This is a genomic window from uncultured Ruminococcus sp., from assembly GCF_946415235.1.
Classification (GTDB): domain Bacteria; phylum Bacillota; class Clostridia; order Oscillospirales; family Ruminococcaceae; genus Ruminococcus.
The window spans coordinates 1-57671 of the sequence record NZ_CAMKRR010000008.1 but is presented as its reverse complement, the minus strand read 5'-3'; the positions used below and the strand labels follow the sequence as shown (position 1 = coordinate 57671).

At 49.7% G+C, this 57671-nt stretch carries 55 protein-coding genes (1 of these 55 running past the window's edge); 16 read left to right on the top strand and 39 right to left on the bottom strand.

Annotated elements, in window-relative coordinates:
• From truA to ruvC, 12 genes are all read right to left on the bottom strand, one after another.
• Positions 1–518, bottom strand: the 5' portion of a protein-coding gene (gene truA, locus Q0R37_RS03780; protein ID WP_294751427.1) for a tRNA pseudouridine(38-40) synthase TruA. The gene continues 244 nt to the left of window position 1, outside the view; 518 of the gene's 762 nt are visible here — the first part of the coding sequence; its start codon is at positions 516–518; its stop codon lies off the left edge, out of view.
• Positions 505–3381, bottom strand: a complete 2877-nt coding sequence (locus Q0R37_RS03775) for a YfhO family protein (RefSeq protein ID WP_294751424.1) — start codon at positions 3379–3381, stop codon at positions 505–507. Before Q0R37_RS03775 ends, truA begins: the two co-directional genes overlap by 14 nt.
• 22 nt (positions 3382–3403) lie before the next feature.
• Positions 3404–4207, bottom strand: a complete 804-nt coding sequence (locus tag Q0R37_RS03770) for an energy-coupling factor transporter transmembrane component T (RefSeq protein ID WP_294751422.1) — start codon at positions 4205–4207, stop codon at positions 3404–3406.
• Positions 4208–5071, bottom strand: coding sequence for an energy-coupling factor transporter ATPase (locus Q0R37_RS03765; protein ID WP_294751419.1), 864 nt, complete (start codon positions 5069–5071; stop codon positions 4208–4210).
• Positions 5072–5099: 28 nt separating this feature from the next.
• The gene (locus Q0R37_RS03760; protein WP_294751416.1) at positions 5100–5960 is read right to left on the bottom strand and encodes an energy-coupling factor transporter ATPase; all 861 of its coding nucleotides are present in this window, start codon (positions 5958–5960) and stop codon (positions 5100–5102) included.
• Positions 5961–6187: 227 nt separating this feature from the next.
• Positions 6188–7051: a class I SAM-dependent methyltransferase gene (locus tag Q0R37_RS03755; protein WP_294751413.1), complete on the bottom strand. Its 864-nt coding sequence runs from the start codon at positions 7049–7051 to the stop codon at positions 6188–6190.
• A 29-nt stretch (positions 7052–7080) separates the two neighbouring features.
• Positions 7081–8439, bottom strand: a complete 1359-nt coding sequence (gene glmM, locus Q0R37_RS03750; protein ID WP_294751411.1) for a phosphoglucosamine mutase — start codon at positions 8437–8439, stop codon at positions 7081–7083.
• A gap of 453 nt (positions 8440–8892) precedes the next feature.
• On the bottom strand, positions 8893–9420 hold the full coding sequence (locus Q0R37_RS03745; protein WP_294751408.1) for a hypothetical protein: 528 nt from the start codon (positions 9418–9420) through the stop codon (positions 8893–8895).
• A 31-nt stretch (positions 9421–9451) separates the two neighbouring features.
• A complete protein-coding gene (gene ruvB, locus Q0R37_RS03740) occupies positions 9452–10510 on the bottom strand; it encodes a Holliday junction branch migration DNA helicase RuvB (protein ID WP_294751403.1) in 1059 nt (352 codons plus the stop codon).
• A gap of 15 nt (positions 10511–10525) precedes the next feature.
• Positions 10526–11260 (bottom strand): enhanced serine sensitivity protein SseB C-terminal domain-containing protein, encoded by a 735-nt coding sequence (locus Q0R37_RS03735; protein ID WP_294751400.1) that lies wholly within the window; start codon positions 11258–11260, stop codon positions 10526–10528.
• A gap of 28 nt (positions 11261–11288) precedes the next feature.
• A complete protein-coding gene (ruvA, locus tag Q0R37_RS03730) occupies positions 11289–11912 on the bottom strand; it encodes a Holliday junction branch migration protein RuvA (RefSeq protein WP_294751398.1) in 624 nt (207 codons plus the stop codon).
• Between the two features lie 13 nt (positions 11913–11925).
• Complete coding sequence (gene ruvC, locus Q0R37_RS03725; protein WP_294751395.1) at positions 11926–12417, bottom strand: crossover junction endodeoxyribonuclease RuvC; 492 nt, start codon at positions 12415–12417, stop codon at positions 11926–11928.
• 255 nt (positions 12418–12672) lie between these two features.
• On the opposite strand from ruvC, the gene Q0R37_RS03720 reads away from it, so the two are divergent.
• A complete protein-coding gene (locus tag Q0R37_RS03720) occupies positions 12673–13788 on the top strand; it encodes a chorismate mutase (protein WP_294751393.1) in 1116 nt (371 codons plus the stop codon).
• Between the two features lie 18 nt (positions 13789–13806).
• Positions 13807–16182, top strand: coding sequence for a homocysteine S-methyltransferase family protein (locus Q0R37_RS03715; protein ID WP_294751390.1), 2376 nt, complete (start codon positions 13807–13809; stop codon positions 16180–16182).
• Positions 16183–16388: 206 nt separating this feature from the next.
• Here the strand turns inward: Q0R37_RS03715 and Q0R37_RS03710 are convergent, their stop codons facing one another.
• The 15 genes from Q0R37_RS03710 to Q0R37_RS03640 all read right to left on the bottom strand — a co-directional run bounded on the left by Q0R37_RS03710 (position 16389) and on the right by Q0R37_RS03640 (position 33119).
• Entirely contained in the window at positions 16389–17327 is a 939-nt protein-coding gene (locus tag Q0R37_RS03710) for a lysylphosphatidylglycerol synthase domain-containing protein (RefSeq protein WP_294751387.1), read from the bottom strand.
• Positions 17324–18412, bottom strand: coding sequence for a glycosyltransferase family 4 protein (locus tag Q0R37_RS03705; protein ID WP_294751383.1), 1089 nt, complete (start codon positions 18410–18412; stop codon positions 17324–17326). The genes Q0R37_RS03710 and Q0R37_RS03705 overlap by 4 nt, the downstream gene beginning before the upstream one ends.
• Positions 18399–19370: a glycosyltransferase family 2 protein gene (locus Q0R37_RS03700; RefSeq protein ID WP_294751379.1), complete on the bottom strand. Its 972-nt coding sequence runs from the start codon at positions 19368–19370 to the stop codon at positions 18399–18401. The genes Q0R37_RS03705 and Q0R37_RS03700 overlap by 14 nt, the downstream gene beginning before the upstream one ends.
• 13 nt (positions 19371–19383) lie before the next feature.
• Complete coding sequence (locus tag Q0R37_RS03695; protein WP_294751376.1) at positions 19384–21909, bottom strand: hypothetical protein; 2526 nt, start codon at positions 21907–21909, stop codon at positions 19384–19386.
• Between the two features lie 40 nt (positions 21910–21949).
• Positions 21950–23695, bottom strand: coding sequence for a hypothetical protein (locus tag Q0R37_RS03690; RefSeq protein ID WP_294751373.1), 1746 nt, complete (start codon positions 23693–23695; stop codon positions 21950–21952).
• The gene (locus Q0R37_RS03685; protein WP_294751371.1) at positions 23692–24861 is read right to left on the bottom strand and encodes a glycosyltransferase; all 1170 of its coding nucleotides are present in this window, start codon (positions 24859–24861) and stop codon (positions 23692–23694) included. The genes Q0R37_RS03690 and Q0R37_RS03685 overlap by 4 nt, the downstream gene beginning before the upstream one ends.
• Positions 24861–26060, bottom strand: coding sequence for a glycosyltransferase family 4 protein (locus Q0R37_RS03680; RefSeq protein WP_294751367.1), 1200 nt, complete (start codon positions 26058–26060; stop codon positions 24861–24863). The genes Q0R37_RS03685 and Q0R37_RS03680 overlap by 1 nt, the downstream gene beginning before the upstream one ends.
• A gap of 11 nt (positions 26061–26071) precedes the next feature.
• Positions 26072–27157 (bottom strand): glycosyltransferase, encoded by a 1086-nt coding sequence (locus tag Q0R37_RS03675; RefSeq protein ID WP_294751364.1) that lies wholly within the window; start codon positions 27155–27157, stop codon positions 26072–26074.
• Positions 27157–27609 (bottom strand): hypothetical protein, encoded by a 453-nt coding sequence (locus Q0R37_RS03670; RefSeq protein WP_294751362.1) that lies wholly within the window; start codon positions 27607–27609, stop codon positions 27157–27159. The genes Q0R37_RS03675 and Q0R37_RS03670 overlap by 1 nt, the downstream gene beginning before the upstream one ends.
• On the bottom strand, positions 27610–28863 hold the full coding sequence (locus tag Q0R37_RS03665; RefSeq protein ID WP_294751357.1) for an ABC transporter ATP-binding protein: 1254 nt from the start codon (positions 28861–28863) through the stop codon (positions 27610–27612).
• A complete protein-coding gene (locus tag Q0R37_RS03660) occupies positions 28863–29630 on the bottom strand; it encodes an ABC transporter permease (RefSeq protein WP_294751354.1) in 768 nt (255 codons plus the stop codon). Before Q0R37_RS03660 ends, Q0R37_RS03665 begins: the two co-directional genes overlap by 1 nt.
• 186 nt (positions 29631–29816) lie before the next feature.
• The gene (gene rlmH, locus Q0R37_RS03655) at positions 29817–30293 is read right to left on the bottom strand and encodes a 23S rRNA (pseudouridine(1915)-N(3))-methyltransferase RlmH (RefSeq protein ID WP_294751463.1); all 477 of its coding nucleotides are present in this window, start codon (positions 30291–30293) and stop codon (positions 29817–29819) included.
• Positions 30290–31075 (bottom strand): MBL fold metallo-hydrolase, encoded by a 786-nt coding sequence (locus tag Q0R37_RS03650; RefSeq protein WP_294751352.1) that lies wholly within the window; start codon positions 31073–31075, stop codon positions 30290–30292. Before Q0R37_RS03650 ends, rlmH begins: the two co-directional genes overlap by 4 nt.
• 158 nt (positions 31076–31233) lie before the next feature.
• On the bottom strand, positions 31234–32655 hold the full coding sequence (cysS, locus tag Q0R37_RS03645) for a cysteine--tRNA ligase (RefSeq protein WP_294751349.1): 1422 nt from the start codon (positions 32653–32655) through the stop codon (positions 31234–31236).
• An 86-nt stretch (positions 32656–32741) separates the two neighbouring features.
• Complete coding sequence (locus Q0R37_RS03640) at positions 32742–33119, bottom strand: hypothetical protein (protein ID WP_294751346.1); 378 nt, start codon at positions 33117–33119, stop codon at positions 32742–32744.
• A 477-nt stretch (positions 33120–33596) separates the two neighbouring features.
• Between Q0R37_RS03640 and htpG the strand changes: the two genes are divergently transcribed.
• A complete protein-coding gene (gene htpG, locus Q0R37_RS03635) occupies positions 33597–35498 on the top strand; it encodes a molecular chaperone HtpG (RefSeq protein WP_294751343.1) in 1902 nt (633 codons plus the stop codon).
• A gap of 86 nt (positions 35499–35584) precedes the next feature.
• Here the strand turns inward: htpG and Q0R37_RS03630 are convergent, their stop codons facing one another.
• From Q0R37_RS03630 to Q0R37_RS03575, 12 genes are all read right to left on the bottom strand, one after another.
• A complete protein-coding gene (locus tag Q0R37_RS03630; RefSeq protein WP_294751340.1) occupies positions 35585–35971 on the bottom strand; it encodes a metal-dependent transcriptional regulator in 387 nt (128 codons plus the stop codon).
• Between the two features lie 28 nt (positions 35972–35999).
• The gene (gene pgsA / locus Q0R37_RS03625; protein ID WP_294751334.1) at positions 36000–36584 is read right to left on the bottom strand and encodes a CDP-diacylglycerol--glycerol-3-phosphate 3-phosphatidyltransferase; all 585 of its coding nucleotides are present in this window, start codon (positions 36582–36584) and stop codon (positions 36000–36002) included.
• A complete protein-coding gene (gene rimO, locus Q0R37_RS03620) occupies positions 36581–37912 on the bottom strand; it encodes a 30S ribosomal protein S12 methylthiotransferase RimO (RefSeq protein ID WP_294751331.1) in 1332 nt (443 codons plus the stop codon). The genes pgsA and rimO overlap by 4 nt, the downstream gene beginning before the upstream one ends.
• Before the next feature lies 1 nt (position 37913).
• Positions 37914–38555, bottom strand: a complete 642-nt coding sequence (locus tag Q0R37_RS03615; RefSeq protein WP_294751328.1) for a RecX family transcriptional regulator — start codon at positions 38553–38555, stop codon at positions 37914–37916.
• Complete coding sequence (recA, locus tag Q0R37_RS03610) at positions 38555–39739, bottom strand: recombinase RecA (RefSeq protein WP_294751325.1); 1185 nt, start codon at positions 39737–39739, stop codon at positions 38555–38557. The genes Q0R37_RS03615 and recA overlap by 1 nt, the downstream gene beginning before the upstream one ends.
• A gap of 75 nt (positions 39740–39814) precedes the next feature.
• Positions 39815–40423, bottom strand: coding sequence for a metallophosphoesterase (locus Q0R37_RS03605; protein ID WP_294751322.1), 609 nt, complete (start codon positions 40421–40423; stop codon positions 39815–39817).
• A gap of 151 nt (positions 40424–40574) precedes the next feature.
• Entirely contained in the window at positions 40575–41426 is an 852-nt protein-coding gene (gene prmC / locus Q0R37_RS03600; RefSeq protein ID WP_294751320.1) for a peptide chain release factor N(5)-glutamine methyltransferase, read from the bottom strand.
• A complete protein-coding gene (locus Q0R37_RS03595; RefSeq protein ID WP_294751317.1) occupies positions 41420–42412 on the bottom strand; it encodes a DUF1385 domain-containing protein in 993 nt (330 codons plus the stop codon). The genes prmC and Q0R37_RS03595 overlap by 7 nt, the downstream gene beginning before the upstream one ends.
• 35 nt (positions 42413–42447) lie before the next feature.
• Positions 42448–43851, bottom strand: coding sequence for a HAMP domain-containing sensor histidine kinase (locus tag Q0R37_RS03590; RefSeq protein WP_294751313.1), 1404 nt, complete (start codon positions 43849–43851; stop codon positions 42448–42450).
• Complete coding sequence (locus tag Q0R37_RS03585; RefSeq protein WP_294751310.1) at positions 43851–44552, bottom strand: response regulator transcription factor; 702 nt, start codon at positions 44550–44552, stop codon at positions 43851–43853. The genes Q0R37_RS03590 and Q0R37_RS03585 overlap by 1 nt, the downstream gene beginning before the upstream one ends.
• Positions 44553–44603: 51 nt before the next feature.
• Positions 44604–45923, bottom strand: a complete 1320-nt coding sequence (locus Q0R37_RS03580; RefSeq protein WP_294751307.1) for a hypothetical protein — start codon at positions 45921–45923, stop codon at positions 44604–44606.
• A gap of 13 nt (positions 45924–45936) precedes the next feature.
• Positions 45937–47295, bottom strand: a complete 1359-nt coding sequence (locus Q0R37_RS03575) for a citrate synthase (RefSeq protein ID WP_294751460.1) — start codon at positions 47293–47295, stop codon at positions 45937–45939.
• 123 nt (positions 47296–47418) lie between these two features.
• On the opposite strand from Q0R37_RS03575, the gene spoIID reads away from it, so the two are divergent.
• The 13 genes from spoIID to Q0R37_RS03510 form a co-directional block, all read left to right on the top strand.
• Complete coding sequence (gene spoIID, locus Q0R37_RS03570) at positions 47419–48438, top strand: stage II sporulation protein D (RefSeq protein ID WP_294751305.1); 1020 nt, start codon at positions 47419–47421, stop codon at positions 48436–48438.
• Positions 48439–48615: 177 nt separating this feature from the next.
• Complete coding sequence (locus Q0R37_RS03565; protein WP_294751302.1) at positions 48616–50001, top strand: exopolysaccharide biosynthesis polyprenyl glycosylphosphotransferase; 1386 nt, start codon at positions 48616–48618, stop codon at positions 49999–50001.
• Positions 49998–51062 carry a mannose-1-phosphate guanylyltransferase gene (locus Q0R37_RS03560; protein ID WP_294751299.1) on the top strand — a complete coding sequence of 355 codons (1065 nt, stop codon included), beginning with the start codon at positions 49998–50000 and terminating at the stop codon, positions 51060–51062. Before Q0R37_RS03565 ends, Q0R37_RS03560 begins: the two co-directional genes overlap by 4 nt.
• A gap of 37 nt (positions 51063–51099) precedes the next feature.
• A complete protein-coding gene (gmd, locus tag Q0R37_RS03555) occupies positions 51100–52137 on the top strand; it encodes a GDP-mannose 4,6-dehydratase (RefSeq protein WP_294751296.1) in 1038 nt (345 codons plus the stop codon).
• 2 nt (positions 52138–52139) lie between these two features.
• A complete protein-coding gene (locus Q0R37_RS03550; protein WP_294751293.1) occupies positions 52140–52439 on the top strand; it encodes a hypothetical protein in 300 nt (99 codons plus the stop codon).
• A gap of 9 nt (positions 52440–52448) precedes the next feature.
• Complete coding sequence (locus Q0R37_RS03545; protein ID WP_294751290.1) at positions 52449–53597, top strand: glycosyltransferase family 1 protein; 1149 nt, start codon at positions 52449–52451, stop codon at positions 53595–53597.
• Complete coding sequence (locus Q0R37_RS03540; protein ID WP_294751287.1) at positions 53594–54715, top strand: glycosyltransferase; 1122 nt, start codon at positions 53594–53596, stop codon at positions 54713–54715. The genes Q0R37_RS03545 and Q0R37_RS03540 overlap by 4 nt, the downstream gene beginning before the upstream one ends.
• Before the next feature lie 22 nt (positions 54716–54737).
• A complete protein-coding gene (locus Q0R37_RS03535; protein ID WP_294751284.1) occupies positions 54738–55706 on the top strand; it encodes a GDP-mannose 4,6-dehydratase in 969 nt (322 codons plus the stop codon).
• A gap of 25 nt (positions 55707–55731) precedes the next feature.
• Entirely contained in the window at positions 55732–56067 is a 336-nt protein-coding gene (locus tag Q0R37_RS03530) for a hypothetical protein (RefSeq protein WP_294751280.1), read from the top strand.
• A 210-nt stretch (positions 56068–56277) separates the two neighbouring features.
• Positions 56278–56940 carry a F0F1 ATP synthase subunit A gene (locus Q0R37_RS03525; protein WP_294751277.1) on the top strand — a complete coding sequence of 221 codons (663 nt, stop codon included), beginning with the start codon at positions 56278–56280 and terminating at the stop codon, positions 56938–56940.
• Between the two features lie 22 nt (positions 56941–56962).
• On the top strand, positions 56963–57184 hold the full coding sequence (atpE, locus tag Q0R37_RS03520; RefSeq protein WP_294751457.1) for an ATP synthase F0 subunit C: 222 nt from the start codon (positions 56963–56965) through the stop codon (positions 57182–57184).
• Between the two features lie 19 nt (positions 57185–57203).
• Positions 57204–57425 (top strand): ATP synthase F0 subunit C, encoded by a 222-nt coding sequence (atpE, locus tag Q0R37_RS03515; protein ID WP_294751457.1) that lies wholly within the window; start codon positions 57204–57206, stop codon positions 57423–57425.
• A gap of 29 nt (positions 57426–57454) precedes the next feature.
• On the top strand, positions 57455–57671 hold a 217-nt coding region (locus tag Q0R37_RS03510; RefSeq protein ID WP_294751274.1), incomplete at its 3' end, for an ATP synthase F0 subunit B.

Below are 57671 nucleotides of genomic sequence, written 5' to 3'. Positions count from 1 at the left end.
AAAGAATAAATAGTCCTTACTGTGGTTGAAACATTTGTACAGTCAGCACAAAACGACGAAAAATCGTGAGTTCCCACCAGATAACCTGCTGCTTTCCGCGCAGCCTCAATGTCGAATTTTCTCCTGTAATGCAGCATAAGATCTGCCGCAAAGGGGTTTTTCGACTCGCTGCAGTGCATTTTATAGATATACTCCTTTCCCTTGCAGTCATATCTTGCATGAAAATCAAGGGGAGCATCCTCGCAGCTGAGAATGGATATATCATCGGGGAGCTCCCCATTCACGCCCCTGCAAAAGCCGAGACAGTTTATTTTGCTCTCGGTCTTAACATTGAAACAGAACATATTCGCGTGTACTCCCGTGTCTGTCCTTGAACAGCCGATCACCGTCACAGGCTCGTTGAGCACCTTCGAGAGCTTGCTCTCAAGCACCTCCTGCACCGTCAGGGCATTGCTCTGACGCTGAAAGCCGTGATACCTTGTGCCTCTGTAGGCTGCTGTTACTTTAAGGTTCCGCATCTCCCGCCCCCTTTTCAGCCGTATCCCTGCCGTCGTAAAGAACTATCTCAGAGTCCTCGACTCTGCCGATATGGTCCTCGGGTCTCGGGATACCGAACTGGTCGTATATGGCAGCTCCCTGCCTGTAGGTCGAAGCCGCGTCATCATCCGCAGCTTCACGCTGCAATGCTGCCGCCTGCTCTCTTCTCAGCAGTCTGCGCTTTCTTTCGGCAAGTACGAAAAATATCACAAGCGCCGCGCTGAGAAATGTTATTGTAACCCCAAGAGCAAAGCCCTCGGGAGTATACTCTATCCTGATATTATGCTCACCGCTGTCCACCTTTACGCCGAGCATTGCCTGCAATACCTTGAAGGTCTCGGCTCTTTCGCCGTCGATATACACTTTCCAGCCCTTTTCGTAGGGTATCGACAGATAGAGCACTCCGTCCTTCTTTGCATTGACCCTGCCTTTTATCTTTCGGTCGCTGAATTCGGTTATATCAAGCTGCTCGTCGGCAAGCTCGCTGTAGAACTCCTCAAAGCGTTCCTTTTTAACAGAATATACCATGAGCTTGAAGTTTCCCGACTTGTGCTTCTCACTGGAGGTTATTTTTACAGTGGATTCGTCTCCTGCCTGTCCGTTGCCCATGGGGAATACAATAGGGTAGCTTTCGATGAGCTTTCCCGAGTCGATGGTATCCTCGCCGCACTTTATCTCAAGGTGGTCGCAGGTACCGCCCGAACCGTTGGCGTAGCCGTAGATATAGCTGCCGTCGATGCAATCGTAGGTATATGTGACGCTTCCCGTTGCCTCCTCCGTATTGTTCTGGAAGGTATAGTTGCCGTAGCCGTTCTTGGATACGTCAAGGCCGTCGTACTCTGCAAGAGCCACGGGCTGCGGCACGAAGAACTCACCGTCCATGCCTGTAAGGCAGCGGACAAGGCTGTTCTGATACTCAAAGGGATTTGCCGAATTGCTGTCCTCCATATTGAGCACTTCATCGCTAACCATAAAGCCGAGAGACAGCGGATAGCGGTTTTTGTAAAGCGTTGAGCTTCCCGAGGTGTGAATGTCCTCGAACACCCAGTCCTCGGAATTGAGCACTCCGCCCTTTTTGACAAGGTATTTTATGCCGAAAATGGAATTCACAACAGGCGTTGATGTTCTGTAGTAGTAACGGTTTCCCGCCTCTGAGGCGTAAAGCCCCAGTCTCTTGCACAATGTGGTCACAGATACGTTTGCCGCCGATGAGAACTGTGAAAGTCCGTAGTAGCCGTACAGCGCACTGTCATTGAGAGTATATGTCTGTGTCATTTCCGTCCTGTAGAACGGCGACTTGTCATTTTTCCTCTCGTAGCCGAGAAGAGCCTCGACCTCGTCATAGGTGGCAGGATAATCGCTGTAGCTTGTGGTATCCACTGTCTGGACGCCTATCTGTGCATTGCTTATGAACTCGCTGAACATTGCCGCCGCAAGCACAAAGGTCATCATGATGTTCCTTATCCTCTGGCTTTTGAACGGGAACATCTTCGCCGCCACGAATATCAGCCAGAACGCTCCCGCAATGATAGCCGAGCTCTTTATGGCGCCCTCGAATTTATAGTCAACGCCCTGAGATATTTTATACAGCACAAAGACAGCCGAAGGCGCAATGAGCATGAGTACAAGATGATATATCTTTACGCCCCGTTTCAGTATGACGTCATAGGCTCTGAACGCTGCCGCAGCAAGCACAAAGCTGAATATGAACGCGAAACGGTAGGGTATCTGATTGGTGAAATGGAAGCCGTGCCATATGTAATTGAGGATGTTCATATTACAGCTCACGGCTATGACGCCAAGCATTATCACAGCGGCTATCTTTTCCCTTATCTTTATGCCGAATGCGAAGATGAACACTCCGAAGAGCATCACCGCCAGCATTCCGCAGGCAAAGTTGGGAAGTCCGTCCACCTTCGTGGGCTCGTTATACGAGAGCAGATTTCCGAATATCTTCTTCCAGTCCTCATAGAAGGATATTTCCTTCGGCATGGTGTTGTTTACGCTGTAGGTCAGTTTCAGACCGAAATATGCAGGAAGCAGCATGAAAGCTCCCAGACCTATTCCGAGCGCCGATGAACGTATCATCAGCAGAAGCTTTCTGAACCAGTCCTTTATGCCCCTGCATTCGATTATGCCTGCCGCCGCAAACATAAGTATGGAGAATAAGCAGGTGAAATAGCCGATATAATAATTGGCGATCAGCGAAAGCGCCAGTGAAAAGGTGAATACCTTCCACCTGCCCTCGCGGCACAGCATCACTATGCCGAGCATTGCCAGCGGGAACAGCGCCACTGTATCGAACCACATTACGTTCCAGTAATACCCAAGAGTATAGCTGCAAAGGGCATATGCCACGGAGAACATACATAAGGAGAAATCCCTGCGCCTGTAGGTATATCTCAGGAAGGTGCTGAAAAACGCTCCCGCAAAGCCTATCTTTGCCGCAAGTATGAATGTGAGCGCGTCCCTTTCTCCGCCGTTTCCGAAGAATACCGACAGCCAGTTCAGCGGACTTGCCGCATAGTAGGATATCAGCGACAGGAAGTTGGTGCCCAGTCCGTTTTCCCATGAATACAGGAACGAGCCGCCGCTTACCAGCTTCTCGTGGACTACCCTGAAAAAGGGGTAGTACTGATGCCACAGATCGACTACGAGTATCTGTCTGTTTCCAAAGGGGTGTACCCCGAACATACCGAATGCGTAAAGCATTACGGAAAACGGGATAAGAAACGAAAGTATAAAGTACAGCACACCCTTTTCGTACATTATACGGTAAAATTTGCCTTTTCTGAACCGCTCCAGCTTAAGTCGCGCAGCGGCCCGTCTTTCTTCTTTGTTCATTGTTTTCCTCTCTGTGATCCGCTCAGATGATCCTGCCAAGTACGATAACTCCCACAAGGAAAAGTACCGTCACGGCAAGAGCTATATAGTCTCTCGGAGCGGACTTGAGCTGTCTCAGTCTTGTTCTTCCCTCTCCGCCGTGATAGCAGCGGCACTCCATAGCTGTTGCCAGCTCGTCCGCACGTCTGAATGCGGATATGAACAGCGGGACAAGTATGGATATGAGGTTCTTTGCTCTCACTGCGAAGCTTCCTGTATCTATTTCAGCTCCGCGGGCTTTCTGTGCGGACATTATCTTGTCGGTCTCCTCAATGAGCGTAGGTATGAATCTGAGTGCTATGGACATCATCATCGCAAGCTCATGCACGGGAAACTTTATTTTCTTCAGCGGCGAGAGCAGCCGCTCTATAGCGTCCGTAAGGGTTATAGGTGAAGTTGTGTATGTCAGGAGAGATGTTCCCATAATGAGGAGTACTATCCTTATGACCATGAATACGCTGGTGTTAAGTCCGTCCTCGGTTATCCTGAGGAATTTCCACTTCCACAGCACCTCTCCGCTGCTCATGAGCAGAAGATTGAGGACCGCCGTGATCACAAGGAACGGGAGAAGCGGCTTTACGCTCTTCCAGAACATCTTAACGGGTATGCGGGAAAGCAGTATAGCGCCGAAGGTGTATACGGCTCCCACAATAAGGCACACGTAATTGCCGCCCGAAAACAGCATAACTATGTAAATAAGCGTGATAACTATCTTGAATCTCGGGTCGAGCCTGTGTATGATACTGTTCCCGGGGAAGAACTGTCCGATGGTGATATCTCTCAGCATTCAGAGCACCTTCCTTTCGTTCAGGTGTTTCAGCAGAAGATCGCGCGCGTATCCCACCGTGAATACTTCCTTGCCGAAATCGAGGCCTCTGCGCCTGAGCTCTCCGAAGACCTTTGTGATCTGCGGTACGTCAAGACCTATCTCCGATATCTCATCGGCTCTTGCGAAAACATTTACCGTTTCGTCGCAGCAGAAGAGCTTCGCCCTGCTCATTACAAGTATCTTGTCCGCAAATGATGCTATATCCTCCATACTGTGCGAAACGATGAGTATGGTATTCTTTGTGCGCTCATGATAGCGCCTGATGTGTTCGAGTATCTTGTCTCTGCCCGCAGGATCAAGACCTGCGGTGGGCTCGTCGAGTATGAGCACTCTCGGCTCCATAGCCATAACGCCCGCAATGGCAACGCGGCGCTTCTGACCGCCCGAGAGCTCAAAGGGGGAGCGTTCGAGCAGCTCCTCGGAAAGTCCGATATCATGGGCTGTTTCAAGGACGCGGCGCTTTATCTCGGCTTCATCGAGGCCCATATTCTTCGGGCCGAAGGCGATGTCCTTGAAAACCGTCTCCTCGAATATCTGGTATTCGGGATACTGGAAAACAAGTCCCACCTTGAAGCGGACGTCACGTATTTTGTCCTTATCCTCCCATATATCCTTTCCGTCAAGGAGCACCTTTCCCGACGTAGGCTTCAGAAGTCCGTTGAAGTGCTGTATGAGCGTGGACTTTCCAGAGCCTGTATGTCCCATAACGCCTATCATTTCGCCCTCATCTATCTTAAGGCTCACATGGTCTACAGCAGTTTTTTCAAAAGGCGTTCCTATGCTGTATGTGTATGTAAGTTCCTGTGTTTCAAGGATAGCCAATTCTATTCTCCTTTACTTATCTGCATCGTCAGACCTGTCGGTCTGCGAACAGCTTTTCTATTGCCGCAGCACATTCCTCCTCAGAGATTATCTCGGGAGATATGTCGCAGCCTGCCTTTCTCAGCTCCCATGCCAGCTCTGTCACCTGCGGGACGTCAAGCCCTATGGCTTTCAGCTTTTCCACCTGTGAGAATACCTTCTCGGGAGCATCGTCGAGGACTACCATTCCCTTGTCCATGACCACAACGCGGTCACAGTCCGCAGCCTCGTCCATATAGTGTGTGATAAGCACTATGGTTATGCCCTGCTCGCGGTTCATGCGGTGTATGGTGGCAAGAACTTCCTTTCGTCCCTGCGGGTCGAGCATCGCAGTAGGCTCGTCGAGTATGATACACTTGGGCTGCATGGCGATTATGCCTGCAATAGCCACACGCTGCTTCTGTCCGCCCGAGAGCTGACTTGGCGAGTGCAGCCTGTACTCGTACATTCCCACGGCTTTGAGGCTCTCGTCAACACGCCTGCGCATCTCCTCATAGGGCACACCGAGGTTTTCGAGGGCAAATGCCACGTCCTCCTCGACTATAGACGAAACTATCTGATTATCGGGGTTCTGGAATACCATTCCCGCTCTCTGACGGAGCTCGAAGAGCTTTCCATCGTCCTTTGTGTCTATGCCGTCCACCGTTACCGTTCCCTCTGTCGGGAGCAGTATAGCGTTCAGGTGCTTTGCAAGGGTGGATTTTCCGCAGCCGTTGTGCCCCAGCACCGCTACGAACTCACCCTGCTTTATGTCAAGGTCTATGCCTTTGAGTACCTCGACGGGCTTCTTTTCCTCGTCGTCGGACTCATAAGAAAAGTGCAGACCTTTTATTTCGATTATATTTTCCATATTTATCCCTGTTCTTCAGCAAAAGTCACTGTTGAGCATATCTTCAGCGCTTCCTCCTGTGATCTTGCACTGACCATGAGCGTATACTCAGTATTGCTGTCAGTGTTTTTTTCATATTCTATCCTTATTTATTGTTATTTACGGACGACCAATGGTCGTCCCTACAAGTTTTCATTTCACGGGCGGAGGAACGCCGCCCCTACAAGCTAAAGGCTAACGGCTAAGGGCTATTTCTGCCAGATGGCGGTAGAACCGCATGGAAGCGTCATTCCCGTTGACTTTACGGGGAGCCCTATCTCGTCAAAGCTCACATTGCCGCCGAATTTATCCGTGAGGACAGTCCCCAGTATATATCCCATTACCGAGGGAGAAAGTCCCGTGGTATAGCTGTTTATCAGGAAGAACAGCGGATCGTCGGAGAGAACTCCCGAGCAGAGCTTCACAAGGTCGTAAACGCAGTTCTCAAGCTTCCATACCTCGCCCCCCGGACCTCTGCCGTAGCTTGGAGGATCCATTATCACGGCGTCGTACTTTCGTCCGCGGCGTATCTCACGGGCGATGAATTTCTCGCAGTCGTCCACTATCCAGCGTATGGGCTTATCGGAAAGTCCCGAAGCCGCCGCGTTGTCTCTCGCCCACTGCACCATGCCCTTTGAGGCGTCAACATGACACACAGAAGCACCTGCCGCCGCACAGGCAAGAGTTGCTCCGCCCGTGTAGGCAAACAGGTTCAGTACATTTATTTCCCTGCCTGCACTGCGTATCTTATCCGCCATGAAGTCCCAGTTGACAGCCTGCTCTGGGAAAAGCCCCGTATGCTTGAAACCTGTGGGACGGATATTGAAGGTAAGATCGCCGTAGCTGATATTCCATGACTCGGGGAGCCTTTTGCGGAACTCCCATTTGCCGCCGCCCTGATTTGAACGGTGATAGTGACCGTCCGCATTCTTCCACAGAGGGTCTGTGCGCTCGGTCTTCCATATTATCTGCGGATCGGGGCGCACAAGACTGATATTGCCCCATGTTTCCAGTTTTTCTCCGTCAGACGTATCTATTATCCTGTAATCCTTCCAGTTGTTTGCTGTTCTCAAAATAAATGCTCCTTATATTTTATCGGCACTCATTCGTCTGCCGCACATTTTTCCTTTATATGCTGCGCTATATCAACAGCCATATCGTTTATCCTGCCGAAGTCATTGCCCTCGGCCATTATGCGTATTATTGGTTCTTTTCCGCTTTCGCGCACCATTATCCTGCCGTCCTCACCGAGCTCCTTTTCAAAGCTCTCGATAAGCTCCGTTATGCTCTTCTCGTTTTTCCAGAGCTCCTTGAACTTCGGCGAAATCTTGACATTGAGCTTGACCTGCGGATAAGCGGGGATATCCTCCGTGAGCTCGCTGAGTTTAAGTCCGCTGCGCTTCATGATACCCATGAGCCTTGCGCCTGCAAGCTGTCCGTCACCCGTTCCGCTGTCGCCCAGGAAAATGATATGTCCGTTGGGCTCACCGCCCAGCTTATAGCCGCCCTCCAGCATACGCTCAAGCACATACCGTGCTCCCGCGCCCGAGCTGACGAGCCTGATATCATTTTCAGCCGCATATTTCCGCAGTCCGAGACTGCTCATTGCGGTTATTACGGCAGTATCCTTGTCAAGGATACCCTGCTCCTTCATGCTGCGGGCAAATATGGCGAGCTGCCTGTCTCCGTCTATCATATTGCCCTTCTCGTCAACTGCTATGCAGCGGTCCGCGTCGCCGTCAAAGGCAAGTCCGCAGTCACATCTGTTTTTCAGCACACGTTCTATAAGACGGTTGATATGTGTACTTCCGCAGTCCTTGTTTATGTTGTTGCCGTCGGGCTTGTCAAACAATACCACAGTCTGAGCTCCGAGGGCGGTAAACAGCTTTTTCGCCGTATATGCCGCGCAGCCGTTGGCGCAGTCCACGGCGACCCTGAATCCGCTGAGGCTTATGCCGACAGCTTCCTTTACGTGCTCTATGTACTCATGCACAGCCGTTTTCTCGGAGTGTATGATGCGTCCCATATTCTCGTTGGAACAGGGCTTCATCTCCCCGGGAGCATAAAGCACGAGCCTTTCTATCTCGTCCTCGGCTTCCTCCATGACCTTGTGGCCTCTGCCGCAGAATATTTTAAGTCCGCTGAATTCGGCACTGTTATGGCTTCCCGATATCATAATGCCGCCGTCGGCTTCATGAGTGCTTATCAGATGCGTCACCGCAGGAGTGGGAACTATCCCTAAAAGCTCTGCGTCCGCACCGACTGAGCATATACCTGCACACACCGCAGCTTCAAGGGCGTCCGAGGAGCGCCTTGTATCCTTGCCGATGAGTATTTTCGTTTTTCCGCCCTTTTTCGCAAGCACTGTGGCAGCAGCTCTTCCCGTCTGCATTGCCAGCTCGCAGGTAAGGTCGGTCACCGCAATACCTCTCGGACCGTCAGTACCGAACAATTTTGCCATTGAAAATCTCCTTAGTTTCAGTTGAGAGTTGAGAATTGAGAGTTATGAGCTGCTCACATAAATCAAAATTTTGCTTTGCAAATTTTTGATTTGAGCTGTTAGCCATTAGCCGATAGCCCATTGTAGGGGCGGCGTTCCGCCGCCCGTGTCATAATTGATATTTGTTTTTTGCGGGCGGATGATATCCGCCCCTACAGCGAACAGGATCATAATAATTCTATAATCCGTCAGCGTAAGCCGACACAATTAATTACGCATTACAATTATGAATTACGAATTGAATTTATCCGAGCAGCACACTTCATAAAAGGGAATTTGATTTGACGCATAAAACTCTCTTCCTTCCTTCCTTCGTTCATTTTTAACAAAAGCATTCATTGCAATTTGTGCATAACAACGAAGGAAGGAAGGAAGGGAGGGGAATAATGTTCATCCACTTTCAACTCTCCGCTCTCAACTTATCCTGTATATCGCTATTATGCAGCGTTTACCCGCTATCTCGTCAGCGCTGCGGCATATCTCCGCAGTACACACGTTGTTGTAGCGGTTGTAGACCTTTATAACGCCTGCCTCCCTCACGCAGAATACAGTGTGAATCATGGAAAGGAAAGGGCGTCTCGTCCAGAAAGTTATGATAAATGCCTTTGCGTCATCGACGCTTCTTATGCGGGTATATCCTGCCCCGAAGTGTTCAAGGGCTTTTCCGAGCCTGAAGGCGTTGCAGCCGAAAAATCCCAAAAGCACGCGGAAGCGCTCCATATAGAAGGCGATATCCTTAAGCGGCTGAGGCTTCCCGAGATACACAAGGGCATTGTGTACCGCTATGACCTCGCAGCCGTTGAAGCTCATGGGGCATATACCGTATCTAAGCGCAGATACGCGGCCTTTTGCCTGTCCGTTTATCATCTTGCCGAATTCGGGCTGCTCGGCTCTCTCGCTGTTATGTCTGAGATTATATCTCCTTGAACCTTTTATCAGCATTTTCTACCTCTCTCCCTTTCGGGGAGCATCGTCAGAAGCTCATCTGTCCTTCATCGGCGGCCGCAGTCTGCTCGGGCGGCGCTATGCCGAGATGCTCGTAGGCAAGGCGCGTCGCGACTCTTCCGCGGGGAGTCCTTCCGAGAAATCCAAGCTGCATAAGGAAGGGCTCGCATATATCCTCAAGGGTAACGCTCTCCTCATTTATGGCGGAAGCAAGAGTTTCCAGTCCCACAGGTCCGCCGCCGTAGCCCTTTATTATCATTTCGAGCATACGTCTGTCAAGTCCGTCAAGTCCGAGTGCGTCGATATCAAGACGGCTGAGGGCTATGGAAGCTATCTCCTGCGTTATCTGACCGTTGCCCATAACATCGGCAAAGTCGCGGACTCTTTTCAGCAGGCGGTTGGCTATACGCGGCGTACCGCGGGCTCTGCCCGCTATCTCCGCAGCTCCGTCGGAGGTGCAGGGGATACCGAGTATCATTGAGCTTCTTCTCACGATGTCCGTGAGCTGTTCTTTTGTATATAGCTCAAGGCGCTGTATAACGCCGAAGCGGTCACGGAGCGGAGCGGAAAGCTGTCCTGCTCTCGTGGTAGCGCCTATGAGCGTGAACGGCTTCAGGTCCATGCGTATAGAACGTGCAGAAGGACCTTTGCCTATGATGATATCTATTACTCTGTCCTCAAGTGCGGGGTAGAGTATCTCCTCAACCGCACGGGAAAGCCTGTGAATCTCGTCAATGAAAAGCACATCATTGTCGGAAAGACTGGTCAGCAGCGATACGAGGTCGCCGGGCTTTTCAATGGCAGGACCTGTGGTAACGCGGAGATTAACTCCCAGCTCATGAGCTATTATCGACGAAAGGGTAGTCTTTCCGAGACCCGGAGGGCCGTACAGCAGCACATGGTCGAGAGGCTCGCTTCTGCGCTTTGCCGCCTCAATGTATATGGCGAGGTTTTCCTTCACCTTTTCCTGTCCGATATACTCATGGAGGGTCTGCGGCCGGAGACTGAGCTCCCCGTCGCTGTCCTCGGTGGTATTCTCGGGAGAGATTATCCTCGGAGCGAACTCCATATCCTCTGTCTGTATCAAATAAACACCTCTGAATTATTTCTCGAAAAATCTCTTTTTGCGGACATAGAAGGGCTCTACGGTCGCCGCAGCCTTCTTGCCCATATCCTGTTCATAGCTTATAAAGCACAGATGCTCGTTTGCCTTGACTATCTTTGACAGATACTTTGAGAGCGGCACGAAGAGCTTTCTCGTACTTCCCATCATATCCAGCACAAGGAGTATCTGCGGCTTTTCACAGCCCTTTATCATCTCCATGATGAAGGCTCTGTCAACATTGGGCTGCTTTGAAAGGAACTTGCTCGCAGCTCTCGTGATATGGCTGACTGAGTGCTCTACCGCGCGGTAGCTTATGATATCCGCTTCGTTGTATGAGATAGCCTTGATCTTGAGATTGCGGGCTATCATGAGTATGCTCTTTATCTCCTGCGACGAGAACTCCTTGCCGTAGGAATTGGGATTGAGTACTGCCGATACCGACTGTATAAGGTCGAAAAGTCTCAGGCAGTTTATCTTATAGCAGTCAACATATCTCTTTGCAAACTGCTGGAGCGCACGGTAGCTTGTGAAAAACGGTATGAATACCTCACCGTCGGGGTTCTGGGTGGTTATCAGTTCGAGCTGTACGCCGCCTTCGGCGCGGTCGCGCTCCTGCTTGACAGGGTTCTTGCATATAACGTAAACGTCGCTCTTTATCAGCGTCTGTAAGAACAGTGAACGCTGTGAGGGGTCTTTTATTGCCGCTTTCAGCAATTCGTCAAGATTCATCATAACAGTAACCTTCCTTGATAGTATATTTTCAGCGCATATTTTTTGCCGCCATTAGTCTGAGTGTTTCTTTTATAAGCTCCTGAGTGCTGAGTGAGGGATCGAGCTTCCCGAGTATGGGAGCTGTTTCTCCCTGTGTATATCCGAGGACCATAAGGGCTTCGAGAGCCTCCGATACCGCGGAGGAAGTCTCGCCCGAAGCAATACTCGCAAAGGCTGCGGCATCGCTGCTTATGCTTCCGCTTATGGACTCCGACGATATCTTGTCCTTCAGCTCAAGGACGAGCCTCTGAGCCGTCTTTGCACCTATTCCCTTTGTCTTTGTGAACGCCTTGCTGTCTCCCGAAGCCACGAGGAGAGCGAACTTCTCGGGTGTGACGTCGGAAAGTATAGCCGTAGCCGCCTTCGGTCCTACGCCCGATACGGATATGAGCAGCTTGAAGCAGCTCAGCTCCTGCAATGTGGCAAAGCCGAACAGCTCCACCACATCCTCCCTGACATAGAGGTATGTGTACAGCTTCGCCTCGCTGCCGATATCCCCCAGCTGAGAGACCGTATTGTATGAGGTACGGCAGCCGTAGCCCACTCCGCCGCATTCAATGACCGCGAAGCCAAGCTCCTTGACCGTAAGTGTTCCTTTTACACTGTATATCATTTTTCCTTGTCCTTTATCTGAAATCAAATCTTGTGCTGTGCCCGTGACATATGGCTATGGCAAGCGCATCGGCGGCATCGTCGGGCTTCGGTATCTGTGCAAGGCCGAGAAGCTGTCTCGTCATTTCCATTACCTGCTTCTTTTCAGCCTTTCCGTAGCCGACCACAGACTGTTTTACCTGCAAGGGAGTATACTCCGAAACGGGGATATCCCTTTTTGCGGCAGAAAGCACGGTTATTCCCCTTGCCTGCGCCACATCTATGGCAGTTTTCTGGTTTGTGGTGAAGTAAAGCCTCTCTATTGCCATACATTCGGGTGAGAATTTGTCGAATATGTACTCTATATCCTCATGTATAGCCCTTAAACGCTCGGGGAAGGGCGTTCCCGCGTCTGTCAGCACAGCTCCGTACTCTATGGGCGTGAACCTTATGCCATCGTAATCGAGGACTCCGAATCCGACTATGGCATAGCCCGGGTCAATGCCCAGTATTCTGACTTTTTTCAATGTTTTTTACCTGTTTTTTGATTTTATCTTCATGTGAATATAGTTACTCACTATATACTGTATTATTATAACATAAAACAAGTACCCTTTGCAATATATTTATCCCTTTTTTATTGATTTCTACAAAAAAAAATGCTATAATATGTGATGTATATCAATGAGCCTTTGGCATCATCCTTTATCTGTCAGCTTTCAGCCTTTGAGAGCTGACGGCTAAGGTCTGAAAGCCAACGGCTAATATCGGAGGTATTTTTTATGGATCTTAAACAGCTTCGCGACGGTATAGATGAGATCGACAGCGAGATCCTCTCCCTTTTTATGAAGCGTATGGAGCTTTGCGGAGAGGTAGCAGACTACAAAAAGGAGCATAAAATGCCCGTCTTTCAGGGCGGACGTGAACAGGAGATCATCGACCGTATCAAAAAGCTGACGGCAAACGAAAAGCTTGAAAACGGCACTACCGCCCTTTTCACCAACATAATGGACATAAGCAAGATATTACAGAACCGCACCATACTTACCGATTCTCACGATTACAGCTATACCGCTCCCGATTTTGAGGGCGCGAAGAAGATAGGCTGTCAGGGCACATCGGGCGCAAATTCCGAAGCTGCCGCCATAAAGGTGTTCGGCAAGAGGGATTTCACATTTTATCCCTCGTTTGAGGACGTTTTCAAGGCTGTACAGGCAGGGGAAGTGGACTACGGCGTTCTTCCCGTTCAGAATTCCACCGCAGGCTCTGTGGACAGCACCTACGACCTCATGGCAAAATACCCTTTCTATATCGTGAAAATGGTAACTCTTGAGATAGATCACTGCCTCGCAGCAAAAAAAGGCACTAAAATAGAGGACATCACCTGCGTTTACTCTCACAGGCAGGCGCTCTCACAGTGCGAGGTGTTCCTCAGCAGAACAAGGCTGAAAAAGCACGAGTACAGCAACACCGCCACAGCTGCGGAAAAGGTGCTCGGCAGCAGCGAGCCCATTGCAGCTATATGCTCCACATCATGCGCCGAAAAGCTTGGACTTGAAATTCTTGCAAGAGATATCGCGGACTGCACCATAAACCGCACTCAGTTCATAATAATTTCCAAAGACTTACAGGTAGCGGAGGAGTCTGACGCAGTCTCCGTAATGCTCACTATCCCCCATAAGGAAGGTAGTCTTTACCGTCTGCTGACAAAATTCTTTGTAAACGGCATGAACCTTCTCAGGATCGAGAACCGTCCCATACGCGACGGAAGCTTCGACGTAATGTTCTTCCTCGATTTCAGCGGAAAGCTCTCAGACCCAAGCGTTAAAGCCGTTCTCCGCGATCTTGAGGAAAACCTCAGCAATTTCAGATGTATCGGCACATTCAGATCACAATAAGGAACAAAGGAGATAAATATGTCCCAAAACTTCTATTCCCTGCTTGAAAACAACAGCTTCGTGTTCCTCGACGGCGGCATGGGCACCATGCTTCAGGCTCACGGCATAAAGACGGAGCACGTTCCCGAGCTGCTGAACATAACCGATCCCGAGGCTATAATGAAGATACACCGCCTTTACGTTGAAAGCGGTGCGGATATAATCTATGCCAATACCTTCGGCGCTAACCGCTTCAAGCTGGCGAAAAGCGGCCATACAGTGGAGGAAGTGGTCTCAGCAGGCGTTGCCAACGCCCGAAAAGCTGCGGCAGGAAAGGCTCTTGTGGCTCTCGATCTCGGCCCTATAGGACAGCTCCTCGAACCTGCGGGAACTCTTAAATTCGAGGACGCTTATGACGTTTATCGGGAGCTCGTTCTGGCAGGAAAGGACGCGGACCTTATAGTTATCGAGACAATGACCGATCTTTACGAGGTAAAAGCCGCTGTTCTCGCCGCAAAGGAGAACTCCGACAAGCCTGTTCTCGTGACTATGACCTTTGAGGAGAATATGCGTACCTTCACGGGCGTATCTCCCGAATGTATGGTAGCTGTGCTGGAAGGTCTCGGCGCTGACGCCATAGGAGTCAACTGCTCCCTCGGTCCCGAGGAGCTCTTCCCCGTTCTCGACAGGATATGCGCTCTTACGACGCTTCCCGTCATTGCAAAGCCCAATGCAGGACTTCCCGACCCTGTTACCAACGAGTACAACGTAGACCCTCAGGACTTCGCAGAAAGCGCGGTAAAGCTTGCAAACGCAGGCGTTACCGTATTCGGCGGCTGCTGCGGAACTACTCCCGAGCATATTTCCGCTATGATAGAAGCTCTTTCGGGCACGGAAAGGCAGACGAGAAAGATAGTCCGCGCAAGCATCGCCTGTTCAGCCGTGAACTGCGTGACCATAAATCAGCCCCGTGTTATCGGTGAACGTATCAATCCTACGGGCAAAAAGCGCTTCAAGGAAGCTCTCCTTGCTCATGATGTGGACTATATCCTCGGTCAGGCAGTTGAGCAGATTTACGCAGGTGCGGAGATACTGGACGTAAACGTAGGTCTCCCGGGTATCGACGAAAAGGAAATGATGGTGACGGCGGTAAAGGCAATACAGAGCGTCTGTGATACGCCCTTGCAGCTTGATTCCACTATTCCCGAGGTTTTGGAGGCAGGTCTCCGCGTATACAACGGCAAGCCCATAGTAAACTCCGTAAACGGCGAGGACGACTCCCTCGAAGCCATACTCCCCCTTGTTAAAAAGTACGGAGCTTCCGTGGTGGGACTTGCTCTCGACAAGGGCGGCATACCCAAAACTGCCGACGGACGCTTTGCCATCGCGGAAAAGATACTCCGCCGCGCTATGGAGTACGGCATACCCAAAGAGGACGTATTCATAGACTGCCTTACCCTTACGGCTTCAGCAGAACAGGACGGAGTTATGGAAACTCTCAACGCTCTCCACAGGGTAAAGACCGAGCTGGGACTCAACACCGTTCTCGGTGTATCGAATATCTCCTTCGGACTGCCCAACCGCGAGCTCATAACACGTACATTCCTTACAATGGCGCTCCACAGCGGTCTTACTCTCCCTATCATCAATCCCAATATCGAGGGCATAATCGGAGCTGTAAGAGCTTACCGCCTGCTTGCGGGAATAGACCGCAATTCCGCGGATTTCATTAGTATATACGCACAGGACGACAATGCGCCTAAGGCTCCTGCCCCCGCACAGGACAAGGGAGCTCCCGATATAATGTACTCGGTGGAGAACGGCCTGAAAAACCAAGCCGTGAAAGCTGCCGAGGAGCTCATGAACACTGTGGATCCCATGGAGATAATCAACAGCTACCTTATCCCCGCACTTGACAACGCAGGAGCTAAATTTGAAAAGGGAAAGATATTCCTGCCGCAGCTCATACTCACCGCAGAAGCCGCTCAGGCTTGCTTTGAGGTCATAAAGACCAAGCTCTCCGCAGCAAACAGCGAGAGCGTATCCAAGGGCAAGGTAGTGCTTGCCACGGTACACGGAGATATACACGATATCGGCAAGAATATCGTAAAGGTGCTCCTTGACAGCTACGGCTTCACGGTCATAGACCTCGGCAAGGACGTACCGCCCGAAACTATCGTAAATGCGGCTATAGAGAACAAGGTCAGCCTTGTGGGACTTTCCGCCCTCATGACCACTACTCTCGGCGCTATGGCAGAGACTATAAAGCAGCTCAACGAGAAGTACCCCGAGTGCAGGACCGTGGTGGGCGGAGCTGTTCTTACTGCTTCCTATGCGGAGCAGATACACGCTGATTTCTACGCCAAGGACGCAAAGCAGACCGTGGATATAGCCTCAAAAGTTTATAATGCTTAATTCGGAATTAGGAATTAGGAATTATTTTGTAAGGGACGGCGTCTTCGACGTCCCGCAAATTGTTAAAAATATCCGCTCGAAGAGAAAAGCAGCCCACTGGGCTGCTTTTTTGCTTTCGGGTATATTTCACGGGCGGCTGAACGCCGCCCCTACTACTATCTACTCACTGCTTACTACTCACTGTGGAGCGCCGAGGACGGCGTTCCCTACAGGCTAACGGCTGTCGGCTTAGCTTTGGCGTATATCCTGCCAATGATAAATGCCGCAATATCCGCAAATACCGAAGCTAACCGCATCACCAGCACAAACAGTACTATCCTGTCGGAACAGCTCCCGCCGCATACGAATATCATTACGCCCTCGCGTATACCGATACCCCCCGGAGCTCCCGGAGTAACAAAGCCGATTATCCACGCAAACATGAAAGCTCCCGTGAGCACGACAGGTTCCTTTGCCCCTGCCTGCGGTATTATAAGCGTAAGGCAGACGAAGTACATCGCCGCCGATACTGCGTTCTGCAAGAAATAATAGAAAGCTCCCCTGAGAAGCATGGGACGCTTCTCCTTTTCAAAGGCTTTTGAATAGCGGGAGATGCAGCTTATGAACCTCTCGCGGAACTTCAGTCTGCACAGGACTGCCGCCGCAGCGATAACAGCCGCGCCGACTATTGCCGCTATGATAAGTCCCCTGCCGTACCTGTGAAAAAGCTCAGCTATCCTTCCACCGAGAAGCAAAGCTGATATAACGGCAGTCCACAGCACACAGAAGAATATATCCATGACCGTGGCGCAGGCAACATCCACATGGCTTATGTCCATATCAGCCGCAAGCTTGTTCCGTCCCACGTACTGGAATACATTTCCGGGGAGGTACTTATACAGATTGGACCGCGTATATACGGGCATTGCCGCCGAAAAGGGTATGCTCCTGCCCGAAAGTACTCTCGTGAATACGAGCCACGGGTAACATGAAAATATTATTATTACCGTCTGGATCACAAAGCATATCCCCATTGACAGCATAACTCTGCCGTCCCTCAGGTCGGAAAGCTTTATATCCATGTCCAGAAGCTTCTTTATCACAAAGGCAAGGGCGGCTGCCATTATGATATTGCCGATGATCTTTATTACTTTTTTAGGCTTCATTTTTTATCTTTCCCAAGCATTTTCTCAAAAAGGCACACGTATTTTTCGCATACCGAGCTCCAAGAGTAGTTTTCCCGTGTGTATATGCTGTACTCAGCCGCCTTTCTGCGGTAGTCCTCACGGTTCGCGCAGAGATCCTTTATGCGCTCTGCGTACTGCGCCGCATTTCCGCTTTCCATTGCCCAGCCGTTTTTTCCGTCAATGACTGCGTCACGTATACCCTCAATGCCCGAGGCAAACACTGCAAGTCCCGCAAGTCCCGCCTCGACCGCAACCAGCCCGAAGCCCTCCATATCGCCGTCTACATGGATATTCGGCATTATGAATGCATCTGCGTGGGTATATACCGCATTAAGCTCGGCATTGTCAACTCTTCCAAGCATTTTCACTTTATCGCCGAGACCGTGTTCCTTTATGCTCTCCGCAATATTCCCGCGTTCCTCGCCGTCTCCGATGATGAGATATTTCACCTTTTCGTCCCTGAGCAGCGGCATTACATTGCTGACGAACCATTCAGCGCCCTTGCGCTTTACAAGTCTGCCCACCGTCACAAGAACGATATCGTCCTTGCCTATGCCGTTTCTGCGGCATATTTCCTCATAGTCCGCACATTCACCGCTGAACTGTTCGGTATCGACTCCGCAGCTTATAACGCAGGAACGCTTGCCGCCCCTTTTTTTGAAAGCCTTTTCGGTCTCGCTGCTGATAGCGATATACTTGTCGAACCTGTTGTAAAAGAGCTTCAGATACAGCTGATAGAGCCTGTTCCTGAATGTTATATCGAGTCCGAATACGTTAACGACTGTCTTTTTCTTCGGGTAAAGGAGCTTTGTGAAAAAGCCGATACTGCTGAGGAGTGCGTCCCCGATAAAAACGATATCGTATTTCCGCGCCTTTATCAGTGTTTTTATCAAGGCATACGGCAGGAACCATACAAGGTTTTTCTGCGGCTTTCCAAGGGCGATTATATCCTTTTCGACCTTTTCCGCGTCAAAGCCGCTGTAGAGGTTATAGCTGAAATTCTCCATTCCTCCCACAGCGGGAGGATACTTCCTTGTGACGTAAAGGAGCTTAATTTTCTTCATGCTTTTTTTCCTCATCGCTCTTGCCGCATTCCATTTTTCTCACTCTGTACTGCACATCCTCAAGGAGCTTTCTGTTAGCCGAGATAGTGTCGCCGAGAAGCCCTATGGTAATGGTCTGAAATCCCATCATCGCCAGTATAGCCGTAAGGATAAGGGACTGTATATGTCCGTTTCCGTCGCCCATAGCCATGAGTATAAGGAACCTTATACCGAGAACAGCTCCCAGCAGAAGAAGTACAAAGCCGATAGCCGTGAAGAATTTAAGCGGCTTGTACATCACGAAAGAGCGGGTTATCACAGCGGAGGAGCGCTTCATATAGCGCCACATACTTGAAAACAAACGCGAGGGTCTTGTTTCGGGATTAGTCCTTATGGGAACAGACATCATGGCAGTTTTATTGTTTCCTGCCTGTATTATAGTCTCAAGAGTGTATGTATACTCGTTCACCACATTCAGTCTCAGCGCCGCATCCCGCGAATAGGCTCTGAAGCCGCTGGGCGCATCGGGTATATCCGTTCCCGAAGCAACTCGTACCACCCAGCTTCCGAGGTGCTGGAACTTCTTCTTTTTCCATGAAAAATGCTCTGTTTCATCAATAGGGCGCTCGCCTATGACGATATCCGCCTTTTCTTCGAGTATAGGACGGACTATCTTCTCGATATCCGCGCCGCAGTACTGATTGTCCGCGTCGGTATTGACAATGATATCAGCTCCGAGGTGCAGACAGGCGTCTATTCCTGCCATAAAGCCCTTTGCAAGTCCCTTGTTCTGCTTGAAGGAGACGATATGATGAAATCCGAGCTCTCTTGCACGCTTGACTGTCCCGTCTTTGCTTCCGTCGTTTATTATGAGATATTCTATGGTATCGACACCGTCTATATGCCTCGGAAGGTCGTTATACGCAAGTTCGAGCGTCTCCTCCTCGTTATAGCAGGGTATCTGTATGATAAGCTTCATATTATTCTTCCTTTCATCGTGAAACAGGAGTAAAACGGACACTTCTTATAGGTATGCCGATCTTTTCGGAATATATGGGATTAAGGTAGAATCTTCCGTATCCGTCAAAATGAAGAGGCAGCTTTGATGTATCGGATATATCCATGAGCCCTGCCTGCCATAAGCTGCCGCTGATGCACAGCTCATTTTCTCCGTCATTCATGAAATGGCTGTTTACGCTGAAATGCAGTGCTTTGCCGTTGTTTTCGGGAGTTATGGTACTTTTTCCGATCTCATTACCGTTAAGCAACACCTTTATCTCGTTCTTTCCGCTTTTTATCCTGTCCAAAGGTATCTCACAGCCTAATTCAACAGTGAGCTCATAATCATCTGCCGGCAGACTGCACCTTATACCGGCAGTTTCTTCGTTTGTCCAGCAGAGATCACCGACCGTCTCTGTTACACCGTCCATTTTCCCATGATCCTTTACCGCTGTATAAAGATACCGGTTTTTATCATAGGAATAAAGTCTCACATCTTCGGTCTCTTTAAAAAAGCTCTTTGGTAACGGCAGGAGCTTCCCCATATCTGTGAATTCATCATTGCTTATATGATTTTTGTTCATATAGACAGGTGAAAATCCGTCATTCAGTTTTTCCCTTGTCAGTACGTCAACACACCCATAACGTGCCGCGAGCCTGTCAAGCTGACCGCTGTCATCATTATCCATGGGATATAATCCGGCACCTGTCATATTTCTGAGTACCAGCCACAGTCTCTTTGAATAATCATCGGATATTACCACGCAGTCCTTCTCACTTATGTTATCTGCAAGGTCCTCGATAATGCTCCATTCGACAAGGGTATCATCCTTATTCAGCATGAGGTTCTTATCAAAGCCCGCCACACACAGAAGGCTGACCGCAGCTGCCGGCACAGTAAGCCTGATGCCGTGTTTATCGAGCGCCGCCGCAGCATAGATCACTGCTACAGATACATACGGCGTGATATACCTTGCATAGTAGTAATAATACGGCATATCCCTGCGTAAAAATGCCGAGTAGATCAGCACACAGTAAAAAAACATTATGAATAACACCAGACGGGAAGTGCTTTCCGCAAAATACTTCACATTCTTTACGGAAACAAGAAAACCAAGTATAAAAAATGCAGTTCCTGCGTTTATTACAAATCCGAACAGTGATGAATAGGCTGCCTGCTTAAAATCGGTATTTATAATGAATACACCAACTATGGATATACAGGGGATCATCAGCATTATCCTGAGCAAAAGCAGGAATTTGCCCGAATCCGAGATCTTTCTCAAAAAAACTTCTTTGCTGAAATCACCTTTCGTTCGTTTGCCTATGAACACAGCAAAACCCGTCACAGCGATCAATGCCGCAGCCGAGACCGCAAGCACCAGTGTGCTGACATTATAGATACTGATACCGCCGACATATAGAGGATCATAGTTCTTCAATACATAAACGGGCTGTATATGCCTCATAATCAGGAAGCTCACAGCATAAAAAGCTGTTATAACAGGCATAAATACCGCATATCGCTTTTCCCGCGTAAATACATACATCCCTCCGTATATCAGTATGAACATCGGCAGCACAGTATAGAACGAAACATGGAAGCAGCCAAACACAAATACAGGTATAACCGATAACCCCTTGTTTGCAGGCGCATCATCATCGGTAATAAAATAAAGGAACACCGCAGGTATCATGGCAAGCATCATTTCTGTGAGCGCAGACTTTGCCGACCATATAACTATGGGCGAAAATGCCGTAACAGCACAAGCACACACCGAAGCTGACTTTTTCAGTTTAAGATGCCCGCATATGAAGTAAACAAGAAAGATAAGGCATATGAATAATACGGTCTCAAAATCCTGCATATGTGAAAGACCGAAAAGCTTTCCGCACAATGCAAGTAAAGCCGTGTATGCAGGTATACCGTGAAATATTCCCGAAACCTTCCCGACATTCTTATCATAAGACGTTTCGGGATAGTCTTCAGGCGGGATATCATAACCGATATTTACCGAACGCATAGCTTCTTCATAGAAATCACGCTCGTGATCGGTCTCCAGCTCATAATACTCCGACATATCCTTCTGTCTTTTGGTGTCTCCGTTTATAAAATAAACAGCCTGTATCTGGTAGACGCCCTGATCCTGTCCCATACCGAAGAATTCGTTTTTTTGCAGGACAAAAGGGAGTGCAAGGATGCTTATTATTATCGGGATCAGCATCTCGTTCAAGGAAAAGCTGACGCCAAAAAGCTTCTTTTCCCGTGATACTGCTCTCCTTTGTACATACAGTGCGGCAGCCATTGCTGACGCGCTGATGACCATTGCTCCGAATGCAGCACGGATAATATTATACTCGTCAACGGCAAAAAGTACCATACTCGCAAAAATATGCGTAAAAAACCAAAATACTATGCCGATAACAGCAGCTTCGATAACATTCTTTCCTCTCAGCCATATAACAGAACCAAAGAGAGCAAATAAAACTCCCGCAAAGCAAAACGCCGGCAATAACATCCCTTTTCTCACTCCCCCCTGATTGTTTTTATTACAATAACTAACGGCTATTTTTCTGTTTTATCAGATAAACATCAAGCCTGTCCGAATTATCCACTTTCTGACAGCCTTCAAATCTTTCCGCATCCTCGCTCCGTGCAAACAGATATCCCTCGCCGTCGATATCCTCAGCCGTGTCCGCAAGCTCCACACGGACGTCCTTCATTTCATACTGCAAAAATGCTATGAAATTGCCTGCGTCCGACGTAACATATATTGTTTTTTCGGGCAGCTCCCTGACTCTGTCACAGAGGGCCCTGTCCCCCTCATAATTACGCTGGAATACGTATATAGCTTCCCTTGCACTCGGAGTATTCATGCTGAAAATCACCGCACATACTGCCGAGCAGAAGTATATGCTCAGCTTTTTCCACTTGAAAAGGCATGATACGATCATAAACGCAAAGAACCATGACACCGCATAGTTGAAGTACGCATGGAAGTTTATGCCGTTGTTCTCGAAAAGCTGACAAAGCGGCGGAGCACATACCTTATTGAAGGTAGGGTCGCTGAGTATGGTCATCATGTAGTTTGCTTTGCCGACACATACCCTCATTATGAGCGGTACGAACATTGCCGCGATAATATCGCTCTTTTCCGCCTCAAAAAGGAAGCATATGCCGATCATTATGAGTATTCCCGACAGGATATCGAAATACCGCGTATAGATGATATGGTCTATGCGCTCGAAGCCGAGCATGAATATGCTGCTTATGAGGTAAGTTGAAACAAAGGCGCAGAAAATAAACAGGAACACCAGATATCTGCTGTCAGCAGCTTCCGAAAGCTTTTTTCCGCCCTTTACGGCTTTTTTTGCTTTATAAAGTCCAACAGCGCCCCTTCTTGCCATAATGACAAGGGCGAACAGAACAAGGCAGAAAGTACTTGCCGTGATTGCAAAGAGCTGTCCCGACATTACTCCTATGAGCTTTCGCAGCTCCTCACCCGAGGTAAGTGCTCCTTTGAGCTTTCCCAGCACACTGTCAGCGTCGTTGCCTTCCGCACCGTTGCTCCAGAAAACCTTTTCCAGATGCGCTTTTATGAGCCTGTCAGCAATGAAGCCGGCTGCAAGTACAGCTGCAAATAAACCGAAGTTTTTTAGCGTGAGCTTTTTGCAGACAACAGCAATCAGTATAACAAATACCACGGAAGCGACTATGCCGACGGTCCTGTTATGGACCATGTACATATAAGCGGTGAACAGTCCGAGGCAGCCCATATTAAGGCAGGTCGGCTTTTCAAGCGCCCTTGCCATGAGCAGTACGACTATGGTGACAGCCATGAGAAGAGCGGTCTCCGACCAAGCAATGCCCGAGTTGAACTGATAGGAGGTATAGAGTATACCTGCCGCCGCAGCCGCGCTTGCAGGCAGCACCTCAAGCTTCGGGAAAAGCTTCCTGATTATGTAAACGAACATGAAATAGCAGGCGACGACCATGACTACGTTGAGCACCAGCGCCGCACGGTAAAGCGTTACCGCATCCGAAAATATCCTTATAAGCGGTGCGAGCAGCAGGCTGTAGCCATAGGAATACCACCCAACGGTTTCCGACACGCCGCTCCAGTCAAGACCTGCGAACTCCGCCGCGTGCATCCAGTAGCCCATTTCGTCGTTGAAAACGAAAGGGCTGTAGCACTCCTTGATAATGCCGCAGTTGAGGAATGCAACAACTGCCGCCAGTATCAGCGTAACAATGTACTGCGGCTCAAAGGCAGGCAGTCTGCGCTTCTTCTTTTCCTGACTCATATGCTGTCGATGACCTCCTTAAAGCCGTTCATGATAACGTCCCAGCGGTAGTTCTTTTCGATGTACTCCTTTGCGTTGCTGCACATTATCCCGTACTCCCTTTCGTGGGAGAAGATATAGTCCAGTATGCCTTCAAACTCGAAATAGCGCGTGTAGTACAGTCCGCCGTTGCTCTTTATGCAGTGGCCCTTCAGCACCTCGCACACGCCGTTGACAATAACGGGTACGGAAAGTGTCATAGCTTCGAGGACGGATATGGAAAGGCTCTCGAAATTTGAGGGCAGCCACAGGCATTTCGCACCTGAAATGCCGCTGAATTTGTCCTCCTCGCTGACAAAGCCGAGGCTTATTATATCCTTGTCCTTGGGGATATCGCAGACCTGCTTTCCCATGAGGACCAGCTTAAGGCCGCTTTCGGGGCGGCGCTTCTTGTATTCAAGGAAGTATCTGAACATGGCAGGGCAGTTCTTTCCCTCGTCGATACGTCCCACATATATCACATAGTCTCCGTCAATGCCGAACTTCTTTCTGAAAGCCGCCGCATCGGGCTTGCAGGGTATCTCAACTCCCGTACCCATTACTCGGCAGGGAATGTCCTCACAGCGAAAAAGTCCCTGCACCAATGCTTTTTCCTCGTCGGTAAGAAAGATATAAGCTCTCGGGAGCGTGAAAAGCTTCTCAAAGGTCTTGAAATGGATATAGGGTTCTTCGTGAGCTGTAGGTATCAGCACCGCCTTGTCAGCCACCTCGGGAAGTCCCGTCACCGTAAGGTAATAAAGGTAGGTAACGAAGATAAATACGTCGTATCGGTCCTTGTTTTCGCGGATATAGTCTACAGCCGCGGGACAGTAGGGCCCCTGCTTCTCGAACCATACCTTTTCCGTTTCTGTATTATATTTTTTCGCGCGGAGATACTTTTTATTATACCTGCCGAAGTGCTTTGCGCGTTTCTTTGCAACAGGAAAACGGAGCACTCTTACTCCGTTTATCATTTCCTCGTCTTTTTCGTAGTAGTCTTCCCATGTTGTATATTCAAGAGCCTTTGTGGTTATCACATCGACCTCATAGCTGTCCGTGAGCCTTTCCGCGATGAGCCGCGTGTAGTACTCCGAGCCGCCGTTCACCTCAAGTCCGTACCTCTGATTGACAAGAGCTATCCTTTTCATTATTCCTTATCACCGCTTACTTCTCTGAAAAACTTCATATATTTATCGACTATAACATCCCATGCAAAATTGCTGCGGACATAGTTCCTGCCGTTATCGCCCATCTGTGCTGCTTTTTCCTTATTGTTCAGGAACCAGTCCGTACAGCCCTCAAACTCGAAATAGTCTTCAAAGTACAAGCCGCCGTTTGACTCGGAAGCGAAATTCTTCGTTACAGCGCAGCCGCTGTTTACAAGGACAGGTCTGCCGCAGAGCCAGCTTTCCATGATAACAAGGGAAAAGCTCTCGTTCCTTGAGGGCTGGCAGAGGAATTCCGCCGCCGCCTGAGCGTTGTACTTGTCCTGCAGGTCTATGAAGCCGAGGTCGATTATCCTCTTCTGCCTTACAAGGTCGGCAGGGAGTTCTATATTGCCGCCGCCGATGAGTATGAGCTTAAGATCGCTGTCACGGCGCTTTACGTATTCCGAGAAATACTTCACAAGGGTGTGGACGTTCTTTCCCTCGTCCTTTCGTCCCGCGTATATCACAAAGGGACTGTCTATGCCGAATTTGCTCCTGAAATCAGCGGCATTGCTTGTGAGCTCGGTGTATACTCCCTCCCCGAGACAGCCCTGCTTTACGCGGCTCATGTCAAAAACGCGGTTAGCGAGCTCGTACTCGGGCTGTGCATGGTAGATGATGCCGCCTATGTTCTCGAAAACGGGCTTGAATATGTCCATATACACATAGGGCTCGTCGTGAAAGCATGGTATGAGCACCGATTTTTCGGGGCATACCTGCAAGCCGTGAAAGGTAGTTCCGAACATATAGGGTATGAACACAAAAAGGCTGTACTCATCGCTGTGGGTCCTTATATACTCGCACAGGTCGGGGCTGTTCACCATTTCCTCAGTGTATATGCGCTGCTCGTCGGGAGAAACGGGCAGATTTTTCATAAGCTTTGCGTTTACCGCGTCAAAAGCCTTTGTATTGCGCTTTCTCACCTTGAAGCGCCTTATGGTGAAGCCGTGTACAGTGTCCGTGCCCTCGCTGAAATAGTTCTCGTTCCAGTCTGCGGAGAACTCCTTTACACAAGTGCTGAGCATCTCTATCTCTATCCCTGCTTCGTGAAGATGAGTCGTAAGCCCGCGGAGCTCCATTTCCGCTCCGCCGGGTATCTTTTCACTGTACCATGGGATAACAAATCCTATCTTTTTCATTTCCTGATCCTTTATATGCTGTCTTTTCTGCCCTCTATGAAGCCTCTGAGCTCCTTTTCAAACACAGCTCTCACGCGCTCGTAGGAAAAGTCCTCAAGGCGTCTGCGCTGTCCTGCGATAATGCTTTCGCGGAGCTTTTCGTCTGTGAGCACCCTGTCAATTACCGCCGCCGCAAATTCGGGGGAGTTATCGTCAAGGAGCACTCCGCTGCCGCCGAGGGTGTCGGATATAGCACTGGTATCGTATGCTATTATTGGTATATCGAAAAACATGGCTTCCACAAGAGGTACGCAGAACCCCTCATGCTCGCTCATGCAGACAAATGCGTCCGCAACATGATAATAAGCCAGTATCTCGCTGAATTTTATATGTCCCGGGAAGATTACGTCGTCCCCTATGCCGAGAGCCTTTGCGTACTTCACAAGGCGCTCGTGATAGTTCTCCATGCCCCTTGAAGAACCCACAAGTATGAGCCTTGACTCGGGGTTGAGCTTCTTGTAGCAGTAAAATGCTCTTATGATATTTTCCTGCTTCTTGTTCGGAGCTATACGTCCCACAAAGACAAGGTTTTTTTTGCCGTCGCGGTATTTTTTTACCGCAGCTTCGTCGGGCGTCTGCCTGTAGTCCTCAAACTTTATGAGTATGGGGCGGACATCTATGGGACAGGTATATCCTCTCTTAAGAAGCTCATTCTTATTGAATGACGAGTCCGCCATAACGTAGTCCACCTTATCCCGCAGAAAGTCTACGCCCTTGTAGCCCAGCTCTGTGAGCTGTGTTGCGGGTATGCTGTAGGAGCGGAAAAACTCGGAAGGCGTTATATTGTGGTATACCATTATCCTGCGGCACTTGTACCCTTCTATCTTAAAAGTGAGGTCTGTGCCCGTGGACTTGTGATATATGAGAACATCGTCTTTTTTCAGGTCGCGGAGCTTATCCGTTTTCCTTGCTATGTCCTCGGGGAGCCTTTTGTCGATATTCTCGGCGTATATTTCCGTGGCATAGCCCATCTCCTTTATAACGTCCCTGAGGGCGATGGTATCATTGCCTATGGCGTCGCCGAAGGAGAGAGTGGGAAGGAGCTGTACTACGCGCATTACGACTGCCCCTTTGCGATAATGCTGCGGAGCTCTTGGTTTTCACGCTCCAGCCTGTCAAGGCGCTTCATGAGCTCCTTGTTCACTATTTCGAGGGTATCCACTCTGCTGCACATATCCTTTGACTTGTCCTCGGATATCGCCTTTATTATCGTGGCAGTATTTGCGTTGAAGTCATTCTGCTCCATGACTATGGGTTCCACATAGAACCTCATGATCCTGCGTACAGCCCTTTTGAAGAATGTCTTTACGCGATTGCCCTTGAACTCCTTATTTGGCTGCACATAGTAATGAGCGGTCACATAGTCGAGAGCCTCCGCAGGCGAGCCGCCCTGAGCTGTCTTTTTGTAGGGGATGTCCTCAAAACTGAGCATATCCGGTGTAAGGCCCTTTTCCCTTATCTCCTTCTTGATATCAGCCATTATCTGTTCTATATTGATGCTATTGTCCATTCATTTTATCCTTTCGGTCGCTTTTGCTTTATTATCCACATTATCGTCAAGCAGAAAGCTGTGTTTTATCCTTGCCACTCCGACGTCGCCCACACTCGACAGAATCTCTATCTTGTATATATGACGGCAGTAATCGACGGGTATGCCGTCGCCGCACTCTATGGTGAAATCAAGGGTATAGACATCGGGCAGCAGCGGCACGTTCTCCAGAACTATCTCCGTCGTACCGTCCTTTGAGATATCATATATGCCGAAGCGGTCTATCCTCGTGTTGGTGCCGTAGCAGGATACGCCATTGCTGTTGAACACTCCGAGACCGAATACCGCGTCCTCCACCTTTTCCCTGACGCTGTAGTCGATTTTGAAAACTATGCTCTCTCCTGTGCGGAAAACTGTCTGTTCCTCGCCCTCAGAGCTGAATGATGAGACCTTTTCGATACGAGCATTGCCGTTGCCGTGTCGTTCCGTCTCGCACTCGCCCATTGAATTGCCAGTATTCATGGTCTTCTGCATTTCAAGGCTCATAAAGTCAAGATATTCAAGGTCAACGTCCTTAGGGGCGCCCTCTGAGCGGATAAGACCGTCATATATCCATATGGAGCGGTCGCATATCTGCTCTATCTGACTGAGAGCGTGGGAAACGATGACTATGGTAGTTCCCTGTTTTTTTATCTCCTTGAGCTTTGCGAAGCATTTCGCCTGAAAGTTTGCGTCGCCCACTGCAAGTATCTCGTCAATGAGGAGTATATCCGCGTCCACGTTTATGGCTACGGAGAAAGCCAGACGCATATACATACCCGAGGAATAGGTGCGGACAGGATTATCAATGTACCGCTCCAGCTCGGAGAACTCGATTATATCGTTAAGTCTCGCGTCTATTTCCTTTTTTGTAAGTCCGAATATGGAAGCATTGGTGTAGATGTTCTCCCTGCCGCTCATATCGGGGTGGAAGCCCGCACCGAGCTCGATAAGGCTGGAAACTCTTCCGTTCAGCTTAATCGTTCCCGAATCGGGATACATTATCCTCGTGAGGAGCTTTAGAGTTGTGCTCTTTCCGCAGCCGTTCCTGCCTATAAGACCGATAGCCTCGCCCTTATTCACCTTAAAGCTGATGCCCCTGAGCACCCTGCGCTCCTCATATCTGTTTCTTTTGAAGGAAAGGAGCCTTTCCTTGAGCTGTGAACCCTTGTCAAGGTATACCTTGAAGCTCTTGGTCACGTCTTTTACTTCTATTGCAATTTCATTTCCTGCCATCAGAGTTCCTCCGCAAAATGCCTTTGAAGCTTGTTGAATACCATTGCGCCGAATATAAGGAAGAATACTCCCAGTCCTGCCGCCAGCAGAAGAGTGGATAGGTCGGGTACCTGCTTATTGTAGAGCACTGTCCTGTAGCATTCGATTATATGTGTCATGGGGTTGAGCCTGAAATACTTTTCATACTGCGGAGGCACTGTATACACGATAGGAGTCATGTACATCCACGCCATAGCCACAATACTGAGGATATGCTCGAGGTCCCTGAAATAAACGGTGACAGCCGAGGTCAGCAGGGACATTCCCAGCGCAAAGATATATTCCACTATCATAATTACAGGAAGCGTAAGCAGTGCAAGGAAGTTGAAGCCTGTTCCCGTTACGATTATGACCGCAAATACCACTATGAAGCTCAGCAGCATATTCACAAAGCAGCTGGTCACATAGGATATGGGTATTACCATTCTCGGGAAGTATATCTTCTTAACAAGTTCCTTCTGTGCCAGAACGGAAGCTGCTCCCGTTGTTATGGCAGAGGAGAAGAATATCCACGGTATCAGCGCAACAAACAGGTAAAGGTAATACTTATCCACAGTGGCATCAAGTATATGCTCGAAAACTATAGTGTAGACTATCAGCTGAAAAAGAGGATTGATGAAGGTCCACATGAAGCCCAGCACCGAGCCCTTGTAGCGTCCGCGCAGGTCCTTTTTCACAAGGCTGATTATCATTTGTCTGTATGCGTACAGCTCTTTTATCGTACTCATTTAATTCTCCTTAAAGCGCTTACAGACGGTCTTTACCGTCAAAAGCGCATAAAATTCCATAGTATCTTTTAATTATATCACAAGCCATTTATGCTGTCAAGTAGAATACTGCCCGTTCTCCGATACAAAGCCAAAACAGGCATTTTCAACTCTCCACTAAAAAAGGCAGCCGAGCTGCCCTTTCAACTATTTATGGTATTTCCCGCCCTCCGCTATCTGGAAAGCGCGGTATATCTGCTCAAGGAGCATGACCCTTGCCAGCTGGTGAGGGAAAGTCATTTTCGACATGGAGAGCTTTATCGCTCCCATATCCTTTATCTCGGGATCGAGTCCGAACGAGCTGCCGATAATGAAAGTGACCGTACTCTGTCCGCTGACGCCTGCACCCGTTATCTTCTCCGAAAGCTCGGGGCTTGAAAGCTGCTTACCCTCGATACACATGGGGACTATCATGCCCTTTGCATACTTCTTTATCTGCTCGGCTTCCTTTTTAAGCGCAGCCGCTATCTCCTTGTCCGAGGGAGACTCGCTAAGGCGGCACTCGTCCAGCTCATGGAGCTCAAAGGTGCAGTATCTCCCCAGTCTCTTGATGTATTCCCCGCAGGCGCTGCGGAGATAGTCCTCTTTAAGTTTGCCTATAACTATAAGATTTATATTCATCAGAAGATCACCGCTCCTCCCTGTGTTTCAACGGGAGCAACTCCCATGAGGTAGTCTTTGCCCCTTGCGAAGCGTTCAAGTCCGCGCTGAACTGTTTCGTCCGCTATTCTCGGGTGATTGTTGTCCTGACTAAGATGCCCGAGGAGTATATGTGTAGTTCCCCGCTCTATGAGCTTCCCTGCCTGTACCGCGCAGTCATCGTTTGAAAGGTGTCCGTTCTGAGAGAGTATGCGCTCCTTCAGGTACAGCGGATAAGGACCTGTCCTGAGCATATAGTCATCGTAATTAGCCTCTATCAGCACCATACGGCAGCCTGTAAGAGCTTCGTCCACCTCGGGAGTAACGTGTCCGAGGTCGGTGCATACGGCGCAGTACTTATCGTCCGAGGTATGTATGCGGTAGCCGCAGCTCTGTATGGCGTCGTGAGGCGTATTGAAGCAGCTCACCTCGCTGCCGCCGCAGCTTATGGTCTTTCCCGTTATGTCTATGACATGAGAGTTTACCGCTATTTTTTTGTCGTCGCAGAGCCTTTGCAGGGTGCGCTTCTGTCCGTAGACGGGTATACCCGTTTTCTTTGTGAGCATAGCAAGCCCTGCAACGTGATCGGAGTGCTCATGGGTAATGAACACTCCCTGCACCGCGCTAAGCGGGATATTATTCAGTTCAAGGGCGTCCGAGAGCCGCTTGAAGCTGACGCCGCAGTCTATGAGTATGCCGCCCTTTTCATTGCCGATAAAGTGTGAATTGCCCTTGCTGGAGCTGAAAAGGGGATAAAGTCGTGCCATCGGGATTCTCCGTTCTGTTTGTTTATGATATGAGACTTGTAGGGGCGGATATTATCCGCCCGCGATATAACAATAAAACCAACGGGGCGATGTGGGCATCGCCCCCTACAAAATAAATTTTTAATTTCGGGCGGCGGAACGCCGCCCCTACCCACCGCTTACTGAATTTTATTTATCTCCGTGCCCTGTCTCGTTTCCTTGACCTCATAGCCGAGAGCCGCTATCTTGTCGCGGAGCTCGTCTGCAAGTGCGAAATTCTTATCCTTACGTGCAGCCTTGCGCTGTTCAACAAGCTCCATAACTTCATTCGGGACGTCGAGGACGCTGTCCCCCACAGGATTTGCTGCTTCCTTGGCATTTGCGATAAGGTCAAGTCCCATTACCTTGTCGAACTCGTTTATGAGGGCAAGCTTTGTAGCCGCATTTGCCTTTGATTTCAGAACGTCATAAATAACGGTTATGCCCATAGCTGTGTTTATATCGTTGCCGAGAGCGTCATTGAAAGCGCCCATAAGGCGGTCGTATTCAGCCTTGTCGATATCGCCAACCTTCTCCTTTGTGAGAGGAGCTATCTTCTCCACAAGCTTATTGTAAGCAACTACAGCATTGTCGAGGTTCTCCCATGAGAATACCAGCGACTTCCTGTAATGTGACTGCAAGCAGAAGAAGCGGTATACCACAGGCTTGTAGCCCTTTTCTTCAAGGAGGGATACCGTCAGGAACTCACCCTTGCTTTTGCTCATCTTGCCGCTGTTTGTGTTGAGGTGGAGCACATGAAACCAGTAATTGCACCACTTATGTCCGAGGTAAGCTTCGGACTGTGCTATCTCGTTGGTATGGTGAGGGAAGGCGTTGTCGATACCGCCGCAGTGTATGTCAAGGTACTCGCCGTTGTTCTTCATGCTTATGCATGAGCACTCGATATGCCATCCGGGGTAGCCGACGCCCCACGGGCTGTCCCATTTAAGCTCCTGATCGTCGAATTTTGACTTTGTGAACCAGAGTACGAAGTCGGCCTTGTTGCGCTTGTTCTCGTCAGCCTCAACGCCCTCACGGACGCCTACTGCAAGGTCCTCCTCGTTGAAATCGTTAAAAACATAGTACTTTTCGAGCTTTGAGGTATCGAAGTAGATGTTGCCGCCCGCCTCATAAGCGTAGCCCTTGTCCATAAGGGTGCTGATAACGCGGATGAACTCGTCGATATAGGTCGTTGCGGGAACAACTGTATCGGGCTTTCTGATATTGAGCTTTTTGCAGTCCTCAAAGAAAGCGTCCGTATAGAACTTAGCTATCTCCATGACCGTTTTGTGCTCGCGCTTTGCCCCCTTGAGCATCTTGTCGTCGCCTGTATCGCCGTCGCTGGTAAGATGTCCCACATCGGTGATATTCATAACGCGGTTCACGTCATAGCCCGTGAAGCGCAGGTACTTTTCGAGGATATCCTCCATGATGTAGCTTCTGAGGTTTCCTATGTGAGCAAAGTGGTACACAGTAGGACCGCAGGTGTACATATTTACTTTCCCCTCGGTATGGGGCACGAATTCCTCTTTCTTATGTGACAGTGAATTATATAACTGCATTTTTATTCCTCCGAAATATTTTATTTTGTATGGGCGCACATTGTGCGCCCATACATATTAATTATCGTTCATGCAATAATTACGCATTAAAATTCCCATATCTCAGGGGGCGGGTTCTTTATTTTCAGCTTAGAGAAATAGCCGAACATCACAAGGAACTCTGGCAGTATCCGCAGTCCGTCGCGGTAGTAAGCTCCCATGCGCTCCTTTTCCTCGGTGATACCATTATAGCTCCGCGGACATGAGAATGTCCAGTCGGCAGTAAGGCTGTCGAAGCTGAGCCTGAAAAAGCCCGAGGGGCTCTCCTCGCCGAAGCTTTCAAGGAGAGCGATATGGTCTCCCGCGTCGTCAGCCGCGCCCACATAAGCCATGCTTCCGTCAAGGCTTACAGCCGCAAGGAACCTGCTGTCGTTCTTTACAGCTTCGTTTACTGCCTCGTCCGAGGGATACTTTATTATATTCATATGAGCCTCCTTACAATAACAAACGCCCCCGAGGCAATACCTCGGAGGCGCAGATGCACGTTTCCACTCCGTTTTAACTCATCATATCCTTAACGCGGACGAAACGCCGGCAGCTACACACATACCGCTTCACTGCCGAAGCTGACAGCCGCACTTCACTTGACCCGACTGTGTGCTCGCACCTGCCGCACACTCTCTGAAAGTCCGCAGAAAAGCTACTCTGACTGCTACGCCTTTTATTAAGAACTAAGACCTCAGAACTAAGATCTTAGAATTTAATTGTATAATATGAGCTCTAAGCTCTAAAAATAATTATATACCAAAGTACAGGGTTTTGTCAAGACGAATTATGGAAAGCTAAATATGAACAAATTGTAAACATTTCTTCTTTCCCTTGACTTTGACCCCGTAAAAGTTATATACTTGTTTTAGCACTCTAAGAGATAGAGTGCTAATTTCACTATGGAGATGTTTTTTATGGAAACCAAACAGTTCAAAGCAGAGTCCAAAAGACTGCTTGATATGATGATCCACTCGATCTATACTCATAAGGAGATCTTTCTCCGTGAGCTTATCTCCAATGCAAGCGACGCTATAGATAAGCTTTATTTCAAATCTCTCACCGACGACAAGGTCGGTCTTAATAAAGACGACTTCGCAATATGGATATCCGCCGATAAGGACAGCCGTACCCTCAAGATCACCGATAACGGTATCGGCATGACCGAGGAAGAGCTCGAAAACAACCTCGGTACTATTGCAAACAGCGGTTCATTCAAGTTCAAGAACGAGAACAAGCTCGAAGAAGACAACCAGATAATCGGACAGTTCGGCGTAGGCTTCTACTCAGCATTCATGGTTGCAAAGAAGGTCACGGTAATATCCAAGGCTTACGGCAGCGACAAGGCTTATCAGTGGGAGTCCGAGGGCGTTGACGGCTATACTATCACCGAAGCCGACAAAAAGAACACAGGCACCGAGATAATCCTCGAAATGCTTGACGATACCGAGGACGAGAACTACGGCGAGTTCCTCGACCAGTACAGGATAAAGTCACTTATCAGCAAGTATTCCGACTATATCCGCTTCCCTATCAAAATGGAAGTATCCCACAGCCGTCCAAAGGAGCAGACCGAGGAGGAAAAGGAGAAGAATTTCCCTGTTGAGTACGAGGACTACATCGAGGTAGAGACACTCAACAGCATGACACCTCTCTGGAAGAAGAACAAGAACGAGCTCAAGGAGGAGGACTACAAGCACTTCTACACAGAGAAGTTCTATGATTACAACGCTCCTCTGAAATATTCGCATATAAGCAACGAAATGCCCGCATACAACGCCCTGCTGTATATCCCGTCGAAGGCTCCGTTTGACTATTACTCAAAGGAGTACGAAAAGGGCCTGCAGCTCTACTCAAACGGCGTTCTCATCATGGACAAGTGTGCGGACCTTCTCCCCGATTATTTCAGCTTCGTAAAGGGACTTGTTGACAGCGAGGATCTGTCGCTGAATATCTCCCGTGAGATGCTCCAGCACGACAGACAGCTCAAAGCCATTGCAAAGAGCATAGAAAAGACCATCAGCAACGAGCTGAAAAAAATGCTCAAGAACGAGCGTGAGAAGTATGAGGAGTTCTGGAAAGCCTTCGGCTTGCAGCTCAAATACGGTATCTACAGCGACTTTGGCATGAACAAGGAAAAGCTTCAGGATCTTCTCCTGTTCACATCCTCAAACGGGCAGAAGCTGGTAACTCTTGACGAGTACGTAACAGGTATGCGCGAGGATCAGAAGTACATCTACTACGCTACAGGCGAGAGCGCAGCACGTATCGAGCAGCTCCCGCAGACAGAGCTTGTAAAGGACAACGGCTTCGAGATACTTTACCTCACGGATAATATCGACGAGTTTGCGGTAAAGTCGCTGATGAAGTACAAGGAGAAGGAATTCAAGTCTGTATCCGCAGACGACCTGGGACTCGATTCCCCCGAAAAGAAGGAAGAGATCAAGGCTAAGGAAGAGGAAAGCGCCGACCTTCTCAAGGAGCTTCAGGAAGCTCTCAACGGCAAGGTAACAAAGGTAGCTATCTCACAGAGACTTAAGTCCCACCCCGTATGCCTTACCAGCGAGGGCGAGATATCCCTTGAAATGGAAAAGGTGCTCAATTCAATGCCTACAGACCAGAAGGTACACGCACAGAGAGTACTTGAGCTCAATGCCGATCATGCTATATTCGGCAAGCTGAAAGCTCTAAGCGAGAGCGGCGACAAGGAAAAGCTGGGCAAGTACGCACAGCTCCTCTACGATCAGGCTCTTCTTATCGAGGGCATGAGCATTGAGAACCCCGTTGAGTTCTCCAACCTCATCTGCGAGCTTATGTGATAAATGCTGTGAAATATGATTACGGGCGCACAATGTGCGCCCCTACAGATACATCAAGCCCCGAGGCATCGCCTCGGGGCTCGTCTTTATGCTCCTTTTTTCTTAAGAGTACGCCTTATGAGCACTTTTACGCGCTCGCAGGTATCCTGCGGGAACTCCGTGATGAACTTTATTGCCTGCTCGTGGGCTTCCTCATGCGGGAGCTTCAAAAACCTGCGGAAGAAAGCATATACCTCGTCAAATGAAGAAAAAAGCCTTTCCACGGTCTCCTCTCCCTCGGGAGTGAGCACCACGCTGTTGCAGAAGTCCTCATAGACCAGTCCGCAGTTTGCAAGGCACCTGAGCATTTTGCTGACGCTGGGCCTTGATACCCCAAGATGACGGGCAATACCAACGCAGCGGACAGTATCCTCTTTTTCCGATAATTCCTTTATTGCTGCCAGGTATTTTACCTGACCTGCACAGTGTTTCATTTTATTCTCCTTTCAAAGAGACATGATATTACTTATCCGAGTCGATAAGGTTCCAGTAGCCTTTAAGGTAAACAACTCCCGAAATGACTGTAAGAACGACTGCTATCCAGATAAGTACGGGGATAAGCACATTATCCACAGCATTCCTGAACGTCTCGGGGAAACCGATACTGAGATCAAAGCAGAGACTGAGCCATAAGAGTATCGCTACGATAGCTATCATGGTAAAGGCAGTTTTAAGCTTGCCCCATATGCCCGCCGCAACGACGATACCGCTGTTTGCGGCAAGAAGCCTCAGTCCCGAGACCATGAATTCTCTTGCGGTTATGATAATGAAGGGAACAGCGCCCACCCTTATCTCGGGGAGCTCCACAAATACAGCAAGTGCAGCGATAACGAGCACCTTATCTGCCAGCGGATCGAGGAATTTTCCGAAATTTGTCACAAGATTTCTCGATCTTGCGATCTTTCCGTCAAGAGCGTCTGTTATAGAAGCAGCTCCGAATATGACCAGCGCTATTGCATAATGGAATGGTACGTCTAAATACATGAACAAAAGAAAAAACGGAATAAGAAGGACTCTCAGAAGAGTCAGCTTATTTGGCAGGTTCATTGGTCTATCACCTCTCCTATAAGATCGTAATCAAGGGTATCGGTTATCCTTATTTTAACATGATCTCCGATACCAAGGGGCTTTTCGGAAGTAAAGAATACTTTTCCGTCTATATCGGGAGCATCGAGCTGCGTTCTGCCGAACCAGCACTCGCCGAACTTGTCAAATCCCTCGACTGCGGCTTCAAGCTCTGCACCCATGAGCTTTTCGTTATTCTCGCAGCTTATCAGCATCTGCTGCTCCATAATTATATCCGCACGGTGAGCGGCTGTTTCCTCGTCTATCTGATCGGGGAATTCATACGCCTTCGTGCCCTCCTCGCGGGAATAGGCAAAGCAGCCCAGCCTGTCAAAGCGGACTCTCTTCACGAACTCCGCAAGCTCCTCAAACTGCTCCTCGGTCTCTCCGGGGAAGCCTGTTATGAGAGTTGTCCTTAGTATTATATCAGGGACCTTCTCGCGTATATGCCTGAACAGGGCTTCAAGCTTTTCCGTATCGCCCCAGCGGTTCATACGCCTGAGTATATCACCGTTACAGTGCTGTATAGGTATCTCAAGGTACTTAACGAGCTTGTCCTCACGGGCGATAACATCGAGGAGCTCGTCCGTTATTCGCTCTGGATAGCAGTAGAGAGTGCGTATCCAGCGCAGACCGTCTATTTTGCACAGCTCTGTGAGGAGCTCCGCAAGCTTCGGTTCGCCGTAGAGGTCCTTGCCGTAGAGCGCTGTGTCCTGAGCGATGACGACCAGCTCGGTAACGCCGTTTGCCGCAAGGAATTTCGCTTCCTCTATTACCTTTTCCATGGGAACGCTGCGGAATTTGCCTCTTATCATGGGTATAGCGCAGTATGTGCAGCAGTTCGAGCAGCCCTCCGCGATCTTCAGATAAGTAAAGAAGGGCAGAGTCGATATCACTCTTTCGCCGCAGAGCTCAGCTTCGAGCTTCGGTGCAAAGCGCACAACGTGCTCGTCGGCAAGGACATGGTCGAGTATATCGACAATATCCTTCGTATCGCCTATGCCTATGACAGCGTCCGCCTCGGGGAACTGCTCCGCAGCCTCTTCCTTGTATCTTTCCACAAGACAGCCTGTTATTATAATCTTTTTGAGGCTGCCCTCCTCCTTGAGCTTTCCAAGCTCGAGGATAGTTTCAATAGCTTCTTCCTTTGCAGCCTTTATGAAGCCGCAGGTGTTGACTACCGCAACGTCCGCAAGCCCCGGTTCTGTGACCAGCTTGTAGCCGTGCTTTCTGAGCTTATACAGCATACGCTCAGAGTCAACGAGATTTTTCGAGCAGCCAAGGGACACCATGCCCACCTTGATCGCCATATCAGTTTTCCTCCTCAAGGCCGTCCGCACATTCAAAATACTCCTTTACGGCACGGTTTATCTCTGTAAAGTCATATCCGTACCGCACAAGTGCGCTTTTGACCTTTTCTATTGATTTTCTGTCCTCACGGTCCGTAAGATAACGGGAATGTTTCGTTTTCAGGAGCTCTGCGAGGTTCTCCTCAAAGGCTTCTCCGTATTGCGCAAGAGCATCCTCTGCGATGAACTGACTTATGCCCTTCTGCATGAGCTCTCTCCTGCATCTGCGGTAGCCGAAGCGCTTTATTTCCACAAGCTTCCGCGCCATACGCTCCGCATAGCGCACATCGTCTATGAAGCCGTGCTCGGTGAGCCTTTTCATTACCGCCGTGCAAAGCGGTTCGCTCTTGTAGTTCTCAACGAGCTTCCCGAACATTTCCGAATAGGTATAGTCTCTGTAGTCCAGCAGGTAAAGCGCCCGCTGATAGGCTCTGCGGAAGTTGGAAGCGTAGACTATTTTCCGTAGTGTATCGCGGTCGGTCTCCATACCTGCGCGTATGCCGAAATCGGTGATGATATCGGCATGGAGGTAGAGCTTCCGCCCGTCGTCCAGCTCAGCCTCATAGGTCGAGCCCTTATACCGTGTGACAGATATTATCTTCATTATTCCTCAGCGGGAGTGAACTCCTCAAAGTTCTCGTCAAAGCTTGCAAGAACGTCCTCCTCGGAAGCGCCTCCCTCAGCCTCGGGCTTCTCCGCGTCAGCCGCAGGCTTCTCGGCGGCAGGCTTGCTCTTCTTTGGAGCGGCGGAATTCAGCTCGTCCTTTCTTGCCAGTATCTGCTCCTCTATTTCCTTCATGAGCTTTTCGTCGTTCTGGAGAAGCTCCTTGACGTTATCGCGTCCCTGTCCCAGCTTCTGATCCTTGTAGCTGAACCACGAGCCGCCCTTCTTTATGATATCAAGATCAACGGCAAGGTCAAGCACCTCACCTGTACGGGAGATTCCGCTGCCGTACATAAGGTCGAATTCGCACTCCTTGAAAGGCGGAGCTACCTTGTTCTTTACTATCTTGCAGCGTGTGCAGGCGCCTATAACGTCCGTGCCCGACTTGAGCACCTCGCCCTTTCTTACTTCTATACGCACCGACGAATAGAATTTGAGAGCGCGGCCTCCGGGGGTAGTCTCGGGATTTCCGTACATAACGCCTATCTTTTCGCGTATCTGATTGATGAATATGGCAACGCAGTTTGACTTTGATATAGCCGCCGTGAGCTTTCTCATAGCCTGCGACATAAGTCTTGCCAGCTGACCTACATGGAGGTCGCCCATTTCGCCGTCAATTTCAGCTCTTGTGGTCATAGCAGCGATAGAGTCGAGAACTATAACGTCGATAGCGCCCGAACGGATAAGAGCTTCCGCTATTTCGAGAGCCTGTTCGCCGCTGTCGGGCTGCGAAACGAGGAGATTGTCGATATTTACTCCGAGAGCCTTTGCGTAAACAGGGTCGAGAGCGTGTTCAACGTCGATGAATGCGGCTTCTCCGCCTGCCTTCTGTGCCTGAGCGACAATAGACAGCGCAACTGTGGTCTTACCCGAGCTCTCGGGACCGTATATCTCAACGATACGTCCTCTCGGAACGCCGCCTATGCCAAGCGCCATATCAAGTGTCATGGAGCCTGTGGGGATAGCGTCCACGTTAAGGGTCTTTGTCTGTCCGAGGCGCATTACCGCGCCTGCGCCGTACTTCTTTTCTATCTGCTTGAGAGCGCCGTCAAGAGCAGCCTTCTTGTCCTCTACAGCGGTAACTCTTACAACTGTAGGCTTTTTTGCAAGTTCCTTCTTTGCCATTGGTATTTCCTCCGTACTATTTATAATATATAAAGCTTTAAATTTTCTGAAAAACCGTTTATTTCCGCCGTCTTTTCATGCAATGCCGATATGCTCAAAGCGGACAGAGTCATCATTGACTTCGATAAGAAGCCATGAAGCTCCCTCTAAGCCCGAAGCTGAAACAGAGACCACATTCCCTTTTACGAAATTCTGATGACAGTGACCGATAACTGCAAGGTCGTATTTCGTTACGTTTTCGCCCTCGCAAGCCCTGTCGAAGGAGCCGTCCCTGAGACTTGACAGCGGTAAAAACGGATAGGGCTTTTCAATATCAAGAAACAGGAAGTGTGAAAAATGCAGTTTGTGTCCGTGACATTCGGTCTCATAGAAAAGCGGCATCTGCCTTATGAACTGCATCTGCTCCTCTGTGAGCCTGCTTCTTATGCCGTCGTAATAGCTCCTCAGATGCTCCACATCGGGATCAACATCCACTCCGTGCTCCGCATAGAGCTCGCAGTTTCCCTTTAAGCAGACCACACCGCTGTTTTTCAGCAGTTCGAGACATTCAAATTCTTCATTTCCGCGCTGGAAGATATCTCCTAAAAACACTGTCAGGTCTGCGTTCTTTTCCCTTATCTGTTCAAGAACAGCTTTCAGAGCCTTGATATTTCCGTGAATATCTGAAAATACCGCTATTTTCATGGCTTATCCTTTCTTTTTTGACTGCATTTAAAGGGACACTTTACCGACGCCCGTTAAGGGACGTCGGGGACTCCCAACAGGAGCCGCGACCCTCTGTCCTTCGGACATCTACCTATACCATAGGGAGTCACCGTCCCCTACAAACATAAACTTATGCTTTTACAGCGGCGGCTGTTCTGATTATTCCCCCGCCGTCACGCCGAAGCTCAACGTCGGTGAAGCCGTTCCTTTCGAGTATATCCTTCACGGCGTCATGCTGCCCGAGACCGAACTCATAGGCGATATATCCGCCGTCCTTTACAGAAGCTTTCCACAGCTCCGTAAGGGCTCTGTAGAAGCCGAGACCGTCCTCGCCGCCGAAAAGCGCCGATTCGGGCTCGTATCTCACCTCTGTCATGAGTTCCCTCATATCCTGCGAGGTAAGGTAAGGGGGATTGCTCACAAGTATATCAAGTCCCGTTATCTGACGGGCAGTTTCACTTTTCAGCACATCGCCGCTTATTATTTTTATATCGCCGCAGCCGTTGAGCTCTGTGTTCTGTCTGAGATAATAAAGAGCCTTTTCCGACAGCTCCACGGCGCAGACCTCCGCTTCGGGAAGCTCCTTTTTCAGAGCTACGGCTATACAGCCGCTGCCGCTGCAAAGATCGGCTATCTTAGGTGCTGTGAGATGTTCGCGGCGGCAGATGTCAAGCACCTGCTCCACAAGGGTCTCGGTATCGGGACGTGGTATGAGAACGCCCTCGCCCACCTTGAAATTGCAGCCCCAGAATTCCCACTGTCCCAGCAGATACTGCAGGGGGTAGCCCTCGGAGCGGCGCTTTGCAAGAGAAATTATCTCCTCCGCCTTATCATCGGGGACAGGCTCTTTCGGAGCGAACATGGGGAACTTCTCCCCAAGCATATCCTGAAAGATACAGGTGGTGTCAAAGTCCGCGGACTCCTCATCGCGCAGGGCTATGAGCCCGCGGCACCGAGCAAAAAGCTCGCCTCGGCTTACCACTTGTCCTCCTCCTTGTCACTTGGTATACAAGGAGTCATTGCAGCAATAGCTATCTCTATCATACTGTCGTCGGGCTCGCGGGTGGTTATGCGCTGCATTGCAAGTCCGGGAGCAGAAAGGATACGTGTGAAGAGGTTGTCGTTATTTCCCGCAAGGCGTATGCACTCGTAGGAGATGCCCACAACAAGGGGCAGGAGCACCAGTGAAGCCACGATGCGCTGCCACGTTACCGTGAAAGGCACGAAGCACATCACGAATATGCTGACGATAAGAACTATGAATATGAAGCTCGTACCGCAGCGCTTGTGGAAACGGCTCTGCTTGCGGATATTCTCAACAGTCAGCGGGAGCTCTGCCTCATGGCAGGCAATGGTCTTGTGCTCTGCGCCGTGGTACATGAACTGTCTGCGTATATCCTTCATAAGGCTCGTAAGGTACATATATACAACGAAAAGGGTTATCTTTACCAGTCCCTCAAGAAGCGAGCGCAGGAAGCGGTGCTCCCTGACCGAGGGCATGAGTCCCACTATCCATTTCGGGAGCATGACGAAAAGTCCTATGGCCATGACTACGCCGAAAAGTATGCCGAGATACATGAATATATCGTAGCCCGAGCCCTCTTTCTTCTTATCAGCCGTTTCACTGCTTTCGGCAGCAGCCTCTGCTGCGGGCTCGTCATTCTTTTTCTTGTCCTTTTCTTCCTCCTCGTCCTCGGGCATCTGCTTCTCGGCAGACTTCATCATGTACTTATAGCCCTTGACAAGGGATATGGCGAAACCCGTACAGCCTCTTACCAGCGGTACCTTCCTGTACCAAGGGGCGTTCTTTCCGTTGTTCTCGTCCCATGTTTCCAGGTCTACAGTGCCATCGGGGAGCCTGCACGCCATTGCGCCCTTATTCGGTCCCAGCATCATTATGCCCTCGATAAGAGCCTGACCGCCTATCTTTGATTTGAATTTTTCCTGTGTATTATCACTTTTTCCCATGTTTTCACCTTATTGAATCATTTATTGTATCCGTCCTACTGCTTTACCGCAGGGAGGGTTATTATTACCGTAGTACCCTTGCCTTCGCCCTCACTGGTTATGTCCATGCTGCCGCCGTGCATACTGATTATCTCGTCTGCAACGGCAAGACCTATTCCCGAGCCTCGGCGGGTATGATTTGCCTTGTAGAACTTGGTCTTGACCTTTGCAAGGTCGGATTTCTTGATGCCGCAGCCCGTATCAGCCACGCTTATTATGACATTTCCGCCCTTTTCATAAGCCATTATGGTAACAGTATCCCCTGCCGAGGAGTACTTCACCGCATTGTCGATAACATTGATGAACACCTGACGTATACGGTTCTTGTCGCCGTACACAAAGGGGAGCATCTCGGGCTCGCTGTAGATTATCTCCTTTTCCTCACGCCGTGCCTTGTCGCTGTAGATGAGAACCGCGTCGCCAAGCTCCGCAAGAACGTCCATATTCGCATTCTGCAATGTAAAATGACCGTTCTGCATACGTGAGAAGTCAAGGAGCTCCTCAACCATCTGCGAAAGTCGCTCTGTCTCGTTGACGATGACACCGACGCCTTTTTTCATGGTATCGGGGCTGCCGCCTCCGTCTATCATAAGAGTTTCCGCCCAGCCCTTTATGGCGGTAAGGGGAGTTCTCAGCTCATGAGACACCGAGGATATGAACTCGTTCTTCATAGCCTCTGTGGCAGAGAGCTCGTCAGCCATATTGTTTATAGCCGTGCAGAGGTCGCCTATCTCGTCGTCGCTGTCGTTGTCGATACGTGTTGAGAAGTCGCCCAGCGCAAATTTACGGGCGATACCGCTTATCTGCTGTATCGGCTTAACGATAGAGCCCGCGAAGTACAGACCTGTTACTATGATTATAAGTATTATGGCTATGCACACCACCGAAGCGGCAAGCGCATAATTCTTGATAGTCTCGTCTATGGCTGTCAGCGATGTGACCATTCTTACGGCGCTGTACTCGTTGCTCATGGAGCCTATGGGAACAGATACGGCAAGTATCTTTTCGCCGCCCCTGAGCCTGTACACATGGTCGCCCTCGCTTTTTTCGAGAGCTTCGTCGTAGTCGGGCATGGGGTCGTCGGCATCGGGAGAAAAGCCCGAAGAGGTAAGGACTACCCTGCCCTTGGAGTTTATCGCCATAAGCTCTATCTTGTCCTTCTCGTTGAAGGTCTCGAGCATTTTCCTCATCTCTGCGGAGAAGTTTGACGAGCTGTCCTGAGAATGCATACTCAGCACGCTCGTTACGGCATTGAGCTTTGATACGAGGTACTGCTTTGCAGAGTTGTAGAAATAATTCTGTATCGCATAGATGATCGCCATATCTATGACAAGGAGCGCAAGCACGACAACTCCGAGATTGTTGACTATCCAGCGCCTTGTGATACTCTTTTTAGCCATTACTGAACGTCATTCCATTTATAGCCGTATCCCCAAATGGTAATGATATACTTGGGGTTTGAAGGCTCTTCCTCTATCTTCATGCGTATGCGCCTTATATTAACGTCAACTATCTTATCGTCGCCGTAATAGCTCTCGCCCCATATATGGTTGAGTATGCTTGCACGGTCAAGAGCGGTATTTTTATTGTTCATGAAGAACTCGAGTATCTGATACTCTACCTGTGTGAGCTCTATGGGCTCGCCGTCCTTTGTGACTGTACGGCTCTTGAGGTTGAGTACAAAAGGACCGCTCTCTATGACGGACTGCTTCTCGTTCTTTATGGAGCTCATGCACACGCGCCTGTATATGGCGTCAACGCGGGCAGTGAGCTCGGACGGTGAAAAGGGCTTGGTGATATAATCGTCGGCGCCTATCATAAGACCGCTGACCTTGTCCATTTCCTGAGTCCTTGCAGTGAGCATTATTATGCCTATGGTAGAGCTTTTTTCACGTATCTTCTTGCATACCGTGAAGCCGTCTATGCCCGGCATCATTATATCCAGCAGGACTACCTCGAATTTGCCGTGCTCCGCCTCAAAGGTCTTGAGGGCGTCCTCGCCGCAGTTCACATCGACTACGTCATAGCCTGCGCGCTTGAGGTTTATGACAACGAATTCGCGTATTGTATCCTCGTCCTCGCATATAAGTATACGTTTCATGAGAGTATCACTCCTTTATGTATATTTCTCAGCTTATATCCAAGCTGCGTATCAGTCCCTTGTCCTGAAGCCTACAGCAGCTTCTCCTGCGGTTATGCAGAGCCCGTCGCCCTCGGGATCGGGATCGCCGGGGATCACGGCAAGGTAAGACGAATCTCCCTTTGTGCACATCAGCATATACTCGTTGGATATCCTGTCATCCCGCGAAGGAGCATCGTCCGCGCAGGCTATCCTGAGAAGCTCGCGCCCCATGTTCCCGTTCTTGTACTTGCAGAAAACTATCTCGTCGTTGACTATATCACGCCTTACAGTCACATTGTCCACCCATCTTTCGGGGAAAATGAATATATATCCGTCATTGAGACTGTAATAGGAGATATACCGCCTTTTCAGGTTCATAAGCCTGTCGAGCTTGTTCCACTCGGTAAGGCTGAGCCTTTCGCCCTCGGCTGCCGACTCATAGCCCGCAGCGGTTATCTGGAACGGTATCTCGAGGCTTCCGTCGGAATCCACATCAAAGGAGCTGTAGCCCGCAGGTCTGCTTTTATTCATGTCATCGTCGTTAGTAACGGTGACGCTGTTAAGTGCGCTGCCTTCCATATATATGACATCGGAACGGATATTGCCCGTTCCCGAGGATTCGTCGATATACAGACCGAGCCTGCCGTCGGGGAGACTTCCGTAGCTTATGTCGAACTCGCTTATGTTATCTCCCAGTTCAAGCTTTGACCTGTGGTACATACCGTTCTCGTCGAGCTTATACACCTCTGCAAGGGCGGGCTCTTCGCTTGAAGCCTTTGTAAGTCTCAGGAGCTCGTTATCGCTGTCCATATCCAGATCCTTTACATCAATGAATGAATACGGCACAGAGAACTTCGTACCCTGTAATCTGCCCTCCGAGTAAATGTATATGGTGACATTCTTCTCCGAGCGGTTGATGATACTTGTTCCGACGATGATATTCACACGGTCATTGGTGCCCAGCCGCGAGATCATGACCTCTTCTATCTCGCTGCCGACTGCCGAAAGGTCGTCCACAGAGCGCCAGTGGTCGCCCTCCTTGTCGAGGACGTTTATCCTCAGGGCATTTTCATCGGGAGCACGGTTGTTCCTCTCATAGAACACGAGAGCTTCATCGCCGCCGTCGCCGTCTATATCCTCGATTATGAATGCCGAAAGGTATTTTCCCGATTTCGGGTACTTAAGGCTTATTGCTGTTCCTTCCGCATTGGTCAGGGCAGAGTATATCTGTTCCTGTTCAACGCTGAGCTTCGGCGGAGCCATGAGAGTATCTATGCTTGCGCCGAAGGTACAGCCCGTAAGCGCAGCCCCCGTAAAGAGGGCTGTTATGATAGCTGAAAATATTTTCATATGCTTTTGCGGCTCATTCGCGCTCGGAGAGCTTTACGTATTCCTTTTCCTTTGCGATCGCCTTGTAAGCGGGACGGATTATCCTTCCGCCCGTGAGTATCTCTTCCATACGGTGTGCAGCCCAGCCTGCCATACGCGCAATGGCGAACAGCGGAGTGAACAGCTCGTCGGGGATACCCAGCATCCTGTATACGAGTCCCGAATACATATCCACATTCGCGCACATTACCTTTGTGCTGCCCTTCATTTCCCTGAATATCTCGGGAGTAAGGCGCTCGATAGTCTCGAGGAGGCGGAATTCCGCTTCTATGTCCTTGCCCTTTGCAAGCTCGAAGGCTTTCTTTTTGAGTATCATGGCACGGGGGTCGGAGATAGTGTATACAGCGTGGCCCATACCGTAGATAAGACCCGAGTGGTCGTTTGTCTCTTTGAGTATGGTCTTACGCATATAGTCAGCGACTTCTCCTTCGTCCTCCCAGTTCTTTATGTTCGCCTTGAAGTTGTCCAGCATATTTATTACCTGAAGATTAGCGCCGCCGTGACGGGGGCCCTTCAGTGAGCATATAGCCGAGGAATAAGCGGAATAGGGATCTGTTCCCGAGGAAGTGAGTACACGGCAGGTAAATGTTGAGTTATTGCCGCCGCCGTGCTCTGCCTGCAGCATGAGGAGGCGGTCAAGCATCTGTGCCTCGTCCTTGGTGTACTTCCTGTCGGGGCGGAGCAGCGAAAGTATGCACTGCGCCGTGTTTTCCTCATAATTTATGGGATGCATTATCATGCTCTGGTTGTCGAATACCCTGCGCTTAACCTGATAAGCGTTCGCCATGATGACAGGCATTTTGGCGATAAGGCTCACCGCGGTACGCATTTCGTTTTCAAGTCCCTTGTTCTCGCACTCGTCGTCGTAGGAATACAGAGCCAGCACCGAACGTGCAAGCTTGTTCATGATGTTCTTTGACGGAGCCTTGAGTATCATATCCTCAACGAAGCCGTTTGGCAGGTCTCTCTTGACGGATATGTATGAGCTGAAGGTCTTGAGCTCCTTTACGTTGGGCAGATGGCCGAAGAGCAGAAGGAAAGCAGTTTCCTCATAGCCGAAGCGGTCGTCCTTTTCAACATTCTCAACAAGGTCGTTTATATTATAGCCTCTGTATATGAGCTGTCCGGGGATAGGTTCTCTTTCGCCCTCGTTCATAACATAGCCGTGGACGTTGCATATATTGGTAATACCCGCCATTACGCCTGTACCGTCGCTGTTGCGGAGTCCTCTCTTCACATGATATTTTTCATAAAGCTTTGGATCTATTGCGGTATTATCCGCTAACCTGCTGCATAAATCTGTAATGTTAGCGCCCGAAATAAATGACGGCATCATGATCACTCTCCTAAAACATATTCATTATTAATTATACACCATTTATTATTTAATGTCAAACATTTTCTTATTTACAGGGAGCCGTCACAGATCGGAGATCAGCAGACAAGGAGAATAAGTATGAGAAAAAACGCCGCAGCAGCTCTGCTGCTCATTCTTTCGGTACTGGTAATACCCGCAGTTCCCGCGTGTATATCGGGAAAAGCAGACAGCTCCGGGAACAGCACCGTAAAGCTTGAAGAATACATTTTCGACAGTGAGGACACGGACAGTACTACAGTCTATGACCCCGAGCCCTACAAGGTACTCGACATTTACAGCGGAAAGGTCCTCGAAGTACCCGTCCGCGATTACGTCATAGGCGCAGTATGCGCGGAAATGCCTGCGAATTTCGGCATAGAAGCCCTGAAAGCACAGGCTGTGGCAGCCCATACCTACGCCGAGCGCCGCCGCATAAGCGAAAGAAGCTCCCCCAACGGTGAGCTGAAAGGTGCGGATTTCTCCAACGATACCTCAAAATATCAGGGCTATTTCACGACCGAACGCGCAAGGGAGTGCTTCGGAGATAAATTTGACGAGAATTACGCAAAGATAGCCTCTGCCGTTGACGAAGTCCTCCCCTGCATAATCACCTACGAGAACGCACCTATCATCGCCGCTTTCCACTCCATGTCGGGAGGCTTCACGGAGAGCGCCGAGAACGCATGGGGAGCTCCCGTGGACTATCTTGTGGAGGTGGACAGCCGTTCGGACATGACAGCTCCCCATTTCCGAGAAAAGGTGAAATTCAGCCGTGATGAGCTGAAAACCGCCCTTGAAGCCGCTTTTCCCGAAGCAGAGCTGGGCAGTGATATGAAGGAATGGCTCAGGGTGCTGACCGTTTCCGACGCGGGAACAGTCCTTACCGCTTCCGTCGGTGATACTGCCGCATCGGGCGGCGAGATAAGGGACGCCCTCGGACTGCGCTCCGCAAGCTTCGAGGTCAGCATATACGGAGATGAAGCGGAAATAACCACAAAGGGCTTCGGACACGGCGTAGGCATGAGCCAGTACGGCGCGAACGCCATGGCTGCCGAGGGCAAGAGCTGGCGGGAGATAATCGAACATTACTACCCGAACTGCATCATATCCGAGGGCTGACATTTTTGTGCAAAGCGCAATAATCACTTTCCATTTTTTGCCGAATATGTCAATTGATATTGACATAACCATGATGATTTGCTATAATTATTTTGTGTCGTTATTTGCGGCACAATAGAAGAAAAACAAAACGAATCAAGAAGGAGACATCGTCCGTCTCGGCAACGGAAAAGGATCATGAAAAAAAATAAAGACCTTTATAAAAGATTTGTTACCTTTATATCGGGAGTCCTGCTTCTTGCCATGATAACAGGGCTTTTTGCCTTTGTATGGTACAGGAATTACAGTGCGGAAATAGTTCTCCCGTACTACAGACGAGGAAACTGGGTGCTCATCGCTATCTACTGCCTGATAGTATGGCTGTTTTTCAGAGCCTACGGCGGTCTTAAGCTGGGCTACCTGAAAAAGACCGATATGTTCTATGCACAGATGATATCCATGCTGTGCGTGAATACGGTCTCGTACTTCCTTATAAGCCTTATCGGCAGACACTTCATGCCCGCGATGCCGATAGTGCTCATGTCCTGCATGGATCTGGGCATACTGGCGCTGTGGACACTGCTTACGGGAAAGCTGTACTTCATGATATACCCGCCCCGAAAGCTGGTCATCATCTACGGAAGCCACCGTGCGGCGTCGCTTGTGCTGAAAATGAGCCAGCGCGTGGACAAGTACATGATATGCGAGTCCATAAGCATAAACGAGCCCGCCGAAAAGGTAAAGGAACTCATAATGAAATACGAGGGTGCTATAGTCTGCGATATCCCCGCAGAGCAGCGAAACGACTATCTCAAATTCTGCTTTGCACACTCGAAACGCGCGTATATAGCCCCAAAGGTTTCGGATATTATAATAAGAGGCGCAGACGATATCCGTCTGTTCGATACACCTCTCATGCTCTGCCGCAATTACGGCCTCGATTTCGAGCAGCAGCTCGTAAAGCGCACCTTTGACGTACTGTTCTCGGTGATAGCCCTCATACCCGCCGCTCCGTTCATGATAATATCGGCGCTGGCAGTAAAGCTTTACGACCGCGGTCCCGTATTCTACAAGCAGAAGCGACTTACCCTCAACGGCAAAGAATTCTACGTTTACAAGTTCCGCAGCATGATAGTTGACGCGGAAAAGGACGGCAAGCCCCGTCTCGCAACGGAAGAGGACGACAGGATAACTCCCGTTGGAAAGGTGCTCAGGAAATTCCGCGTGGACGAGTTCCCGCAGCTCTTCAATATACTCAGGGGCGATATGTCCGTTGTAGGCCCGCGTCCCGAGAGACCCGAGCTCACAAAGGAGTACGAGGAGGAAATGCCCGAATTTGAATTCCGCCTTAAAGTCAAGGCGGGACTTACGGGCTATGCACAGGTAACGGGAGCTTACGACACCACTCCCTACGACAAGCTGAAAATGGATCTTATGTATATCGAGAATTACTCAATACGACTTGATCTTCAGATAATACTAATGACACTTAAAACGATGTTCTTCCCGCCAAAGAATAATGCAGAAACAGCAGAAGCACTCATCATGCCGAAGAACACAGAAAGGAAGGAAAACGCAAAATGAAAATAACAGCAGTCATCATGGCAGGCGGCCGCGGTGAGCGTTTCTGGCCGAAGAGCCGAAACACTAACCCGAAGCAGTTCCTCTCCCTCACAAAGGACGGAGAGACCATGATACAGAAGACCGTAAAGCGCCTCAGACCTCTTGTCGAGAACGAGGACATCTACATCGTCACAAACGCCGCCTACAAGGAGCTCGTATTCGGCCAGCTCCCCGATATACCGAAGGAGAATGTTCTCCTTGAACCCTGTGCAAGGAACACAGCCCCCTGTATCGCATTTGCAGCCGCTGTGATAAACAGGAAGTACGAGGACGCCGTAATGCTGGTGCTCCCCTCGGATCACCTCATCGGCTACGAGGATATATACATAAACACGCTGAAAAAGGCTATCAAGGCTGCCGAGAGCGGCAAGCGCCTTGTGACTATAGGCATCACTCCCGAATATCCCGAAACAGGCTACGGCTATATCAACTTCGGTGAGGCAAAGGAGGACGTATACTCAGTAGAGCGCTTCGTTGAGAAGCCCGACCTCCCTACCGCAAAGGAATATCTTGCTTCGGGCAAGTACCTCTGGAACAGTGGTATGTTCGTATGGAAGATTTCCTCCGTAATGCTCAATATCAAGACCTTCATGCCTGATATTTACGAGGGAGCCCTCCGTATAGGACAGGCATTCGGCACACCTGAATTCAGCGAAGTCCTTGTTAAGGAATTCACAGCTTTCAGGAGCGAGTCCATAGACTTCGGCATTATGGAAAAGGCAAAGCACATCTACACTATCCCGGGAAGCTTCGGCTGGGACGATGTTGGAAGCTGGCTCGCTGTTGAGCGCATAAACGAGACCGACGACGACAAGAATTATATCGACGGCGACGTTGTCACAGTCGATACACAGCGCACCACCATATGCGGAGGCAAGCGCCTTATCGCCGCTATCGGCACAAGAGACATAATCATCGTCGATACCGACGATGTGCTCCTTGTATGCTCTAAGAACAACACTCAGGACGTCAAAAAGGTCATAGCACAGCTCAAGGAACAGAACAGAAACGAGTTCGTCTGATATGCAGGCGAAATGATATAAAAAGGAGTAAAAACTAATGAAGAACGCACTTATCACAGGAATAACAGGTCAGGACGGCTCATACCTTGCAGAGCTCCTTCTCGAAAAGGGCTACAATGTATACGGTATCTGGAGAAGAAAGGCTACTGCCGATTACGGCAACATCGCTCACCTCAAGGACAAGGTAACTCTTATCTACGCGGATATGACCGACCCTATCTCACTTATTTCCGCAATGAAGATATCACAGGCTGACGAGGTATACAACCTTGCCGCACAGTCATTCGTTGCAACAAGCTGGGATACTCCCCTCGGCACAGCAGACATCGACGCTATAGGTGTTACGAATATGCTGGAGGCTATCCGCACCGTAAAGCCCGGGGCTCGCTTCTATCAGGCTTCCACATCGGAAATGTTCGGACTTGTACAGGAGATACCTCAGAAGGAGACTACTCCCTTCTATCCCAGAAGCCCATACGGAGTTGCAAAGCTCTACGGCCACTGGATAACAAAGAACTACCGCGAAAGCTACAACCTCTTCGCCTGCTCGGGAATACTCTTCAACCACGAGTCCGAGCGCAGAGGAATAGAGTTCGTTACACGTAAGATAACAGACGCAGTCGCACGTATCAAGCTTGGCGTACAGGACTGTGTAGAGCTGGGAAATATGGACTCAAAGCGCGACTGGGGCCACTCAAAGGACTATGTCAAGGCTATGTGGCTCATGCTCCAGCAGGACAAGCCCGACGACTATGTAATAGCTACCAACGAGACAAGAACTGTCCGCGAATTCGTTGAGACTGCTTTCGGCCACGTCGGCATCGACATCGAGTGGAAGGGCACAGGCGTTGACGAGATCGGCATAAACAAGGCAAACGGCAAGACCATTGTAAAGGTCAACAAGAAGTTCTTCCGCCCCGCAGAGGTTGATATACTCCTCGGAGACCCCTCAAAGGCTGAAAAGGCTCTCGGCTGGAAGCGCGAGATCGACTTCTCACAGCTGGTTGAACGCATGGTAAAGAACGACCTCGCTCTCGTTGAGAAGGAGATAAAAATAAAGAGCATCACAGGCTGAGTATGAGCAACCTGTTAGACGATCCCATTATGTCCGAGCCCGGCACACTTAAAAGCGAGAACGGCGGCTATGTCAAAAAGGACGTTCTCGCCAAGATAGACGCCTATCGCTGTCTTATCGCCGAGATCGACAAAATGATGATATCCGACGCAGCTATAAACGCACAGCTTCTCAAGATAAGGCATATGCCGCTGAGGAAGGCGAAGCTGCTGTTCATTCCCGCCAATGGCTTTTCCGTAAGTCAGACGGACATCCTTATTGCTGAGCTTGAAAGGAAAATAGCAAATAAAGTCATGCTCTGAGAGGTAAATATGAAGATAACCTTCGACGCTGTACCCATATGCAGCGAAAAAATGACGGGTATAGGCTGGTGCGAGCTTGGTCAGACGCAGAACCTTGCAGAGCTTTATCCCGAAAACAAATACGAATACAGCTTCTTCACAAGCGGTGACAAGGAGCGCGTGAAGCGTGTGCAGAAATTCGCAGGCAAGCACATAAAGCTCAATACTTCGGGATTTTCGGGCTTTGTCTACAGAGCTGTCAGCACCTTCCTGCCTGTTCCCTATTCGTTTTTCTTCGGCAGGAAGTCCGATATCACCCATTTTTTCAACTACATCGTTCCCCCCTTCGTACACGGAAAAAAGGTAGTCACCGTCCATGATATGGTGTACAAATCCTTCCCCGACACGGTAAGGGGCAGAACGAAATATATGCTCGATATAGGTCTGAAACGCTCAATGAAGCGCGCAGACCTTATCGTTACCGACTCGGAATTCTCAAAAAAAGAGATAATAAAGTACTTTCCGCAGCATGAGAGCAGGATAAGGGTAGTTCCCTGCGGAGTTGATCTTGAACGCTTTCACCCCTGCGATGACCCCGAGCGTATCCCCGAGGTAAAGAAGTCCCTTGAAATAGAGGGGGATTACTTCCTCTACGTGGGTACTATCGAGCCCCGAAAGAACCTTGAACGCCTTATCACGGCATATGCCGCCTTTGTTAAAAAGGTGGGCAGCAGCTCTCCGAAGCTGGTGCTGGCAGGCGGAAAGGGCTGGCTCGATCAGGGGATATACAGCCGCGTTGAAAAGCTCGGCATGAAAGAGAACGTGATATTCACGAAATACGTACCGTCCGAGGACATGAATCCTCTCATGTGCGGCGCACTTGCATTTGTATTCCCGTCCCTTTACGAGGGCTTCGGTATGCCTCCGCTCGAGGCTATGGCCTGCGGAGTTCCCGTACTTTCTTCGGGGGAGGCATCTCTCCCCGAGGTCACAGGCGACTGCGCCGTGATATGCGACGCTTACGATACAAAAAGCATAGCCGAGGGTATGTACAGGCTCTACAGCAGTGAGGAGCTCCGCAAAGAGCTGAGCCGAAAGGGACTTCAGCGCGCACAGGGCTTCACATGGAAGCGCTCGGCGGAGATGCTCATGGAAGTATACAGGGAGCTTGCAAAATGAAGAAAAAGCTTAACATACTTGAAGTGAACAAGGCTTATTTCCCGCATATCGGCGGCATAGAGACCCTTATAAGGCAGTACTCCGAGGAGCTCGGCAGACTTGACGGTGTAAGTGTAAAAACGCTTGTATGCCGCGACGGACGAGGCAGAACTATCCGCGAGAAGATATGCGGCGTGGACATAACCCGTGCAGGAAGCTTCGGCACGTATTTCAAATGTCCCATCTCCCTTTCGTTCTTCGTTTACCTGAGAAAAATGGCTAAGAAAGCCGATGTTGTCCATATCCATGTACCGTTCCCCCTTGCGGACGCGGCACTCATGCTGTCGGGCTTCAAAGGTAAGGTGGCAGTTTCATGGCACAGCGACATCGTAAAGCAGAAGAAGCTGATGATATTCTACAAACCCTTCATGCGCTATCTTCTGAAAAGGGCTGACGTTATACTCACAGCTACGGAGGGACACGTAAAGCACTCCCTCTATCTTCCCGAATTCAGGAGCAAATGCAGGGTGCTGCCCTACGGCATAGTCCCCGAGGACTACCTCTCCGTAGAGCGCGTTCCCTTTCTTACGGAAAAGGCTGCCGACAAAAGCAGCATAAAGGTCTTTTTCACAGGCAGGCTCGTCTATTACAAGGGCGTGGAAGTCCTGCTGAAAGCCTTTGAAAGCGTAAAGGGCTGCGAGCTTTTCATTGCAGGCACGGGTGACCTCGGCGACAAGCTGAAACACTTCGTTTCGACCCGCAATATGGGAGACAGGGTACATTTTCTCGGATTTCTTCCCGACGAACAGCTGAGGCAGGCTTATGCCGACTGCGATATATTCGTACTTCCGTCCGTAGCTACAAGCGAAGCTTTCGGCATCGTGCAGCTTGAAGCCATGATATACGGCAAGCCCGTCATAAATACGGCTCTCAGGTCGGGAGTACCCTACGTGAGTCTCAACGGAAAAACAGGCATCACCGTGCCGCCGTCGGACCCTAAAGCTCTTGCAAAGGCGATAAATACCCTTGCAGAGAACAGGGAGCTCCGCGAAAAGTACGGAAAGGCTGCCGCCGAGAGAGTACAGAGCAGCTTCAACGAAAAGAATATACTGAAAGAGCTTTATGATATACTGAAATAACACAAAAACGGAGGGCAGACACTTGAAAGCATTGATAATTGGTGCAGCAGGCTTTGTGGGAGGCTATCTCATACGCGAGCTCAGCTCCGCAGGCTGGGAGGTCCACGCAACTTGTCTGCCGAATGAAGAAATAAAGGAAGAATGTCATATCCACAGGCTGGATATCATGAAAAAGGACGAGATATCGCAGATACTCGGCGAAACTGTCCCCGATATCGTTTATCATCTTGCCGCTCAGAGCTCCGTTTCCGTATCATGGAAAAGACCTCAGCTCACAGCGGAAATAAATGTTGTTGGAACCATAAACGTCCTTGAAGCCCTGCGCGAAGCCGAAAAAAAGGACACAAGAGTGCTCCTCATAGGCTCGGGTGAGGAATACGGCTATATCCGCGAGGGAGCCTGTCCCCTTTCCGAGTCCGAACCGCTCAATCCCGGAAATATCTACGCCGCAACAAAGGCGTGTCAGGGAATGCTGGGCGAGATATACGCCCGCGCCTACAAAATGGACATCATCATGGTACGCGCCTTCAACCACTCGGGCCCCCGTCAGAGCGAGATATTCGTCATCTCCGACTTCTGCAGGCAGATAGCGGAGATAGAAAAGGGTATAAGAGAGCCCGTTATCAGTGTGGGAAATCTCTCCGCCAAGCGCGATTTCACCGACGTCCGCGACGTTGTGAGAGCCTACAGGCTTCTCGGTGAAAAAGGAAAGAGCGGCACTGTATACAATATCGGCAGAGGAAAAGCCGTAAATATACAGTTTATCCTTGATACAGCCCTGTCCTTTGCAAAGTGCTCCATAGAGGTAAAGCAGGATCCCGACCGTATGAGAGCTTCGGACATACCTCTCATAGAGCCTGATGTTTCGCGTATCCTTGCGGATACGGGCTGGCGTGCGGAGATAAGCATGGAGCAGACCATCGAGGATACCCTGAACTTCTGGAGAGAGAAGCTCATGGCTTACGGCTTGTCACTGGGAAACAGCAATTAAGCCACAAAGATAAGGAGTGAACAAAATGTCTGATATGAAGCTGACAAAAGACAGAATGCTTACATTCAGCGGACATGAAAAGATAAGTACCCTGAAGGCGGGAGAAAAGCTGACCGAATTCGGCGACAGGCAGAATAACGCCAACGAGCTACTTGCCGCAAATATAAACGACCTGATAAAAAGAGTGTGCGTCCTTGAGGATCAGCAGGTAAAGACCGCGGAGGTCATGCGCCGCATAGCCGACGAGCTCACAGCCTTCAAAAAGGAGCTCGACCGCATACGCCTTGCCGAAAAACTCAACTCGGGAGCCATAGAACGCCTTGACCGCGCCATAAAGCTCTCGGAGGGCGACGGGAAATAAGTACTCTGATGTGTTAATTTTTTTCTCAAACTCTTGACATCAGACCTTTTTTGTTATATTATATATTAAGCGGACAGCAGATGCCCCGAAGAGAAAAGTCCTGCGGACGCATATCTGTACCCTTTCAAGACTCGATCAACGGAGATTTGTGCAATTGCAGTCTCCGTTTTACTATTTCAGCGAAAACACTAACAGAAAGAAGGTGCTATAATGGAGGATCTTATGGAAGAGCTGGAAGCCAAGACCGCTTTTACCATACCCATTTTCGGTGGGATACCTGTTGCCGAATCATGTGTGGTCACATGGATAATAATGGGCGCCTTAGTCATCCTTTCCATAATACTCACACACAGACTTAAGAAAGTGCCTACGGGCTCTCAGTGCATACTCGAGAGCATAATGGACTGGCTGGATAATTTCTTCACGGGGATACTCGGACACAAGGGAAAGAAGTATCTGCCTTTCCTTGAGACGCTGATAATCTACATAGCCTTTGCCAATATCATAGGTCTGTTCGGCTTCGTTCCGCCCACAAAGGACGTAAACGTCACGGCAGCTCTGGCAGGCATAGCTATAATCTTTGTCCAGCTGTCATTCATAATAGAAAAGGGTCCGCTCAAATGGCTAAAGAGCTTTCTTAACCCTATAAATCTGCTTGATCTTGTGACAAGACCGCTGTCGCTTTGTATGCGACTTTTCGGTAACGTCCTCGGAGCCTTCGTCGTTATGGAGCTTGTAAAAAAAGGTATCGCCGCAATAGGCGTACCCGTCATCGCAAGCGCTTACTTCGATATTTTCGACGGACTTCTTCAGGCTTATGTATTCGTATTCCTTACTTCTCTTTATATGGCGGAAGCCATAGAGGAAGAATAAACTCAACTTCACGGAGGTATAAATTATGGGACTCATCGCACTTGGCGCTGCTATCGCCGTTCTTACGGGTGCAGGCGCAGGTATAGGCATAGGCATCGCTACTGCCAAGGCTACGGAATCTATAGCCCGTCAGCCCGAGGCTAAGGGCGACATCAGAACAGCTCTCCTGCTTGGCTGTGCCCTCGCAGAGGCTACCGCTATCTACGGTTTCGTTATTGCTATCATGATAATCGGCAAAGCATAATACATACAGGGAGGATATTATTATGGGACTCATCGCACTTGGCGCCGCTATCGCCGTTCTTACGGGTGCAGGCGCAGGTATAGGAATAGGTATCGCTACTGCTAAGGCTACGGAATCCATCGCCCGTCAGCCCGAGGCTAAGGGCGACATCAGAACAGCTCTCCTGCTTGGCTGTGCTCTCGCAGAGGCTACCGCTATCTACGGTTTTGTTATTGCGATAATGATAATAGGCAAAGCATAATGAGCAACTAAACCTAAGGAGGGCATATAATGCTTAAATTTGAATTCTGGAGCATTTTCGAGGCTGTTGCCAACGTCCTGATACTGTTTGTGCTCCTGAGGATATTCCTTTTCAAGCCCTTGAACAAGATCAGGGACGAGCGTACCCGTATCGTACAGGATAACCTTGATTCCGCCGAAAAGGCGAAAACAGAGGCTGAGGAGCTCCGTCAGCAGTATGAGGACTCTATCAGCGAGGCTAAGGAAA

What these genes read in the sequence shown, in the direction of transcription:
- Q0R37_RS03775 (WP_294751424.1), bottom strand. Translation starts at nt 3,381, where the DNA reads ATGAACAAAGAAGAAAGACGGGCCGCTGCGCGACTTAAGCTGGAGCGG.
- spoIID (WP_294751305.1), top strand. Translation starts at nt 47,419, where the DNA reads ATGAGAAAAAACGCCGCAGCAGCTCTGCTGCTCATTCTTTCGGTACTG.
- Q0R37_RS03690 (WP_294751373.1), bottom strand. Translation starts at nt 23,695, where the DNA reads ATGAGTCAGGAAAAGAAGAAGCGCAGACTGCCTGCCTTTGAGCCGCAG.
- gmd (WP_294751296.1), top strand. Translation starts at nt 51,100, where the DNA reads ATGAAGAACGCACTTATCACAGGAATAACAGGTCAGGACGGCTCATAC.
- Q0R37_RS03575 (WP_294751460.1), bottom strand. Translation starts at nt 47,295, where the DNA reads ATGCCGTCATTTATTTCGGGCGCTAACATTACAGATTTATGCAGCAGG.
- Q0R37_RS03660 (WP_294751354.1), bottom strand. Translation starts at nt 29,630, where the DNA reads ATGAGTACGATAAAAGAGCTGTACGCATACAGACAAATGATAATCAGC.
- Q0R37_RS03670 (WP_294751362.1), bottom strand. Translation starts at nt 27,609, where the DNA reads ATGGACAATAGCATCAATATAGAACAGATAATGGCTGATATCAAGAAG.
- Q0R37_RS03675 (WP_294751364.1), bottom strand. Translation starts at nt 27,157, where the DNA reads ATGCGCGTAGTACAGCTCCTTCCCACTCTCTCCTTCGGCGACGCCATA.
- Q0R37_RS03540 (WP_294751287.1), top strand. Translation starts at nt 53,594, where the DNA reads ATGAAGAAAAAGCTTAACATACTTGAAGTGAACAAGGCTTATTTCCCG.
- Q0R37_RS03585 (WP_294751310.1), bottom strand. Translation starts at nt 44,552, where the DNA reads ATGAAACGTATACTTATATGCGAGGACGAGGATACAATACGCGAATTC.
- Q0R37_RS03650 (WP_294751352.1), bottom strand. Translation starts at nt 31,075, where the DNA reads ATGGCACGACTTTATCCCCTTTTCAGCTCCAGCAAGGGCAATTCACAC.
- Q0R37_RS03630 (WP_294751340.1), bottom strand. Translation starts at nt 35,971, where the DNA reads ATGAAACACTGTGCAGGTCAGGTAAAATACCTGGCAGCAATAAAGGAA.
- Q0R37_RS03710 (WP_294751387.1), bottom strand. Translation starts at nt 17,327, where the DNA reads ATGAAGCCTAAAAAAGTAATAAAGATCATCGGCAATATCATAATGGCA.
- rimO (WP_294751331.1), bottom strand. Translation starts at nt 37,912, where the DNA reads ATGGCGATCAAGGTGGGCATGGTGTCCCTTGGCTGCTCGAAAAATCTC.
- Q0R37_RS03665 (WP_294751357.1), bottom strand. Translation starts at nt 28,863, where the DNA reads ATGGCAGGAAATGAAATTGCAATAGAAGTAAAAGACGTGACCAAGAGC.
- Q0R37_RS03590 (WP_294751313.1), bottom strand. Translation starts at nt 43,851, where the DNA reads ATGGCTAAAAAGAGTATCACAAGGCGCTGGATAGTCAACAATCTCGGA.
- Q0R37_RS03715 (WP_294751390.1), top strand. Translation starts at nt 13,807, where the DNA reads ATGTCCCAAAACTTCTATTCCCTGCTTGAAAACAACAGCTTCGTGTTC.
- Q0R37_RS03735 (WP_294751400.1), bottom strand. Translation starts at nt 11,260, where the DNA reads ATGATGAATCTTGACGAATTGCTGAAAGCGGCAATAAAAGACCCCTCA.
- Q0R37_RS03530 (WP_294751280.1), top strand. Translation starts at nt 55,732, where the DNA reads ATGTCTGATATGAAGCTGACAAAAGACAGAATGCTTACATTCAGCGGA.
- cysS (WP_294751349.1), bottom strand. Translation starts at nt 32,655, where the DNA reads ATGCAGTTATATAATTCACTGTCACATAAGAAAGAGGAATTCGTGCCC.
- Q0R37_RS03685 (WP_294751371.1), bottom strand. Translation starts at nt 24,861, where the DNA reads ATGAAAAGGATAGCTCTTGTCAATCAGAGGTACGGACTTGAGGTGAAC.
- Q0R37_RS03770 (WP_294751422.1), bottom strand. Translation starts at nt 4,207, where the DNA reads ATGCTGAGAGATATCACCATCGGACAGTTCTTCCCCGGGAACAGTATC.
- Q0R37_RS03680 (WP_294751367.1), bottom strand. Translation starts at nt 26,060, where the DNA reads ATGAAAAAGATAGGATTTGTTATCCCATGGTACAGTGAAAAGATACCC.
- Q0R37_RS03640 (WP_294751346.1), bottom strand. Translation starts at nt 33,119, where the DNA reads ATGAATATAATAAAGTATCCCTCGGACGAGGCAGTAAACGAAGCTGTA.
- Q0R37_RS03595 (WP_294751317.1), bottom strand. Translation starts at nt 42,412, where the DNA reads ATGGGAAAAAGTGATAATACACAGGAAAAATTCAAATCAAAGATAGGC.
- htpG (WP_294751343.1), top strand. Translation starts at nt 33,597, where the DNA reads ATGGAAACCAAACAGTTCAAAGCAGAGTCCAAAAGACTGCTTGATATG.
- Q0R37_RS03700 (WP_294751379.1), bottom strand. Translation starts at nt 19,370, where the DNA reads ATGAAGCTTATCATACAGATACCCTGCTATAACGAGGAGGAGACGCTC.
- ruvA (WP_294751398.1), bottom strand. Translation starts at nt 11,912, where the DNA reads ATGATATACAGTGTAAAAGGAACACTTACGGTCAAGGAGCTTGGCTTC.
- glmM (WP_294751411.1), bottom strand. Translation starts at nt 8,439, where the DNA reads ATGGCAAAATTGTTCGGTACTGACGGTCCGAGAGGTATTGCGGTGACC.
- Q0R37_RS03560 (WP_294751299.1), top strand. Translation starts at nt 49,998, where the DNA reads ATGAAAATAACAGCAGTCATCATGGCAGGCGGCCGCGGTGAGCGTTTC.
- pgsA (WP_294751334.1), bottom strand. Translation starts at nt 36,584, where the DNA reads ATGAACCTGCCAAATAAGCTGACTCTTCTGAGAGTCCTTCTTATTCCG.
- recA (WP_294751325.1), bottom strand. Translation starts at nt 39,739, where the DNA reads ATGGCAAAGAAGGAACTTGCAAAAAAGCCTACAGTTGTAAGAGTTACC.
- Q0R37_RS03615 (WP_294751328.1), bottom strand. Translation starts at nt 38,555, where the DNA reads ATGAAGATAATATCTGTCACACGGTATAAGGGCTCGACCTATGAGGCT.
- Q0R37_RS03565 (WP_294751302.1), top strand. Translation starts at nt 48,616, where the DNA reads ATGAAAAAAAATAAAGACCTTTATAAAAGATTTGTTACCTTTATATCG.
- Q0R37_RS03545 (WP_294751290.1), top strand. Translation starts at nt 52,449, where the DNA reads ATGAAGATAACCTTCGACGCTGTACCCATATGCAGCGAAAAAATGACG.
- Q0R37_RS03705 (WP_294751383.1), bottom strand. Translation starts at nt 18,412, where the DNA reads ATGAAGAAAATTAAGCTCCTTTACGTCACAAGGAAGTATCCTCCCGCT.
- Q0R37_RS03695 (WP_294751376.1), bottom strand. Translation starts at nt 21,909, where the DNA reads ATGTTATTGCCGGCGTTTTGCTTTGCGGGAGTTTTATTTGCTCTCTTT.
- Q0R37_RS03525 (WP_294751277.1), top strand. Translation starts at nt 56,278, where the DNA reads ATGGAGGATCTTATGGAAGAGCTGGAAGCCAAGACCGCTTTTACCATA.
- Q0R37_RS03745 (WP_294751408.1), bottom strand. Translation starts at nt 9,420, where the DNA reads ATGCTGATAAAAGGTTCAAGGAGATATAATCTCAGACATAACAGCGAG.
- Q0R37_RS03550 (WP_294751293.1), top strand. Translation starts at nt 52,140, where the DNA reads ATGAGCAACCTGTTAGACGATCCCATTATGTCCGAGCCCGGCACACTT.
- Q0R37_RS03580 (WP_294751307.1), bottom strand. Translation starts at nt 45,923, where the DNA reads ATGAAAATATTTTCAGCTATCATAACAGCCCTCTTTACGGGGGCTGCG.
- Q0R37_RS03760 (WP_294751416.1), bottom strand. Translation starts at nt 5,960, where the DNA reads ATGGAAAATATAATCGAAATAAAAGGTCTGCACTTTTCTTATGAGTCC.
- Q0R37_RS03605 (WP_294751322.1), bottom strand. Translation starts at nt 40,423, where the DNA reads ATGAAAATAGCGGTATTTTCAGATATTCACGGAAATATCAAGGCTCTG.
- Q0R37_RS03720 (WP_294751393.1), top strand. Translation starts at nt 12,673, where the DNA reads ATGGATCTTAAACAGCTTCGCGACGGTATAGATGAGATCGACAGCGAG.